This window comes from Streptomyces sp. NPDC048361, from assembly GCF_040651795.1.
Lineage (GTDB): Bacteria > Actinomycetota > Actinomycetes > Streptomycetales > Streptomycetaceae > Streptomyces.
On the sequence record NZ_JBEZKW010000025.1, the window covers coordinates 1 to 57671 of the forward strand.

The following is a 57671-nucleotide window of genomic DNA, read 5'->3' on the forward strand; positions in this document are numbered from 1 at the left end:
GCCCGGTTACATTCCGAACCCGGAAGCTAAGCCTTTCAGCGCCGATGGTACTGCAGGGGGGACCCTGTGGGAGAGTAGGACGCCGCCGAACAAATCTTCAACGCTGGTCCCTGAACTTCGGTTCGGGGGCCAGCGTTTTTTTATGCCCGCTCACCTGGCGTTCATGTGACAGGAGAACGATCTCCTGTCATGAGGATGACGGGAGCGCTCACATCTGCCGGGGTCGTGAGCGGCGACGAAGTGGTCGTGCCGGCCTACGACAGCGGCGAGTTGGCCCGGGCCGTCGTGGCTGCCGGAGCGACTCCGGTCTTCGCCGACATAGACCCGCTGACCTACTGTCTGTCCCCGGACACCGCGGGCCGGGCGATCACATCCAGGACCGCGGCCGTCGTACTCGTACGCCGGTTCGGGTACCCGGCCGATACTGCCTCGTTCGCCGAACTCACCGCAGCACACGGTGTGTTGCTCCTCGAGGAGGAGGACAGCGAGGGCCTCGGCGGTGATGTGGCCCAACGGCGCGAGCGCGCCCGGTACTTGGACCGACGGCTCGTCGGGGTGGCAACGCCCGCGCCGGCGGACGGCCACCTCTATCAGCGTTACGTGGTGCGGGTGCCCGGCAATGGCCGGCCCGACCGGGACGCGTTCGCGCGGCTGTTGCGCAGGCGCGGGGTCGCATGCGACGTGCCGGTGCCCATTCCCGTACACCGAATGCGGGAGTTCCGGCGGGACGAGTGGGTGCTTGCCGCGACTGAGCGGGCGGCGGACGAAACGCTCGCGCTGCCCTCGCTCGACGCGCTGTCCCCGGCGGAATTGCGGCGGTTGGTATCCGTCTGCAACGCGTTGGGTGGGCTGCTGCAACCCGCCTAGCCGGAACCGGTGACCGTGGTTCGGAACACCGTCTGATTCGGGGTATGCTTTATCTCGTTGGTGAGGGGGAAACCCCGAAACAACAACCGGCCCCTATAGCTCAGTCGGTAGAGCGTCTCCATGGTAAGGAGAAGGTCTGCGGTTCGATTCCGCATGGGGGCTCAGAACATCGAAAGGCCCCGCCCATTGGGCGGGGCCTTTCGTGTACCCGCTGGGGCCCCTCCCCGGGTTATCGCTTGGCTTCTTCCGGGATGCGCATCGTCAGGATCGCCATGTCGTCCGACGCCGGTTCGGCGGCGAAGCGTTCGACCGCGCGCAGTACGCGTGCCGCGACCGCGCCCGCCGTCAGGCCCGTACACGTGGCGAGGACATCGGTGAGGCCGTCGTCGCCCAGCATGCGTGTGCCCTCACGGCGTTCGGTGATGCCGTCCGTCACACAGAGCAGGACGTCGCCGGGGTCGAGGGTGATGGTCTGCTCGTACAACTCCAGGTCCTCCATGACGCCGAGCAGGGGCTGCGGTTCGGCGGCCGGTTCGACCGTACCGTCCTGGCGCAGGCGCAGCGGAAGGGGATGGCCCGCGCAGACGACCTTCAGGATGGCGCTGCCGTCCTCCTGGGGCCACAACTCCCCGTACAGGAGCGTCAGGAAGCGGCTGCGGGCGCCCTCGTCGAGGATCGCCGCGTTGAGGCGTTCCAGGACGGCGGGGCCGCCGAAGCCCTCGCGGGCGAGCAGGCGCAGCGCGTGCCGGGCGAGGCCGGTGACCGCGGCGGCCTCCGGGCCCGTACCGCAGACGTCGCCGATGGCGAAGCCGTACGCACCGTCACGGATGGGGAAGAGGTCGTAGAAGTCGCCGCCCACCTCATTGCCCTCGCCGGCCGCGCGGTAGATCACCTCGACCTCGACGCCGGGGATCTGCGGCAGGCCGGGCGGCAACAGGGAGCGCTGGAGCGAGCGGCTGATGGCCATGCGCTCGGAGTACAGGCGGGCGTTGTCCAGGGCGAGGGCGGCCCGGCGGGAGAGGTCTTCGGCGAGTTCGAGGATTTCCTGACGGAAGTGGTCGTCGGACGGCTTGCCCAGGGTCAGCATGCCGATGACGCGGTTGCGGGCGACCAGGGGCAGGACGACGGTCTCGCCGCCGACCGCGGCCGCCGTCGACAAGGTGGAGCCGAGGCCGCCGCCGGTGTGCGGGGTGCCGGAGCGGCCGAAGTCGCGCATCGAGACGCGCAGCGCTGCCTGGTGAGCGGCCTCGCCGGGCGCGGTCCACACGCGGGCGCCCGGAGTGGGGACCGGCTCCGGCGGGCTGATCTTGGACAGGAGTGCCTTGAGGCCGTCGATGCGCTCCTCGTCCTCGTGCAGGACATAGGAGAGGTACGGGTCCGATGACTGGTCGGCGATCGTGTAGACGGCGCACCAGGTGGCCAGGGTGGGCACGGTCATCTGGGCCATGAGGGCGAGCGTCTGATCGCGGTCCAGGGTGCCGGCGAGGAGGTCGGAGGCTTCGACGAGGAAGCTCAGCGACCCTCTGCGCAGGCGCTCCAGCTCGCCCAGGCGGGCCGATTCGACGGCGAGGGCGATGCGGTCGGCGGCGAACTGGAGGCGCAGGGCCTCCTCGTTGGAGTAGCGGCCGGGGGATTCGGCGGCGACGCCGAGCGATCCTGTCAGGCGTCCCTCGACCTTCAGGGGCACGGTGACGACCGAGCGCATGCCGGTGCTTTCGAGGAGCGGAACGGCGCCGGGCACGGCCGCGAGGTCCTCGTGGACGGCTGGCATCCGCGCCGATCCGTACCGGCCGGTGCCGGCCTCGACGGGGACGCGGGCGAACCGCTGGCGGGCGGAGGGGAGTCCGGTCGTGGCGCGGACTTCCAGCTCGGTCTCGTCGTCGGTGGCGAGCAGCAGGAAGGCGGAGTCGCCGTCGAGCATGTCGCGGGCGCGCTCGACGGTGCGCTGGAGCAGACCGTCGAGGTCGTCGGGGGCGGGGGAGCCGATGAAGACCTCGAAGGGGTCAACGCTGCGGTTCTCGCCCAGCGCTGCGGATTCGGTGACGGGCTGGCGGGTGGGCGTCTGGAGCACCGCGCGCTCGTCGTCGCGGACGAGGAGGCAGACCGTGGAGGGTTCGCCCTCGGTGTCGCGGACCCTCAAGTGCGAGGCGTACACGGGGACTACGCGGCCGTCGGCGCCCCTTATCCCGTATGTGCCTTCCCAGCGCGAGAGTTGGAGGGCTTCGACGATGCCGGTGGAGGTGCCGGGGGTGTGCGGCCAGGCCGCGAAGTCGGTGAGCGCCTTGCCGGTGACCTGTTCGGCGGGGTAGCCGAAGAGTTCCTCGGCGTCCTCGTTCCAGGCGCGGACGGCGCCGGCGCGATCGATCTGCACGACCGCGACGCGGACCCGTCCGTCGGTCACGGGCAGGAGCGCGATGGGCAGGGCGGGGCCGGCCGAGCGGGTGCCCACCGGCCGGTTGGGCAGGTCGAGTTGGAACCAGACGTTCTTTCTCGTCGGCGTGTACTCGACGCCCCAGCGGGAGGCGAGGGCCGCGCAGAGCAGCAGGCCGCGGCCGTTCTCGCGGTCGGGGCTCGCGATGTCGGTGGGGGAGCCGAGGAGCGGAACCTCACGTTCGGGGTAGCGGTCGGCCACCTCCACGCGGACGCCGTCCCCGGAGCGCAGACACAGGACGTCCGCCTTGGTGCCGGCGTGGACCACCGCGTTGGTGACGAGCTCGCTGGTGAGGACCACGGCGTCGTCCACGACGTCCGCGTACCCCCAGCCCTGGAGGGTGTCCCGGACGAAGGCGCGGGCGGTCGCGACCGACCGCCCGACAGGGTCGAAGCTGGCTGCCGCCCGCGCGGTGATCACAGAACTCCTCGTACGCGTCTCGACGCCCGGATTTCCTTGCCGGGGCTCCGGAACGTGCCCTCCGGGAATCAACAGTCCCATGTCGGCCCGCCCCCTCCGGTGTCCCGCGGTCGTCCTTTGCGCCGCCTTTCCCCTGCCATGTCCGGCAAAGGGTACGAACCGCCCTCTTGCCGGGCGGACCGGGGCGGCTGGACAGCCGGGAGCCAGGTTACTTACCTTCGCGGTCCGAGCGGATGCCGGTCACCAGTGTTTCCGCCCTCCGTGGGCGGGGACGGATATGCGAAGCTGCCGAACTGTTATGGCCTGGTTCGGCCATGGTGAAACACTGGGCATGTTTCCGGAGACAGCCCGGGCAGTGCGGTCAACCCTTGCGGGAGGGACACGGTGGAGTCTGGCGCAGCGGCGCGCGGCGTAAGCACGCGCGCGAAGGACGATCAGCCCCGGACTCAACAGGCCCGGAACAAGCAGCGGGGGAGTGGCGGCACGACCGAGGTGGACACGGCTGCGCTGCAGCGTCTCCTCACGGCGCTCGCGTCGATGCGGGACGGAAACTTCCGCAAGCGCCTGACGGTCTCCGGCGACGGGGTGATGGCGGAGATCGCCGCCGTGTTCAACGAGGTCGCGGACCGCAACCTGCACCTGACCGGCGAGATCGCCCGGGTGCGCAGGATGGTGGGGCGCGAGGGCAAGCTGACCGAACGCCTGGAGAACGGCGCCTGTGAGGGATCCTGGGCGGCCGCGATCGACGCCTCCAACGCGCTCGTGGACGATCTCGCGCGCCCGGTCTCCGAGGTCGGCCGGGTGCTCTCGGCGGTGGCCGAAGGTGACCTGGAACAGCGGATGGATCTGCGGTCGCACGGCAGCGACGGCGCCGAGCGCCCGCTGCGCGGGGAGTTCCTCAAGGTCGGGCGGACCGTCAACAACCTGGTCGACCAGCTCTCCGCCTTCACCGACGAGGTGACCCGGGTCGCCCTCGAAGTCGGTACGGAGGGCAAACTCGGCGGTCAGGCCCAGGTGCGCGGAATGTCCGGTTCCTGGAAGGATCTGACGGATTCCGTCAACACGATGGCGTACCGGCTGACGGCTCAGGTACGTGACATTGCTCTCGTCACGACGGCCGTCGCCAAGGGTGATCTCTCACGCAAGGTCACCGTGCACGTGGCCGGCGAGATGCTCCAGCTGAAGAACACCGTCAACACGATGGTCGACCAGCTGTCCTCCTTCTCCTCGGAGGTGACCCGCGTGGCCCGCGAGGTCGGCACCGAGGGCGAGCTCGGCGGGCAGGCGCAGGTGCCGGGCGTGGCCGGGGTGTGGAAGGACCTCACCGACTCCGTCAACGTGATGGCGACCAACCTGACCGCCCAGGTGCGCGGGATCGCCCAGGTGACCACGGCGGTGGCCAGCGGCGACCTCTCGCAGAAGGTCACGGTCAACGCGCGCGGCGAGGTCGCGCAGCTCGCCGAGACCATCAACCAGATGACCGAGACACTGCGTACGTTCGCCGACGAGGTCACCCGCGTCGCCAACGAGGTCGGCGCCGAGGGGCTGCTCGGCGGGCAGGCGCAGGTGCCCGGCGCGGCCGGCACGTGGAAGGACCTCACGGACTCCGTCAACACGGTCTTCCGTAACCTGACAACCCAGGTGCGCGACATCGCGCAGGTGACGACGGCGGTCGCCAGCGGTGACATGACGCAGAAGGTCACCGTCGATGTGGCCGGCGAGATGCTGGAGCTGAAGAACACCGTCAACACGATGGTCGACCAGCTCCAGTCGTTCGGTTCCGAGGTGACCCGCGTGGCCCGCGAGGTCGGCATCGAGGGACGGCTCGGCGGCCAGGCCGAGGTGCCCGGCGCGGCCGGCACCTGGAAGGACCTGACGGACTCCGTCAACACCGCCTTCCGCAACCTCACCGGTCAGGTGCGCGACATCGCGCAGGTGACGACGGCGGTCGCCAATGGTGACCTGTCCCAGAAGGTCACCGTGGATGTGGCCGGCGAGATGCTGGAGCTGAAGAACACCGTCAACACGATGGTGGCGCAGCTCTCCAGCTTCGCCGACCAGGTTACGCGGATGGCGCGCGACGTGGGCACCGAGGGCCGCCTCGGCGGACAGGCCCGCGTCGACGGCGTCTCCGGCACCTGGAAGGAGCTCACCGACTCCGTCAACTTCATGGCGGGCAACCTGACCTCACAGGTACGCCAGATCGCGCAGGTGACCACGGCGGTGGCCCGCGGTGACCTCTCCCAGAAGATCGACGTGGACGCCCGCGGCGAGATGCTGGAGCTGAAGAACACCATCAACACGATGGTCGACCAGCTCTCCGCCTTCGCCGAGCAGGTCACCCGCGTCGCCCGCGAGGTGGGCACCGACGGGCGGCTCGGCGGTCAGGCCCAGGTGCCCGGCGTCGCCGGTGTGTGGCGCGACCTGACGGACTCCGTGAACGGCATGGCCGGCAACCTCACGGCGCAGGTGCGCAACATCGCCCAGGTCGCCACGGCGGTGGCCCGCGGTGACCTCTCGCAGAAGATCGACGTGGACGCCCGCGGCGAGATCCTGGAGCTCAAGAACACGCTCAACACGATGGTCGACCAGCTCTCCAACTTCGCCGAGCAGGTCACCCGGGTGGCGCGTGAGGTGGGCACCGAGGGCATTCTGGGCGGGCAGGCCGAGGTGCAGGGCGTCTCGGGCACCTGGAAGGACCTCACCCAGTCCGTCAACTTCATGGCCAACAACCTGACGTCCCAGGTGCGCAACATCGCCGAGGTGACGACGGCGGTCGCCGAGGGCGACCTCTCCAAGAAGATCACCGTCGACTCCAAGGGCGAGATCCTGGAGCTGGTCACGACCGTCAACACGATGGTCGACCAGCTCTCCAACTTCGCCGACGAGGTCACCCGCGTCGCCCGTGAGGTCGGCACCGAAGGCATCCTGGGCGGTCAGGCCCGGGTGCGCGGCGTCACCGGCATCTGGAAGGACCTCAGCGACAACGTCAACCTGATGGCCGCCAACCTGACGACCCAGGTCCGCAACATCTCCCGCGTCTCGGCGGCCGTCGCCAACGGCGACCTCACCAAGAAGGTGACGGTCGAGGCACGCGGCGAGGTCGCCGAACTCGCCGACACCGTCAACACCATGGTGACGACGCTTTCCTCCTTCGCCGAGCAGGTCACCAAGGTGGCCCGTGAGGTGGGCACCGACGGCATCCTGGGCGGACAGGCCCGTGTGCCCGGCGTCTCGGGCACCTGGAAGGACCTCACCGAGTCGGTGAACTCCATGGCCGACAACCTCACCGGCCAGGTCCGTCAGATCGCCACCGTCACCACCGCCATCGCGCAGGGCGACCTCACCAAGAAGATCGACATCGATGCGCGGGGCGAGATCCAGGAGCTGAAGAACACCATCAACACGATGGTCGACCAGCTCTCCTCGTTCGGTCAGGAAGTCACCCGGGTCGCCCGCGAGGTGGGCACCGAGGGCCAGTTGGGCGGCCACGCCCGCGTACGGGACGTGGACGGCACCTGGCGCGACCTCACCGAATCGGTGAACGAGATGGCCGGCAACCTGACCCGTCAGGTCCGCGCGATCGCGGCCGTCGCCACCGCGGTGACCCGCGGCGACCTCAACCTGAAGATCGACGTGGACGCGGCGGGCGAGATCCAGGCCCTCCAGGACAACATCAACACGATGATCGCCAACCTGCGCGACACCACCGTCGCCAACAAGGAGCAGGACTGGCTCAAGGGCAACCTGGCCCGCATCTCCGGCCTCATGCAGGGCCGCCGCGACCTCGACGACGTCGCCTCGCTGATCATGACCGAACTGACGCCGGTCGTCTCGGCGCAGCACGGCGCGTTCTTCCTGGCCATGCCCACGGGCGGCGCCACCGAGGTCGGCGCGGACCGTGACGCCTCGTACGAGCTGCGGATGCGCGGGAGTTACGGATACTCGGCGGGCTCGATGCCGACCTCGTTCCGACCCGGCGAGACCCTCATCGGCACGGCCGCCGAGGAGAAGCGGACCATCCTGGTGGAGAACGTGCCGCCGGGCTATCTGCGGATCTCCTCCGGTCTCGGCGAGGCGCCGCCCGCCCATGTGATCGTGCTGCCGGTGCTCTTCGAGGGCAAGGTCCTCGGCGTGATCGAACTGGCCTCCTTCCAGCCGTTCACGCACATCCAGAAGGACTTCCTCAACCAGATCGCCGAGATGATCGCGACCAGCGTCAACACCATCTCCGTCAACTCCAAGACCGAGGTGCTGCTCAAGCAGTCGCAGGAACTCACCGAGCAACTGCGCGAGCGGTCCGCGGAGTTGGAGAACCGGCAGAGCGCGCTCCAGGCCTCCAACGCCGAACTGGAGGAGAAGGCCGAGCTGCTCGCCCAGCAGAACCGTGACATCGAGGTGAAGAACACCGAGATCGAGGAGGCCCGGCAGGTCCTGGAGGAGCGCGCCGAGCAGCTCGCCGTCTCCATGCGCTACAAGTCCGAGTTCCTCGCGAACATGTCACACGAACTGCGCACCCCGCTCAACTCCCTTCTCATCCTCGCCAAGTTGCTCGCCGACAACGCGGAGGGCAACCTCTCGCCCAAGCAGGTCGAGTTCGCCGAAACGATCCACGGGGCCGGCTCCGACCTGCTCCAGCTGATCAACGACATCCTCGACCTGTCCAAGGTCGAGGCCGGCAAGATGGACGTGTCGCCGACCCGGATCGCCCTGGTCCAGCTCGTCGACTACGTGGAGGCCACCTTCCGCCCGCTGACCGCGGAGAAGGGCCTCGACTTCTCGGTACGGGTCTCACCCGAGCTGCCCGCCACGCTCCACACCGACGAGCAGCGCCTGCTCCAGGTGTTGCGCAACCTGCTGTCCAACGCGGTGAAGTTCACCGACTCCGGCGCCGTCGAGCTGGTGATCCGCCCGGCCGGCACCGATGTCCCGCACGCCATCCGCGAGCAGCTCCTGGAGGCGGGCTCGCTGCGCGACGCGGACGCGGGTCTCATCGCGTTCTCCGTCACCGACACCGGCATCGGCATCGCGGCCGGCAAGATGCGGGTCATCTTCGAGGCGTTCAAGCAGGCGGACGGCACCACCAGCCGCAAGTACGGCGGCACGGGCCTCGGCCTGTCCATCAGCCGCGAGATCGCGCGGCTGCTCGGCGGCGAGATCCACGCGGCGAGCGAGCCGGGCCGCGGCTCCACCTTCACGCTCTATCTTCCGCTGCACCTCAGCGAGTTGCCGCCGCAGGGCTACCCGCAGCTCGCCGCCGGCTCCATGGAGGGCGCCACGGGGCTCCCCCTCGATGCGGCGGGCCACGTGGACGTCACGCGCCACAACGGCGGGCAGTGCGGCGCCTCCGAGGCCGCGCAGCCCGGCGCGGCGGGTCTGTTCCGCAGGCGCCGCAAGGCGCTCGAAGCGGCCGGACGCCAGGAAGCCGCCCCGCAGGGGCAGCAGAGCGCCGCCGACGAGGACTGGGCGCCGGCCGAACCGGAGCGGGCACCCGCGCGGAGCTTCCACTTCACGGGCGAGAAGGTCCTCATCGTCGACGACGACGTACGCAACGTCTTCGCGCTCACCAGCGTCCTCGAACAGCACGGCCTCTCGGTGCTGTACGCGGAGAACGGCCGGGAGGGCATCGAGGTCCTCGAACAGCACGAGGACACCGCGGTGGTCCTGATGGACATCATGATGCCGGAGATGGACGGCTACGCCACGACGTCGGCGATCCGCCGCATGCCGCAGTTCGCCGGTCTGCCGATCGTCGCGCTCACCGCGAAGGCGATGAAGGGGGACCGCGAGAAGGCCATCGAGTCGGGCGCCTCCGACTACGTGACCAAGCCCGTCGACCCCGATCACCTGCTCTCCGTGATGGAGCAGTGGATGCGAGGAAAGTGATCACCGGCCGGGGCGGGGAAGCGACCGCGGACGGGGTCAGGAAATGATCACCGGCCGGGTGAGAAGTGATCGCCGACCGGTCGGGGAAACGATCGCCGGCCGGGCGCCGGACCCGGCCGGTGCTGACTGACGGTGGCCGAAGGCGTGTGGGAGGGCGGTATTCGGGGAACCTTCTGGTCTCCCACTACGTTTCTGCTACGTGCACAGTGACATCGCGGTGACAGGGTGTGGCGACAGGCGGGGTGCGGCTACCATGACCGGCACAAGGACGGGCGACGCAAGGGAGTCGTCCCCTGGGGCGGCGCCCGGTGCACTGCCGGGGCGAGGAGGGCGGGCCATGGTGCAGAAGGCCAAGATCCTCCTGGTCGATGACCGGCCGGAGAATCTGCTGGCGCTGGAGGCCATCCTCTCTGCGCTCGATCAGACACTGGTGCGGGCATCGTCAGGGGAGGAAGCGCTCAAAGCGCTGCTTACGGACGATTTCGCGGTCATCTTGCTGGATGTCCAGATGCCCGGAATGGACGGGTTCGAGACCGCGGCGCACATCAAGCGGCGGGAACGGACGCGGGACATCCCGATCATCTTTCTCACGGCCATCAACCACGGCCCCCACCACACCTTCCGGGGGTACGCGGCCGGCGCCGTGGACTACATCTCGAAGCCGTTCGACCCCTGGGTGCTGCGCGCCAAGGTGTCCGTCTTCGTCGAGCTGTACATGAAGAACTGCCAGCTGCGCGAGCAGGCGGCGCTGTTGCGGCTCCAGTTGGAGGGCGGCACCCAGGGCGGCGCGGCCAGGGAGTCCGCGGGTCTGCTGGCCGAACTGTCCGCACGGCTCGCGGCAGTTGAGGAACAGGCCGAGGCGCTCTCCAAGCAGCTCGACGACGAATCCGCCGACGCCGCGGCGGTCGCCACCGCCGCCCACCTGGAGCGCAAGCTCACCGGCCTGCGGCGGGCGTTGGACGCGCTGGAGCCCGGCACCGGCGGCGCACCCACCCTGCCGTCGCAGAACTGAAGGCCCCGCCTGACGCCGCGTCCGGTTGACGCGGCGTCAGCAGGCGTGCGGTGTACGACACGGACGGGTGAAGGCGTAGGCACACGTGTCCACCGCCGCCGACCCAGGTAACCTCAGCACCATGGCCTCACGTACGTCCGGCAAGGGTTCCCAGGGCACGGCGGGCACCGCGAAGCGCACCGGCCGTACCCCGGCGAAGGCCGCGCCCGCGAAGAAAGCCGCGGCCCCCAAAGCGCCCGCGAAGAAGACCGCGGCCAAGAAGGCGCCCGCAAGGAAGGCGGCGGCCCCCAGGCCCGCCCCCAGGGTCGCCCCGTCACCGACCGGCGGCCTGTACCGGCTGGTGCGCGCCGTCTGGCTCGGCGCGGCCCACGGCGTCGGCGCGGTGTTCCGCGGCATAGGACGCGGCGCCAAGGGACTCGACCCCGCCCACCGCAAGGACGGCGTCGCCCTGCTCCTGCTCGGCATCGCCCTGATCGTCGCCGCCGGCACCTGGTCCAACCTGCGCGGCCCCGTCGGCGACCTCGTGCAGATGCTGGTGACCGGCGCGTTCGGCCGCCTCGACGTGGTGGTGCCGCTGCTGCTCGGCGCCATCGCGATCCGGCTCATCCTCTATCCCGAGAAGCCCGAGGCCAACGGGCGCATCGTCATCGGCCTGTCCGCCCTCACCCTCGGCGTGCTCGGCCAGGTCCACATTGCGTGCGGCTCGCCCGGCCGCGACGCCGGCACCGACGCCATGCAGGACGCCGGCGGCCTGATCGGCTGGGCCTCCTCCAAGCCCCTCGAATTCACCCTCGGTGACGTCCTCGCCGTGCCGATGCTCGTCCTGCTCACCGTCTTCGGCCTGCTCGTGGTCACCGCGACCCCGGTCAACGCCATCCCGCAACGGCTGCGGCTGCTCGGCGTCAAACTCGGCATCCTCGAACCGCTCCCCGGTGAACTCGCCGACGAGGAGCTGTACGACGACGAGTGGCGCGAAGCCGAACCCGCCGCGCGCACCCGGCGCCGCCCCGCCACTGCCTTCGAGCACGACCCCGAGCGCGCCGAGGAAGAGGCGCTGACGCGGCGCCGCAAGCCCCGGCGCGGCTCGGTGCAGCCGGCCTTCGAGAACGGGCTCGACCCGGTCGACGTGGCCGCCGCCGCGGCCGCCGCCCTCGACGGCGCCGTCATGAACGGGCTGCCGCCCTCGCCCGTCGTCGCCGACCTCACCCAGGGTGTCACCGGCGACCGCGGCAAGGAGCAGCAGGAAGCCACCCCGCTGCCGACCGCACGCGCCGCCCAGCCCGGGGTGAGGAAGCCGAGCCCGGCCGCGCCGAAGGCCACCCCGGGCGCGCCCCCCGTCGTACCCGACCTGACGAAGGCGCCCCGCGAAACCACCGAGCCGCTGCCGCCGCGCGCCGAACAGCTCCAGCTCGCCGGTGACATCACCTATGCGCTGCCTTCGCTCGACCTCCTGGAGAAGGGCGGCCCCGGCAAGACCCGCAGCGCCGCCAACGACGCCGTCGTCGCCTCGTTGCAGAACGTCTTCATGGAGTTCAAGGTCGACGCCAACGTCACCGGCTTCACCCGCGGCCCGACGGTCACGCGGTACGAGATCGAGCTCGGACCGGCCGTCAAGGTCGAGCGGATCACCGCGCTCGCCAAGAACATCGCGTACGCCGTCGCCAGCCCCGATGTGCGGATCATCTCGCCGATCCCCGGCAAGTCCGCCGTCGGCATCGAGATCCCCAACACCGACCGCGAAATGGTCAACCTCGGCGATGTGCTGCGCCTCGCGGACGCCGCCGAGGACGACCACCCCATGCTGGTGGCGCTCGGCAAGGACGTCGAGGGCGGCTACGTCATGGCGAACCTCGCCAAGATGCCCCACGTCCTGGTCGCCGGAGCCACCGGCTCCGGAAAGTCCTCCTGCATCAACTGCCTCATCACCTCGGTGATGGTGCGGGCCACCCCCGAGGACGTCCGCATGGTGCTCGTCGACCCCAAGCGGGTGGAGCTGACGGCGTACGAGGGCATCCCGCACCTCATCACGCCGATCATCACCAACCCCAAACGGGCCGCGGAGGCGCTCCAGTGGGTCGTGCGCGAAATGGACCTGCGCTACGACGACCTCGCCGCGTTCGGGTTCCGCCACATCGACGACTTCAACGCGGCCATCCGCAGCGGCAAGGTGAAGCTGCCCGAGGGCAGCGAACGCGAGCTCACCCCGTATCCGTACCTCCTGGTGATCGTCGACGAGCTCGCCGACCTGATGATGGTCGCGCCGCGCGACGTGGAGGACGCGATCGTCCGCATCACCCAGCTGGCCCGCGCCGCCGGCATCCACCTGGTGCTCGCCACCCAGCGGCCGTCCGTCGACGTCGTCACCGGCCTGATCAAGGCGAACGTCCCCTCACGCCTCGCCTTCGCGACGTCCTCGCTCGCCGACAGCCGGGTCATCCTCGACCAGCCCGGCGCCGAGAAGCTCATCGGCAAGGGCGACGGGCTCTTCCTGCCGATGGGCGCGAACAAGCCGACCCGGCTCCAGGGCGCCTTCGTCACCGAGGACGAGATCCAGGCCGTCGTCCAGCACTGCAAGGACCAGATGGCGCCCGTCTTCCGCGACGACGTCACGGTCGGCACCAAGCAGAAGAAGGAGATCGACGAGGAGATCGGCGACGACCTGGACCTGCTGTGCCAGGCCGCCGAACTTGTGGTGTCCACGCAGTTCGGCTCCACCTCGATGCTCCAGCGCAAGCTGCGCGTCGGCTTCGCCAAGGCCGGCCGGCTGATGGACCTGATGGAGTCGCGCTCCATCGTCGGCCCCAGCGAGGGCTCCAAGGCCCGCGATGTTCTGGTCAAGCCGGACGAACTCGATGGCGTGCTCGCCGTGATCCGGGGGGAGGCTCCCTGAGTGTGTGCGGCGACGATCCCGGCGAAGACCCGGGGCACCGCCTACCGGCCGGGCCGGTACGCGGCGACCCGGTCGGCCGACGGCCGACCGGCCCAAACAGCACTCGTACGGGATGACAGGGCAACCGTTTCCCCTGGCCGTACGTCAAGTTGAGGAAGACGTGGAAGCACATGTGGTCGCCGCCCCGCCGTCAGGGGCACCGGCCATACCGATGGCGTACAAAGTCCGCGCTCCCGGTTGCCCCACGCTTTCCTACCCCCCCTAGACTGAACACCCAGCAGGTGGCTCACGCTCGAAAGGCGCCCCCGTGTCCATCGGCAACTCTCCCGAAGACGACCGGCCTTCGATCGAAGACGACGGGCCGGCGATCGCAAACGACGGGCCGTCGATCGGTCGCGCACTCCAGCAGGCCCGCATCGCCGCCGGCCTGACGGTCGACGAGGTCAGCTCCTCCACCCGGGTGCGCATCCCCATCGTGCACGCGATCGAAGAGGACGACTTCTCGCGCTGCGGCGGCGACGTGTACGCCCGCGGCCACATCCGCACGTTCGCCCAGGCCGTCGGCCTCGACCCCGCCCCGCTGGTCGCCCAGTACGACGACGATCACGGCGGCCGCCCCGCGCCCACGCCCGCCGCGCCTCTGTTCGACGCGGAGCGGATCCGCCCCGAGCCCAGGCGCCCCAACTGGACCGCCGCCATGGTCGCCGCGATCGTGGTGGTCGTCGGCTTTGTCGGTTTCACCATGTTCAGCGGCAACGACAAGGGCAAGAGCCACTCCTCGGTCGCCGAAGGCCCCGCCCAGCAGAAGCCCAGCAAGCAGGCGGCCAGCCCCACCCCGTCCAAGCCCGCCGTCCCCACCCCCACCCCGACCCCCTCCGACAGTGCGATCGCGGCCGTCCCCGCCGACAAGGTCACCGTCAAGGTCACCGCGGTCAACGACAAGAGCTGGATCTCGGCCAAGGACCACAACGGCAAGATGCTCTTCGACGGCCTGCTCCAGAAGGGCGACGCCCAGACGTTCCAGGACGCCGAGAAGGTCGACCTGATCCTCGGAAACGCCGGGGCGATCGAGCTCTACGTCAACGGCAAGAAGATCGAGAGCAAGTTCGACGACGGCCAGGTCGAACGCCTCAGCTACACCAAGGGCGACCCCCAGGTCGGATGATCCCCGGGCCCACGACCCTCGCGGCGGGGGCGTGGGCCAGGACAAAGTAGTCTTGAGTCCATGCCCGAACGCCGCACCGTCGCCCTTGTCACTCTTGGCTGCGCCCGTAACGAGGTGGACTCGGAGGAGCTCGCAGGCCGCTTGGCAGCGGACGGCTGGGAGCTCGTCGAGGACGCATCGGACGCGGACGTCGCCGTCGTCAACACCTGTGGATTCGTCGAAGCCGCCAAGAAGGACTCCGTCGACGCCCTCCTCGAAGCCAACGACCTGAAGGACCACGGCAGGACCCAGGCCGTCGTCGCGGTCGGCTGCATGGCCGAGCGGTACGGCAAGGACCTCGCCGAGGCGCTCCCCGAAGCCGACGGCGTCCTCGGCTTCGACGACTACGCCGACATCTCCGACCGCCTCCAGACCATCCTCAACGGCGGCATCCACGCCTCGCACACCCCCCGCGACCGGCGCAAGCTGCTTCCCATCAGCCCCACCGAGCGCCAGAGCGCCCCCGACGTGGCGCTGCCCGGGCACGCCCAGGACACCCCGCCCGAGGACCTCCCCGAAGGCCTCGCGCCCGCCTCCGGGCCCCGCGCGCCGCTGCGCCGCCGGCTCGACACCAGCCCCGTCGCCTCCGTGAAGCTGGCCTCCGGCTGCGACCGCCGCTGCTCGTTCTGCGCGATCCCCTCCTTCCGCGGCTCGTTCATCTCGCGCCGCCCCAGCGACGTCCTCGGCGAGACTCGCTGGCTCGCCGAACAGGGCGTCAAGGAGGTCATGCTCGTCTCCGAGAACAACACCTCCTACGGCAAGGATCTCGGCGACATCCGACTCCTGGAAACCCTGCTCCCCGAACTCGCCGCCGTCGACGGCATCGAACGGGTCCGGGTCAGCTACCTCCAGCCCGCCGAGATGCGGCCCGGCCTCATCGACGTCCTCACCTCGACCGACAAGGTCGTGCCGTACTTCGACCTCTCCTTCCAGCACTCCGCGCCCGCCGTGCTGCGCGCCATGCGCCGCTTCGGTGACACCGAGCGCTTCCTCGAACTGCTCGACACCATCCGCGCCAAGGCCCCCACCGCCGGTGTGCGCTCCAACTTCATCGTCGGCTTCCCCGGAGAGACCGAGGAGGACTTCAAGGAGCTGGAACGCTTCCTCACCGCGGCCCGCCTCGACGCCATCGGCGTCTTCGGCTACTCCGACGAAGAGGGCACCGAAGCGCTCGGCTACGACAACAAGCTCGACGACGACACCATCGCCGCACGCCTGGCCCACCTGTCGCGCCTCGCCGAGGAACTCACCGCGCAGCGCGCCGAGGAGCGCATCGGCGACACCGTGCGCGTCCTGGTCGAGAGCATCGACGACGAGGACGGCGCGATCGGCCGCGCCGAGCACCAGGCCCCCGAGACCGACGGCCAAGTGATCTTCACCGAGCGCGCGGGACTTGCGCCCGGCCGTATCGTCGAGGCGAAGGTGGTAGCCACCGAAGGTGTCGACCTCGTGGTCGAGTTGCTTGGCGGGGTTGAGGAGGCGGGCAGATGACCGGAGTCCCGGCGTCGACGGCGGGCGGTACCGGCCCTGCGCCGGCGCCCGGCGGCAAGCTGGGTGCTGCGGCCGTCAACCAGGCCAGCCTCTGGAACATCGCCAACATCCTCACCATGATCCGGCTCGTACTCGTGCCGGGCTTCGTGATGCTGCTGCTCGCGGACGGCGGATACGACCCGGGGATGCGGGCCTGGGCCTGGGCGGCCTTCGCCGTCGCCATGATCACAGACATCTTCGACGGCCATCTGGCACGCACGTACAACCTGGTCACCGACTTCGGGAAGATCGCCGACCCCATCGCCGACAAGGCGATCATGGGTGCCGCGCTGATCTGCCTCTCCCTCCTCGGCGACCTGCCCTGGTGGGTCACCGGCGTCATCCTCTTCCGGGAACTGGGCATCACGCTCATGCGTTTCTGGGTCATCCGGCACGGAGTGATTCCGGCCAGCCGCGGCGGCAAGCTCAAGACCCTCGCCCAGGGCACCGCGACCGGCATGTACGTCCTCGCCCTGACCGGCCCGCTGGCGACCCTGCGGTTCTGGGTCATGGCGCTCGCCGTCGTGCTCACGGTCGTCACGGGGCTCGACTACGTGCGCCAGGCGATCGTGCTGAGGCGTCAGGGGCTCGCCGCGCAACGCGCCGACGGGCGACCGGGGTCGTGAGCGAAGCGGCGCGGGTCCTGCGCCTGCTCACGGAGCGTGAGCAGACGCTCGCGGTCGCGGAGTCCCTGACGGGCGGCCTCGTGGCCGCGGAACTGACCTCCGTGCCCGGCGCCTCGCACGCTTTCCGCGGCTCCGTCACGGCGTACGCCACCGCACTCAAGCACACCGTCCTCGGCGTGGACGGGGCTCTTCTGGACCAGCGCGGAGCGGTCGATCCCGACGTCGCGCTGCAGATGGCGGCGGGGGTGCGCGAGGCGCTCGGCGCGAGCTGGGGCATCGCGACGACGGGGGTCGCGGGCCCCGAACCACAGGACGGAAAGCCGGTCGGCACGGTATACGTTTCGGCCGTTGGCCCCGCGGGGTCGAACAAAACCCTCGCATTGAGGTTGAACGGCGACCGGGCGGAAATCCGTAAGGAGAGTGTACGCAGCGTGCTCGAACTGCTCTCCAGTGAACTCCGCAAGGCTGGGCGGGCACAGGATACGGAACAGAACGGGGGGATTTGATGTTTGCAGCCCTGAGTGAACACGACATCGCTCCCCGCACGGCCGCGGCGCGAGGCGGTACGGTGGGGCGTGAAGGATGCGGCTACGCGGTCCGAGGAGGGAGCCACCGATGATTCTGCTCCGTCGCCTGCTGGGTGACGTGCTGCGTCGGCAGCGCCAGCGCCAGGGCCGTACTCTGCGCGAAGTCTCCTCGTCCGCCCGAGTCTCACTCGGCTATCTCTCCGAGGTGGAGCGGGGGCAGAAGGAGGCATCCTCCGAACTGCTCTCCGCGATCTGCGACGCGCTTGACGTACGGATGTCCGAGCTCATGCGGGAAGTGAGCGACGAGCTGGCACTCGCCGAACTCGCTGCCTCTGCGGCAGCGAGCGACCCGGTGCCGGTGCGTGCGCCGGTACGTCCGATGCTCAATTCGATCTCCGTGACGTCGGTGACCGGTGTGCCGACCGAGCGGGTGACGATCAAGGCGCCCGCGGAAGCGGTGGACGTCGTCGCGGCCTGACCCCCAGGTACGCGCACAGGCTTGTACTGAGCCCCGCCGGTCACATGGTGACCGGCGGGGCTCAGCCCTTTTCCCCCGCCTGCCCCGGCGCGCCCTATATGGGGCTTCTGTGGCAGGGTGGTAGGAGATCGCGCAAACGTCCGGATGTTACGGATGTTCCGTACGCGTATTCCCTCTCGTGGAGGGCGCCGCGGGCGGTTCGTTCGAGTGGGTGGCGTTGCGACTGCGAGCGGCCCGGGAGCTTCCGTCCGGAGAGCTTCCGTCCGGAGAGCGTCCCGGGCTGAGTGTTCGGTCCGAGTGCGTCGCGTCCGAGTGTGTTCCGTCCATGTGGAGGAAGAGCATGTCCTACATCAAGAGCCCGCTGTCCGACGCCGACCTCAAGGTGGTCGGCGACGCTCTGCAGGGGGCGCTGGTGGACCTCGTCGACCTGTCGCTGGTGGCCAAGCAGGTGCACTGGAACGTGGTGGGCCCACGCTTCCGCTCCGTCCACCTCCAGCTCGACGAGGTCGTCACCACCGCACGGCTCCACTCGGACACCGTCGCCGAGCGCGCCTCGGCCATCGGAGTCAGCCCCGACGGGCGAGCCGTCACCGTGGCGAAGTCGAGCGCGATCACCACCGTCCCGGAGGGCTGGATCAAGGACACCGACGCCGTGAAGGTTCTCGTGGACGCGCTCGGCGTGGTCATCGGCCGGATGCGCGAGCGCATCTCGGCGACCGATGAGCCCGACCCGATCACCCAGGACATCCTCATCGGCCTCACCGCCGACCTGGAGAAGCACGCGTGGATGTTCCAGGCGGAGACTGTCTGAGGGATGGCCGCCTGCGCGGAGACTGTCTAAGGGACGGCCTCCTGCGCGGTGGCCTCCTGCGCGGTGGCCTCCTGCGCGGTGGCCGGCTGCGTGGTGGCCGCCCGGGGGAGACCGACCTGGGCGGAGGCGCCTGAGTCGGCGGTGAGATGAGCCGCAGAAGGTAATCCGGGGCCGGGCCGCGCGCAGAGGTGAGCGTTCCGCTCGCCAGGACGGGAGCGTGGCGCTCGGGCGGACGGAGCGTTCCGCTCGGGCGGCCGGAAGGGTTCCGCTCGGGCGGACGGGAGCGTTAAGCCCCAGGAGGGCATGCCCCGCAAGGGCGGGGACGTTCGCAGTGAAGCGTGGGGGACGTGGAGCGCGCCGGGCCTGCACCCGGTGCGCCCTCCCGGCGGGTTACCCGGCGGTCTAGCGTCGGCCCGAGGAGGCGGCCCATGACGGTGGCGGTGCGTTGGGTGCCGGCGCTGGTTGTTGCGGCGCTGTGGTGGTGGGCCGTGCTGCGCCTCGTGCTGGTGCCCGGCCAGACGGGGTTCGTCGAAGGGGCGATGGTCGCCGGCGGCTGGGGGCTGAGCCTGCTGCCGGTGCATGTGGCGGCCCTGCCGGCCACGGGATCGCGCCCCAGGAAGGGGCCGCGCTCTACCAGGGCATCGCGACGCCGCCGTTCGGACGGAGAATCTGGCCCGTCGTGAACGACGAGGCGTCCGCCGCGAGATGCAGCACGGCGTGAGCGATGTCCTCGGGCCGGCCGACCGTGCCGAGCGGGGAGAGCCGCACCATCATCCACTCGACCTGCTCCTGCTGTTCGGCCGCGTGCTGGTCGGTCATCGGGGTGCGGACCCATCCGGGGGCCACGGCGTTGACGCGGATCCCGTACGGTCCGAGCTCCGAGGCGAGCGTCTTGGTGAGCTGCACCACCGCGGCCTTGGAGACGCTGTAGCAGAACAGACCCGGCCGCGCGGAGTCCATGGCCCCCGACGCCATCGTCACGAGGGAGCCGCGGATGCCGTGCGCGATCATCGTGCGGGCCGTCTCCTGGCAGGCGTGGAGCACGCCGCGGAAGTTGACGGCAAGCACCCGGTCCAAGTCGTCGTCCTCGGTGTCGAGGACCGAACTCGTATGCATGACGCCGGCGATCGCGGCCAGGACGTGGACCGGACCTGCGGTTTCCACGGCGGCCTTGACCTGGGCGCGGTCGGCGACGTCGAGCACGTGGACGTACGCGGTGCCACCCGCCTTGGTGATCAGTGCCCGGGTCTCGGCCAGACCCACCTCGTCGCGGTCCGCGCAGTGCACGAGCGCACCGGCCTCCGCGAGAAGCTGAGCACTCGCCCGACCGATCCCGCTGGCCGCCCCGGTGACGAAGGCCGCGCGCCCACTGAGGTCGTACGCCGTGAGAGCCATGCCGGGACGGTACGACCAGACCTGACGGGTCGTCAATAAGCGTGTGGGGTACGGCAGGTGTTGGTGCGGGTGGGGTGGCGTGTTGCCGTGAGGTGGGGCGGGCCGGCCGGGGTCTGCGAGCGCCGGCCGGGGCGGTGCGCGCCGGCCGGCGCTGAGCAGACCAGGTGGGTGCGGACCAGGGTTCCTTCGGGCGCCAAGGGCCGGTGTGCCAGGGCGTCTGGGGCGTCAAAGGGCCGGTGTGCCAGGGCTGCCTGGGGCGTCAAAGGGCCGGTGTGAGCCAGGGCTGCCTCGGGTGTCAAAGGGCCGGTGCGGGCTGGCACTTGGGGCACCAGTACGTGGGGCGTTCGCGGCCGGACGGGTCGACTTGCGCGGCGGTGCGGATGGGGGTGCGGCAGCGCGGGCACGGTCGGCCCGCACGGCCGTAGATGAACTTCTGACGGACCGGCCGGTCCTTGTTCGCCTCAAGGAGCTGCTTCGAGGTGGCCACGAGGCGTTCGGGGGAGGGCACCTCGCCGATCGCCAGCCAGGGCACGATGCGCAGTGCGAAGCAGATCTCCGACTTGAACACGTTGCCGACCCCGGCCAGGTTGCGCTGGTCGAGCAGGGCCTCGCCGACGGGCCGGGCGGGATCCATGAGGAGGTTGCGCAGGGCGGCGTCCGGATCCCAGTCGGGGCCGAGCAGATCGGGGCCGAGATGGCCGACCGCCTTCGCCTCGTCCGTGGTGCGGAGCAGTTCGAGCACGGGCAGCCGATAGCCGACGGCCGTGTGCCCGGCGTTCCCCAGGATCGCCCGGATCTGGAACGCGGGGCCGCCGTTCCAGCGCTCACCAGGTGCGAAGATCCGCCACGAGCCGTCCATCCGAAGGTGGGAGTGCAGGGTGAGCCCGCCCTCGATCCGCGTCAGGAGGTGCTTGCCGCGCGGGGTCACATCGAGCACGTTCCGCCCGGTCAGATCCGCCGTGGCGAACCGCGGCACCCGCAGATCGGAGCGGGTGAGGACCTGACCGGCCAGCGCTGTGTGCAGCCGCCGCGCGGCCTGGTAGACGGTGTCGCCTTCGGGCATGGGTCAATTGTGCCGGGGATACGGGCGCGCGGCCCGCCGTCCTGACGTAATGCGGGGGCCCGGTTCTGCTGTCTGACGTGCCGGGGCAGCAGAGCCGCCCCGGCAGGACGGGGGCCGTCCCCGGCGTGGTGCAGCCCCGGGCGGGGCCGTTTTCGGTGGGTCAGGGTCTCAGCCGCAGGCCCTTCGGGGTTGCGACGAAGCCCGCCGCCTCCAGAGGGCGGGCGAGCGGCGAGGTCAGCGCGGGGTCGCCGTTGGCCCGTTCCACGGTGACCGTGCCGAGCCGCCCGGCCCGTGCGGCCGCCGCTAGGGATCCCGCCGCGGCGGTCAGCGCCGGACTGTCCGGATCGCTCGCCCAGGCGAGCAGGGACTTGCCGCCGCGCTCCAGATACAGCACGAGCTCCCCGTCGACCAGGACGACCATCGAGCCCGCCTTGCGGCCCGGCTTGTGCCCGGCGCCGCCCGGCGGCTCGGGCCAGTGCAAGGCCGCACCGTACGCATTGGCCGGGTCCGCGGCCGCCAGGACGATCGCCTGCGGAGCGGTCCCCGCGTCGCTGCCCCGGTCCCGCGCGGTGGCGGCCGCCCTGAGCCGGTCCACCGCGCCGTCCATCGCGAACTGGGCGGCACCGAGCCCCTCGACCACATAGCCCCGCCGGGCCTGACCGCTGTCCTCGAACGCGGCGAGAATCCGGTACGTCGCCGAGAAGCCGCCCTCCACCCCCTCGGCCTGCACGGCGCCCCGGGTGACCACGCCGTGCCGGTCCAGCAGGGCGCGGGCCAGCGCATGGGCGCGATGGGTGGGGTCGGGTTCGCGGGGCGGCAGCAGCGACCATCGGCCCGACACCGTCGGCGGCCCCGTACGCGACGCGGTGCGGGCGGCCGACGCCAGGGTGCCGTAACGGCCGCGCGGCACGGGCCGCTTGGCGCGGTGCGCGGTCGACCCCGCGGTGCGCCCCGAGCCCAGCACCGAGCGCAGCGGCGCCAGGGTGTCGTTGGTGAGCCGCCCCGACCACGCCAAGTCCCAGATCGCGTCGGCGAGTTGAGGGTCGCTCGCCTCCGGGTGGGTGGTCGCACGGACCTGGTCGGCGAGCTGACGGAAGAACAAGCCATAGCCCGGCGCCAGCGCGGTGAGCACCGACTCGTGGAGCGCGGTCAGCTCCAGCGGATGGGCGGGCGGCAGAAGAAGCGGAGCCGTGTCGGCGAGATAGAGGGAGAGCCAGCCGTCCTTGCCGGGCAGCGCGCCGGCCCCCGCCCACACCACCTCACCGGTGGTGGTCAGCTCGTCCAGCAGGGCCGCGCTGTAGTTGGACACCCGCGACGGCAGGATCAGCTTCTCCAGCGCGGACGCCGGCACGGCAGCCCCCTGCAACTGCTCCACGGCCCGCGCGAGACCGTCGATGCCGCGCAGGGCGCTGCCCCCCACGTGCTGCCACGGAGGGAGGAAACTGGCGAGCGCCGCGGGCGGCACCGGCTCCAGCTCCTGGCGCAGCGCCGCAAGCGAACGGCGCCGCAGCCTGCGCAGAATCGTCGCGTCGCACCACTCCTGCCCGATGCCCGCCGGATGGAACTCGCCCTGCACGACCCGCCCCGACGCCGCGAGACGCTGCAGCGCGCCGTCCGTGACCGCCGCACCGAGCCCGAACCGGGCTGCGGCGGCCGCCGACGTGAACGGGCCGTGCGTGCGCGCGTAACGCGACAGCAGATCACCCAGGGGATCCTTCACCGGCTCGGTGAACGCCTCGGGCACACCCACCGGAAGGGCCGTGCCGAGCGCGTCCCTCAACCGCCCCGCGTCCTCGATCGCCGCCCAGTGGTCGGTGCCGGCGATCCGTACCCGCAACGCGCGGCGCGCCGCCTCCAGCTCGCGCGCCCAGCCGGGCCCGGCGCCCCGGGCCGTCAACTCGGCGTCGGTGAGCGGCCCGAGGACCCGCAGGAGATCGGCGACGCCCTCACCGTCCTTGATGCGGCGGTCCTCGGTGAGCCACTGAAGCTCCTGCTCCAGCTCGGCCAGGACATCGGCGTCCAGCAGCTCCCGCAGCTCCGCCTGACCGAGCAGCTCGGCAAGGAGCCGCGAGTCGAGGGAGAGCGCCGCGGCCCGCCGCTCGGCCAGCGGCGAATCACCCTCGTACAGGAACTGCGCGACATAACCGAACAGCAGGGAGCGGGCGAACGGCGAAGGCTCCGGTGTGGTGACCTCCACCAGACGCACCCTGCGCGCTTCGAGATCACCCATCAGCTCGGTCAGACCAGGCACGTCGAACACGTCCTGGAGGCACTCGCGGACCGCCTCCAGGACAATCGGGAACGACCCGAACTCGCTCGCCACCTGGAGCAGTTGAGCAGCCCGCTGCCGCTGCTGCCACAACGGCGTCCGCTTGCCGGGGCTGCGCCGCGGCAACAGCAGCGCCCGCGCGGCACACTCACGGAACCGGGACGCGAACAGCGCCGAGCTGCCCACCTGGTCCGTGACGATCTGCTCGATCTCGCCCTTGTCGAAGACCGTGTCCGCCGCCCCCACGGGCGCCTGCTCACTGTCGTACGTGGCATCGAGATGCGCCGGATCCTGATCGAGGAGATCGAGACCCATCATGTCGGCGTCCGGCAGCCGCAGCACGATGCCGTCGTCCGCGTGCATCACCTGCGCGTCCATGCCGTACCGCTCGGCAAGCCGCGCGCCGAGCGCCAGCGCCCAGGGGGCATGGACCTGCGCACCGAAGGGGGAGTGGATGACGACACGCCAGTCACCCAGCTCGTCACGGAACCGCTCAACCAGGATCGTACGGTCATCGGGAATGTGACCACAGGCACGGCGCTGCTCGTCGAGATAGCCGATCACATTGTCCGCCGCCCACGCGTCGAGCCCCGCACTCAGCAGACGCAGCCTCGCGTCGTCCGGAGCCATCGAGCCGACCTCACGCAAGAACGCGCCCAGCGCACGGCCCAGTTCGAGCGGGCGGCCCAGCTGGTCCCCCTTCCAGAACGGCAACCGGCCCGGCACCCCCGGCGCAGGCGACACCAGGACCCGGTCACGGGTGATGTCCTCGATCCGCCACGACGTGGTGCCCAGCGTGAAGACATCACCCACCCGCGACTCGTACACCATCTCCTCGTCGAGCTCCCCGACCCGGCCGCCGCCCTTCTTCGGATCCGACCCCGCGAGGAAGACACCGAACAGGCCCCGGTCGGGAATGGTGCCGCCCGAAGTGACGGCGAGCCGCTGCGCCCCGGGACGGCCGGTGACCGTGCCCCCCACCCGGTCCCACACCACCCGCGGACGCAGCTCCGCGAACGCGTCGGAGGGATAGCGGCCCGCCAGCATGTCCAGAACGGCCGTGAACGCCGACTCCGGAAGCGCGGCGAACGGCGCGGCCCGCCGCACCAGAGCCAGCAGATCATCCACCTGCCACGTGTCGAGCGCCGTCATCGCGACCAGCTGCTGAGCCAGCACATCCAGCGGATTGGACGGAATGCGCAACGACTCGATCGCCCCCGACCGCATCCGCTCCGTCACCACCGCCGACTGCACCAGATCCCCCCGGTACTTGGGGAAGACCACCCCCGTGGAGACGGCACCCACCTGGTGCCCCGCCCGGCCCACGCGCTGCAACCCCGACGCGACCGAAGGCGGCGACTCGACCTGCACCACCAGATCCACCGCGCCCATGTCGATACCCAGCTCAAGACTGGACGTCGCCACCACCGCCGGAATCCGGCCCGCCTTCAAGTCCTCCTCGACGACGGCCCGCTGCTCCTTGGAGACCGAACCGTGGTGCGCCTTGGCCAGCAGCGCGGGCGCCCCCACCGCCGCACCCGAACCACCCATCAGATCCGCCGGCGCATGCGCCTCCGGCAACGGCGCACCCATGGCCCGCTCGTAGGCGATCTCGTTGAGCCGGTTGCACAGACGCTCCGCGAGCCGACGCGAGTTGGCGAACACGATCGTCGAGCGGTGCGCCTGCACCAGGTCGACGATGCGCTCCTCGACATGGGGCCAGATCGACGGCTTCTCCGCCCCCTCGTCGGCGTCGGCCGCCGGAGCACCCGCCAGCTCAGCCATGTCCTCCACCGGCACGACCACCGACAGGTCGAACTCCTTGGCGGACGGCGGCTGCACGATCTCGACCTTGCGCTGCGGCGACAGATACCGCGCCACCTCATCCACCGGACGCACCGTCGCCGACAGGCCGATCCGGCGCGCCGGCCTGGGAAGCAACTCGTCCAACCGCTCCAACGAAAGCGCCAGATGAGCCCCCCGCTTGGTGCCGGCCACCGCGTGCACCTCGTCCAGGATCACCGTCTCGACACCCGTGAGCGCCTCACGCGCCGCGGACGTCAGCATCAAGAACAGCGACTCCGGCGTGGTGATCAAAATGTCCGGCGGCCGCGTGGACAGCGCCCGGCGCTCCGCGGGCGGCGTATCACCCGAACGGATACCGACCCGCACCTCCGGCTCCGGCAGCCCCAGCCGCACCGACTCCTGGCGGATCCCCGTCAGCGGCGACCGCAGATTGCGCTCCACATCGACCGCGAGCGCCTTGAGTGGCGACACGTACAGCACCCGGCAGCGCTTCTTCGCCTCGGCGGGCGCAGGAACCGCCGCCAGCCGGTCCAGCGCGGCGAGAAACGCGGCAAGCGTCTTGCCGGAGCCGGTCGGCGCGACCACCAGGACGTCCGAACCCTCCCCGATCGCCCGCCAGGCGCCCTCCTGCGCCGCGGTGGGCGCGGTGAAAGCCCCCGTGAACCAGCCGCGCGTCGCGGGCGAGAAGGAGTCCAGCGCTGTCCGTGCCATGGTCCCCATCGTGCACCCCGCCACTGACAATGGCCCGGAGCTGCGAAAATGACGGTGTGGGCGGAGTCGAAGCGGACGCGGGCGAGGAATGGGCGCGGCACTGGCAGCACGCCGAGCTGCCCGGCCTCGACCTGCTCCGCGCCCGATACGTCCGCCACACCTTCCCCCGCCACGCCCACGAAGGGTTCGTGTTCGGCGCCGTACGCACCGGCATCGAGGACGTCGTCCTGCCCGGCGAAACGATCCGGGCGCGCCCCGGCACCGTCGTCATGATCAACCCCGAGGTCCCGCACGCCGCCCACGCCGGAACCCCCGAAGGCTGGACCTACGCCACGCTCTACCCCTCGGCCCGGCTGATCACCGACATCGCCGCGGAGACCACCACCCTGCGCGGCACCCCCGGATTCGCCGAGACCATCGTCGAGGACCCCGACACCGCCCTGCTGGTCCAGGACGTGCACCGCGCCGCCGAACACGGCAACGCGCTCGCCGCCGACACCGTGTTCCGCATCGCCGTCGCCCGGCTGCTGCGCCGCCACGGCCACGCCCTGCCCGAACGGACACCCCGGTCGGCGGGCGCCGCCGCGGCCGCCGCGGCCCGCCAGCTCCTGGAGCAGCGGCTCACCGCACCCCCCTCCCTCGAACAACTCGCCAGGGAACTCGACACCAGCCCCTTCGCGCTGCTGCGCGCCTTCAAAGCGGAGTACGGGCTGCCGCCGCACACCTGGCTGACCGGCGAGCGCGTACGCCGCGCCCGCCTCCTCCTGGACGACGGGACCGCCCCCGCCGAGACCGCCGCCGCCGTGGGCTTCAGCGACCAGCCCCACCTCAACCGCCACTTCACCCGCATCGTCGGCGTCACACCGGGCGCCTATCGCCGCGAGCGGGCGAGAGCGTGCAAGAACGTACAAGACGGGGACACCGCCTTCTTCTAACGTCCACGGCGTGGCAGCAGAACAGACAGCACCCCCGCACATACCCGCCAACCCCGGCAGCACAGCCGCGCACCCCACCGAACCGACCGCGACCACCACCGACCGGCCCGACGCGGCCGCCGAGACCACGGGCCGGCCCGGCACGGTTGCCGAGACGGTCGCCGATGCGGACCGACCTGGTCCGGTCGCCAAGACCGCCCGTCGGCCCAATCCTGCCGCCGAGTCCGCCGAGTCCGCCGAGTCCGCCGACATCACCGAGACCGCCGGACGGCCGGACGCGGCCGTCGTCCGTGACGCGCTCGGGGTCGGCGTCGCCGTCGGTCTCTCCGGCCTGGCCTTCGGCGTGACCTCCGCCGGGTCCGGTATCAGCCTCCTTCAGACCTGCGCGCTCAGCCTGCTCGTCTTCACCGGCGCCTCCCAGTTCGCGCTCGTCGGCGCGCTCGCAGCCGGCGGGAACCCGTACACCGCGGCAGCCGGCGCCTTCTTCCTCGGCGTACGCAACGCCTTCTACGGACTGCGCCTGTCACACCTCCTCGCCCTGCCCAAACCAGTGCGGCCCTTCGCCGCCCAATGGGTGATCGATGAAACCACCGCCGTCACCCTCGCCCAGCCGACCCGCAGAGCCGCACGGATCGGCTTCACCGTCACCGGCCTCAGCCTCTACGCGCTGTGGAACCTCACCACGTTCGCCGGCGCCCTCGGCACCCGGGCTTTCGGCGACACCGATGCCTGGGGACTCGACGCCGCGGGCCCCGCCGTCTTCCTCGCCCTGCTCGCCCCGATGCTCAAGACCACCACCGAACGCGTCACGGCCGCCCTCGCCGTCGCCCTCGTCCTCGGCCTCCTGCCGGTGCTGCCCGCCGGAGTGCCCGTCCTGGCCGCCGCGCTCGCCGCACCGGTCGTGCTCCTCCTCCAAGGACGCGCCGGCGCGAGGGCCCCGCGCACCGCGGGGCCGGACACCGCAGACGAGTACCCACACCACCCCGCGAACGGGAACTCGGCCAAGGGAGGCCCACGTTGACCATCTGGATCGCCATCACGGCCACCGCCGTCGGCTGCTACCTCGTCAAACTCCTCGGCCTGCTCGTCCCCGCGGGCACCCTGGAGCGCCCCCTGGTCAGACGGCTCGCCGCGCTGCTGCCCGTGGCGCTGCTCGCCGCACTCACCGCCCAGCAGACCTTCAGCACCGGCCCCCACGTCGAGCTGGACGCCCGCGCCGCCGGGCTCGCCGCGGCCGCCGTCGCCCTCCTGGCCCGCGCCCCGTTCCTTGTGATCGTCGGCGCCGCCGTACTGGTCACCGCGGGCGTACGGGCCCTGGGCGGCTGAGGCGGCCGACCCGCACCGGCCCGTATCCCGCACCGGCCGGTACCCCGCACGGCCGGCCGGAACAAAGCGCGAGGTCAGCCGATGCTGCGGCCATAGGCGCGCAGCGTACGCAGCGCCTCGATCGTCACCAGGGGACGGCCCTCCAGAGCCGTGCCCGGCGCCCACGCCCGCCAGCGGATCGGCCAGCCGCCGTCCTCCTGCTGCTCCGCCTCCAGGTGACCAAGCGAGGACCGCATCTCGTCGTCGGTGAACCAGCGCCGGGCCAGTGACTCGGGCACGCGCGCGTAGTCGTGCGGAAAGTGGTGCTCGCCCGGCGCGTACCCCGGCGACAGGGGCCAGTCGGCGAGCCGCGCCGGATCGAGCACCGCGAGCCCCTGCTCCCTGACGAGCCGGCCGAGCCGGTCCGCAGCCGGCTCCGCCCGTGCGCGGTCGGGTGCGCCGTCCAGGAAAGCGACCGCCGCCTCCACCTCGTACGGATGCGATGTCTCCAGGGCGTCGACGGCGGCCCAACAGAAGTCGGTCGCCCGGAAGAGCCACGCGTGCCACACCTGGTTGCGGTGGAGCAGCCCCACCACGGGCCCCGTCGTCAGCAGCGCGCTCGGCGGATCGTCGACGACGGGGACGAACGGCGCCGCCGGATAGCCGCGCTGGGAGGGGTGGAGCGCCGGCAGCGCGCCGTCCTTGGTGGAGACCTCCGTCAGATAGCGGCACACGCGCTCCACGCGCCGCCCGCCGAGCCGGCCCACCGAGTCCAGGACCCGCAGCGCGTGCGCGGTGTGCAGGGGCTGACTGACGGGACCGCGCAGATCGGGTTCGAGCGCGTGACCGTAGCCACCGTCGTCGCCCTCGTAGGCGCCGAGCGCCGTTTCCACCGCGTCGGCGTCCCCGCCGAGGAAGTGGAAGGCGAACCGGCGCTGTTCGAGCACCCTGGCCGTCAGCCAGATGAAGTGCTCGGCGCGCGCCGTCGGAGACTCGGGCGAGTCGGGTGAGTGGGGGGAGTCGGGGGAGTGGGGGGATGCTCCGGAACCAGCCATGTTTGAGACGGTAGGGCCCGCAGAGCGCCGGGCAAGCCCTACGGCCCGGGCTGCACTCCCAGGGGCGGGATACTGATGTCATGCGGTTGACGATTTTCTGGGAGCGGATGGCCGGCCACTTCGGCGCCGGATACGCGGACTCCTTCGCGCGCGACCATGTGATGACGGCACTGGGCGGACGCACCGTGCACGAGGCGCTCGACGCGGGCTGGGAGGCCAAGGACGTCTGGCGCGCGGTCTGCGCCGCCATGGACGTGCCCGCGGAGAAACGCTGACACCGGACGACGCCTTCGAGTGACGGGCACGGCGCGGGCTGACGCACCGGCCCTCGGCATCCCCGGGCGCTGCCCGGGGGCACGGGCCCCCGGACGCTCCCCGCAACGGTGGCCCTCCGCGGGCGCCGCCCTCCCTCCGGGAACGCCGCCCCCTGGACGCCGGCACCGGGTGACGACCGGTGTGGTGACCCACTGTCGGACGCATGCGCGAGACTTGCCCCGTGGCACCGACTGACGAGACCAACACTGACGACCGCGAAGTCGAAGCGGCCCGCGAAGCCGACACCGACGCCGACCGTGACGCCGACGCCGGCGCCGGCCGGGCCGACAGCGCGCGGCGCGGTGCGCCCTCCGACGGCAGGCCCCCACGGGGGCTCATCGGAGCGGACGGGCCCGCACGCATGCCCCGCTGGCTGCCCCGCGCCGTCGTGCTCGTGCTCGCCCTCTACGCCTGCTTCCAGCTGGGCAGCTGGGCCTTCCACCAGCTCATCGGTCTGCTGATCAACATCCTGATCGCGTTCTTCGTGGCGCTCGCCATGGAGCCCGCCGTCGGCAGGATGGCGGCCCGCGGCATGCGCCGTGGCCTGGCGACCTTCCTGGTCTTCCTCGCCCTGGCGATCGCCACGGTCGGCTTCGTCGTGCTGCTCGGCTCGATGCTGGCGGGCCAGATCGTCGACATGGTCGAACAGTTCCCCAGGTACCTCGACTCGGTGATCAACTGGGTCAACCACACCTTCCACACCGAGCTCTCGCGCGTCGAGGTCCAGGACAGCCTCCTCCACTCCGACTGGCTGCAGAAGTACGTCCAGAACAGCGCCACCGGCGTCCTCGACGTCTCCGCCACCGTCCTGGGCGGCCTCTTCCGGCTCCTGACGATCTTCCTGTTCTCGTTCTACTTCGCCGCCGACGGTCCCCGGCTGCGCCGGACGATCTGCTCCGTACTGCCCCCCGCCCGCCAGGCCGAGGTGCTGCGCGCCTGGGAGATCGCGGTCGACAAGACCGGCGGCTACCTCTACTCGCGCGGCCTCATGGCGCTCATCTCCGGCATCGCGCACTACATCCTGCTGCAAATCCTGGGCGTGCCCTACGCCCCGGCCCTCGCCGTCTGGGTGGGCCTGGTCTCCCAGTTCATCCCCACCATCGGCACCTATCTGGCCGGCGCCCTGCCCATGCTCCTCGCCTTCACCGTGAACCCCTGGTACGCGGTGTGGGTGCTCGGATTCGTAGTGATCTACCAGCAGTTCGAGAACTACATGCTGCAGCCCAAGCTCACCGCGAAGACCGTGGACATCCACCCCGCCGTCGCCTTCGGCTCGGTGATCGCGGGCACCGCGCTCATGGGGGCGGTCGGCGCCCTCATCGCGATCCCCGCGGTCGCGACCCTCCAGGCGTTCCTCGGCGCCTATGTGAAGCGCTACGCCGTCACGGACGACCCGAGGGTCCACGGCAGACACCAGCCGCGCGGCCAGGGCACGGGCGCCACGGCGGCGTCCCCCACGGAACCACCGTCCTGACCGCGCTCTTTACGAGTCCTGCATCGGGATGCGGGACATCGAGGGCAACGAGTTCTGCATCGACTGACGTGTTGCGGTCGATCCGAGGCCGCATCCCTGAGCCCGCCGGTCCTGCCCGGCGGGCTCAGCAGACTGTCGTGGGCGATAAGCCTGGTTTGTCATGATGGGAAGTACGGCATCGGCGGGACGGAGCGAGGCGCTCCGCTCCGCGTGGTGCGCTTGACACGAAAATCGAACATCCATTCTCATGGGGTTCCGGCCCTGTGTTCACACGGGTTCCACCGTGTTTCCGGTGGAGTTATCCACAGGCTGGAAGGACGCCGGGGCCCATTGTCAGTGGCAGGGGTTAGCGTCTTTGACGTGAAGCGATCGACTCAAGCAAATCGGGTGGAACCCATGGCAGGAACTGACCGCGAGAAGGCGCTCGACGCCGCGCTCGCACAGATTGAACGGCAATTCGGCAAGGGCGCGGTGATGCGCCTGGGCGAGCGGCCGAATGAGCCCATCGAGGTCATCCCCACCGGGTCGACCGCGCTCGACGTGGCGCTCGGCGTCGGCGGCCTGCCGCGCGGCCGCGTCGTGGAGGTCTACGGCCCGGAGTCCTCCGGCAAGACGACCCTGACCCTGCACGCGGTGGCCAACGCACAGAAGCTCGGCGGCTCGGTGGCCTTCATCGACGCCGAGCACGCCCTCGACCCCGAGTACGCCAAGAAGCTCGGCGTCGACATCGACAACCTCATCCTGTCGCAGCCCGACAACGGCGAGCAGGCACTGGAAATCGTCGACATGCTGGTCCGCTCCGGCGCCCTCGACCTGATCGTCATCGACTCCGTGGCGGCCCTGGTGCCGCGCGCGGAAATCGAAGGCGAGATGGGTGACTCGCACGTGGGCCTCCAGGCCCGCCTCATGAGCCAGGCACTCCGGAAGATCACCAGCGCGCTCAACCAGTCGAAGACCACCGCGATCTTCATCAACCAGCTCCGCGAGAAGATCGGCGTCATGTTCGGCTCCCCGGAGACCACCACCGGTGGCCGGGCGCTCAAGTTCTACGCCTCCGTACGTCTCGACATCCGCCGGATCGAGACGCTCAAGGACGGCACCGACGCGGTCGGCAACCGCACCCGCGTCAAGGTCGTCAAGAACAAGGTCGCACCCCCCTTCAAGCAGGCCGAGTTCGACATCCTCTACGGCCAGGGCATCAGCCGCGAGGGCGGCCTGATCGACATGGGCGTCGAGCACGGCTTCGTCCGCAAGGCAGGCGCCTGGTACACCTACGAAGGCGACCAGCTCGGCCAGGGCAAGGAAAACGCCCGCAACTTCCTCAAGGACAACCCGGACCTCGCCAACGAGATCGAGAAGAAGATCCTCGAAAAGCTCGGCGTCGGAGTCCGACCGGAAACCCCGGCCGCCGAATCCGTCAAGGACACCACCACCGCCGACACCGCCCCCGCGACGGACACGGCCGCCGTGCCCGCCCCCGCCGCCAAGGCCAAGACGGCCAAGGCCGCCGCTGCCAAGAGCTAGCGGTGACCCGCAGGACCGAGTGGGCCGACCCCGAGGAACCGGGCCCCCCGCGGGCCCGCTCCCGACGGGGCGGCCCGGACGGCAGGGGCGACGGCACCACCTCGACCAAAGCCGAGAAGGAACCGCCGCCACAGGACCCGGCTGAGCGGGCGCGCGCCATCTGCCTGCGCCTGCTCACCGGGACCCCCCGCACCCGCAAACAACTCGCCGACGCCCTGAAGAAGCGGGAGATCCCCGACGAGATCTCCGAAGAAGTCCTCTCCCGCTTCGAAGAAGTCGGCCTCATCAACGACGCGGCCTTCGCCGACGCCTGGGTGGAGTCCCGCCACCACGGCCGTGGCCTCGCCCGCCGCGCCCTGGCACGCGAACTGCGCACCAAAGGCGTGGACGCCACAGTCGTCGACGAAGCCGTCGCCCAACTCGACTCCGACCGCGAGGAGGAGACAGCCCGCGCCCTCGTGGCACGCAAGCTCCGCTCCACCCGCGGCCTCGACCGCGACCGCCGCCTGCGCCGCCTCGCCGGCATGCTCGCCCGCAAGGGCTACCCGGAGGGCATGGCCCTGCGCGTGGTCCGCCAAGCGCTCCAGCAGGAAGGTGACGACGCGGACGACCTGTACGAACCCTGACCCGCACGACCTGCAGGCGACACCCGGCCCCCGGGGCTCCCCGCCCCCGGCCTGGGGCGGGGAACCCTGCCGAGGACGACCCGCCAGGGGCGCCGGGAACTGAGCCATCAGCACTCCACCGGCCGGCACTCCAAGGCCGGCCTCAGGTCAGCCCGCCGGACGCGTGACAGGCAGACCCTCCGCACGCCACGCCTGGAAACCACCGATCAGATCAGTCGCCCGATACAGCCCCAACTGCCGCAGAGACACCGCCGCGAGAGACGACGCATACCCCTCGTTGCACACCACAACCACGCGCAACCCATGCCCCGTGGCCTCGGCAGCGCGATGACTGCCCAGCGGATCGAGCCGCCACTCCAGCTCATTGCGCTCGACCACCAGAGCCCCCGGGATCAGACCGTCCCGCTCACGCAACGCCGCGTACCGGATGTCCACCACCAGAGCCCCGCCCGCCGCCTCGGCGAACGCCTCCCGCGGCGACAGCCGGTCGAGCCCCGACCGAGCCCGGTCGAGAAGCTCATCGATCCCCACCGGCCGCTCACGTTCCGTACTCACTGCCAGTCCTCCGGACGCTCGACCTTCTCGACCCTCAACACCGCACCCGTGCGGCTGTACCGCCGGATCAACGGCAGCGGCGGATAGTAGGCGTGCACCGAGATCGCATGCCCGGCCCCGGGCACGTTCCGCACCTGGTGCACATGGTGCGGCCCGAACGCCCGGCCCCTCCCCGCCCCCAACTCCCTTGAACGGTCGACCCCTTCGGCCAGCTCCAGCGTCTTCCAGCCCTCCGTGGGCAGCCGGGCCGCCAGCGAGTCCTCACGCAGCGCGCCCGCCGCCGTGGCGAAGGCGCCGTGTGAGCCGCCATGATCGTGCCAACCCGTACCGGTACCGGGCGGCCAGCCGATCAGCCACGCTTCACTGCCGCCGGGGCCGTCGAGCCGGATCCAGGTACGCCCCTCGTCGTCAAGGGGCAGCGAAGCCACCAACGCGGCGTCGGCGGCGGTACGTTGGGCGAAGTCGAGCAGGTCCGCCTCGCTGGGGGCGGACACGGGAGAGCTGACAGATGTGGTTACGGGGTGCGACACGGCAGACCGTCCTGAGGGAGTTCGCGAAGGCGCGCGAGCAGCCGGCAGCGGCACGAGGACGCTGCGGCACGGCGCGAAGGGAAGGCGAATCAGCAGGACGGGCGACACACGCAGCCCGCATAGCGGACGAGGTCCATATGGACCCTCCGCCACAGGCGCACATCGGTGTCGGTCACGCTCCGGAGTAGACCATGAGCGGACGCGCCGGTCAATCGGTGTTCAGATGACGGATATCAGACAGCAGACAGCAGACAGCGAACAGCAGATGACAGCGGGCAGATGACAGCCAGCCGGCAGATGACGGATGGCAGCTGACAGGCGGCCCGGTGCCGTCACGCCAGACCACCGGCGACGATGGGGAGACGGCGGAGGCGGACGGGCGCACCCGCTCACCTCATTCCGCCCTCCGCCCCACCACCTCTCCCACCTGCGCAGCACCAGAGGCACTGGAGGAACCAGAAGCACCAGAAGCGCCAGAGGCACTGGAGGAACCAGAAGCACCAGAAGCGCCAGAGGCACTGGAGGAACCAGAAGCACCAGAAGCGCCAGAAGCGCTGGAGGAACCAGAAGTATCCCGGGCACCACCAATCCCGCCACCCGCACCAACGCCAGCACCCACACCCCCCGCCCCACCAGCGCCAGCAGTCGCACCCGCACCGAGTACCCCGTCGTCACCCCGCCCCGCCCCACCCCGTACCGCCTCCGCGGCCGCGTGCAGCTCTGCCGGGTGTACGCCGTTGAAGGCCGCGGCCAGATGGCCGTCCGGGCGGACGAGGAGGACGGTGTGGGCCGGAGCGCCCGGATACTCCTCGGCCACCAACAGCTCGGCGTCCAGCGGCAGTTCGGACACGGCCGCCGTCAAGCGGGGCATCACCCCCGCCGTGAGCCAATGACGACGGTCCCAGACCGCGGTCCCCGGCGCGACCAGAACCACCAGCAGCTTCCCCCTGCCCAGCCGCTCCCACAGCCCGGCGGCGGAACCGTCGGGAGCCGTCACCCGCACGTCCGAGACCGGCCCACCCGTCGTCGTCCCCACCGCGATGTGCGACTCGGCCGGCTCCGGCGCCAGCGGCGAATCCCGGTGGCACGCGGGCGCCCCGAGCGGACCAAGCCCCAGCTGCCCATCGGCCACCAGCGCGTCGTGAGCCCGCGCGGTGCCCGGAATCCAGCCGCGCAGCCCCGCCCCGCCCCGCAGCACCGGCAACGACTGGTCGGCCGCCCGCAGCCGGGCCGCCACCGCCGTACGCCGCTCCGTCTGATAACTGTCCAGGAGCGCCTCGCACGGACCGTCGTGCCACGCCCGGGCCAGCTTCCACGACAGGTTCTGCGCGTCCCGCAGCCCCTCGTCCAGGACCTGCGTCCCCAACGCGCCCAGCAGATGCGCCGCATCCCCGGCCAGGAACGCCCGCCGCACCCGCCAGCGCCGGGCCAGCCGGTGATGGACGGTGTGGACACCCGTGTCGAGCAGGTCGTACTGGGGCGTCGCGCCGTCACACCAGCCGCCCAGCGTGTCCCGGACCCGTCCCACCAGGGCGTCCGGCGTGACCAGTTCGGCGCGCGGCGGCAGCAGCCAGTCCAGCCGCCAGATCCCGCCCGGCAAAGGACGCGCCGTCACCTCGTCGCCGCCGGCCCGCCACGGCGGCAGCCGGTGCAGCAACGCCTCACCGGGCCAGGGCAGTTCGGCCCGCAACGCCACCACCGCCTGGCGCTCCACCGCTGTACGGCCCGCGAAACGCACATCGAGCAGCTTGCGGACCGTGGAGCGGGCGCCGTCGCAGCCCACCACGTAGCTGCCGCGCCACCACGTCGCACCCGGCCCCGAGGTGTGGGCGGACACGCCCTGAGCGTCCTGCTCCAGCCGATCCAGACGGCTGTGCGTGACCAGACGCACCAGACCGGACGCGGCAAGGGCCGCCCGCAGGCCCCGTACCAGGGCGTGCTGCGGCACATGCACCGGCGACGGGCCGCCGTCCCGGCCCTCGCCGAACTCGACGCGCCGCAACAGCTGACCCCGCCGCATCGACCGCCACGCCACGAAGCGGGCGCCGTCGTCCGTCACGGCCCGGCACCCCACACCCGTCACGAACGCGGCGGTGTCCGGGCGCAGTACGACGGTACGGACCGGGCGCGGCTCCTGAGACCCCGTCCCCTCGTCCAGCACCACGGACGGCACACCCTGCGCGGCCAGGGACAACGCCAGCACCAGCCCCACCGGACCGGCGCCGACGACGATCACCGGGTCCACGGCGTGGCTCCTGGTGAACGTCGGGACGGCTTGCAGGTGGCGCGGGGAACCCGGTGCACGATCACAGAACGTATGCAACCCACTGCGCGTGCTTGCGTCAAGTGACGGAGGCAGCGACGCGGACGTCACTGCCTCATATGCCGTCAGTTCGTCGCTTCACGCGCCCCATCGGCCCCCAGCGCCCCCTCGGACGCCACGACCGCGGCGGGCCCGGCCGCGGTGACCGGAGCGACCGCCGTGCCCATGGAGATCCCGGTCTTCGCCCGCCGCCCGCGCTTCTCGATCCACGTCGCGAGCGCCGCGAGCAACAGACACATCGCCACATAGATCGTGCCGATGACCACAATGGTCGACACATACGGGTACGCGCCGTCGACCTGCGTGTTGCTCGCGATCAGACGGGCCGTCTGAAGGAGCTCCGGGTACAGGATGATGAAGCCGAGCGAGGTGTCCTTCAGGGTGACGACGAGCTGGCTGATGATCGTCGGCAGCATCGCGCGCACCGCCTGCGGCATCAGGACACTGGCCATCACCTGCGTCTTGCTCATGCCGAGCGCGTACGCCGCCTCACGCTGCCCCTTCGGCACGGAATTGACGCCGGCCCGCAGCACCTCCGCCTGGACACAGCCGTTGTAGATCGACAGGCCGAGCGCCAGCGCCCACATCGAGTAGTCGGTGAGGAACCCTATCCACACCCCGTAGATCGTGATGAGCAGCGGGATGGAACGGAACAGCTCGATGAACGCGGTCGCCGCCCAGCGGACCGGCTTGTGATCCGACATCCGCGCCACGGCGAGCAGCACGCCCAGCACCAGCGAGCCGACGGCCGCAAGACCGAACGCCTTCAAGGTGGCGAGGACCGCGTCGGCGATGTTCTGCCGGATGCCCGCGTAGTTGAAGATGTCCCACATGCCGTAGTCGAGGTCGCCCTTGTCCGACAGCCGCACCACGGCGACGACGACCAGGCCGATCAGGACGACCGTGCCGATGACGGCGTAGATCCGGTTGCGGACGACGGCCTTGGGGCCGGGGGCGTCGAAGAGAACGCTGGCACTCATCGGGCGACCTCCATGCGGCGCTCCAGGAGACGGAAGAGGCCACTGATCGCGAAGGTGACGATCAGATAGCCGAGGGCGACCCAGAGGAAGACGGGCACGATGGCGTAACCGTCCTCGCTCATCAGCTTCTGCCAGCCGAACAGCTCGGCGACGCTGAAGGCACCGGCGATCGCCGAGTTCTTGGTGAGCGCGATGAAGATGGAGCTCAGCGGCGGGATCACCGTCCGCGTCGCCTGCGGCAGCACGATCAGGCTCAGGGTCTGCGGAAAGCTCATGCCGAGGGAACGGGCCGCCTCCGCCTGCCCCAGCGGCACGGTACTGATGCCCGACCTGACGGCCTCACAGACGAACGACGCCGTGTAGAAACCGAGCGCGAGCGAACCCAGCAGGAAGGGGCTCATCCCGGGGAAGAAGATCTCCGGTACGACGAAGAAGGAGACCAGGAAGAGCAGCGTCAGCGGAGTGTTGCGCAGCAGCGTCACCCAGGCGGTGCCGAAGAACCGCAGCGGCGGCACGGGCGAGACCCGGAAACCGGCGAGCAACAGTCCGAGGACCAGCGCGATGACCGAGCTGACGACGGTGATCTCCACCGTGCCTATGAAGCCGTCGCGGAACTCCGCGAAATGGTCGAGCAGTACGTTCATGAGGTCTCCGCGTCGGCGGGCAGCGGCTGGGTCGTCGGGCAGGGCCGGGGCGCCCCGTACCGGGTACGGGGCGCGTCAAACGGCTGAGCGGGGGACCGTCAGTAACGGACGACGGTCGGCGGGGCGGTGTAGGTGGAGCCGGACAGGCCGAGCGTCGCGTCGTAGATCTTCTTGTACGTGCCGTCCTGCTCGTGCTTCTCCAGCGAGGAGTCGACGAAGTCGCGCAGCGCCTTGTCGTCCTTGTTCATGCCGATGCCGTACGGCTCCTCGGTGAACGGCTTGCCGACCACGCGGAGCTTGCCCTTGTTCTTCGCGGCGTAGCCCTTGAGGATCGCGTCGTCGGTGGTGACCGCGTCGACCTGCTTGGTCAGGAGCTGCTGCACACAGTCCGAGTACTTGGAGAGCTCGACCACGGAGGCGCCGTACTCGGGCTTCTTGATCTCCTGAAGCGGCGTGGAGCCGACGATCGAGCAGACCTTCTTGCCCTTGACGGACTCCTTGCCCGTGATCGACGTGTCGTCCTTGCGGACGAGGAGGTCGGCGCCGGCCTTGTAGTACGGGCCGGCGAAGCCGACCTGCTGCTTGCGCTTGTCGTTGATCGTGTAGGTGCCGACGTAGTAGTCGACCTGGCCCTTGGAGATCGCGGTCTCGCGGACCCCGGAGTCGACGGTCTTCCACTCGATCTGGTCGTCCTTGAAGCCCAGGTCGGCGGCGATCATCTTGGCGATCTCGACGTCGAAGCCGGACCGCACACGCGTCGACTGGTCCTCGAAGCCCAGGTAGGGCTGGTCGGCCTTGGAGCCGATGATGAGCTTGCCGCGGGCCTTGGCCGCCTTGAAGGTCGGCGAGTCGAGGGTGACGTTGGACGCCACGGCGTACGTCGGAAGCTTCGGCGCGTCGCTGGCGCCCGGCTGTGCGGCCTGCTTGTCGCCCGCGGAGCCGGACTTGCCGCCACAGGCGGTCGCGGTCAGGGCGAGGGCGGCGATCGCCGCGACGGCGGCGTACTTGCGGAGCATCATGGCGGACATTCCTTGCGTCGTTGGTCGTTGATCGTCATCGGGCGGCCGTCAAGTGCGCGGCAGTGATGGACAGTTGACAGTGGATCTCTGTCATCTGTCACCTGTTGTCATCTGTCGTGACCTGCTTGTGGCCGACAGCCGCCGGGCGCGCCGGCGCCGGTGGGTGCGGGCGCCACGTCGTGTGGGCGCCGGTGGTACGGGCCCCGCCGGTACCGGCGGCGGTGGCGCGTGCGTCAGTGGTGCAGGATCTTCGACAGGAAGTCCTTGGCCCGGTCGCTGCGCGGGTTGCTGAAGAACTGGTCGGGAACGGCCTCTTCGACGATCTTTCCGTCGGCCATGAAGACGACCCGGTTGGCCGCGGAGCGCGCGAAGCCCATCTCGTGGGTGACGACGACCATCGTCATGCCGTCCCGCGCCAGCTGCTGCATGACTTCGAGGACCTCGTTGATCATCTCCGGGTCCAGCGCCGAGGTGGGCTCGTCGAAGAGCATCACCTTCGGGTCCATCGCCAACGCCCGGGCGATCGCGACGCGTTGCTGCTGACCGCCGGAGAGCTGCGCCGGGTACTTGTCGGCCTGGGTGCCCACGCCGACCCGGTCGAGCAGGGCGCGCGCCTTCTGCTCCGCCGCGGCCTTGTCGGTCTTGCGGACCTTGACCTGGCCCAGCATCACGTTCTCCAGCACCGTCTTGTGCGCGAAGAGGTTGAACGACTGGAAGACCATGCCGACATCGGCACGCAGCCGCGCCAGTTCCTTGCCCTCCTGGGGCAGCGGCTTGCCGTCGATCGAGATCGCCCCGGAATCGATCGTCTCCAGGCGGTTGATGGTGCGGCACAGCGTGGACTTCCCGGACCCCGAAGGCCCGATGACGACGACGACCTCGCCACGGGCGATGGTCAGATCGATGTCCTGGAGCACATGCAGCGCGCCGAAGTGCTTGTTGACGTTGTTCAGCACGACCAGGTCACCCGACGCCGGTACGGCGTCCTCGGTCCCCTTGGCCACTGATACTCCGCTCATCGGCTTCTTGCTCCGTCCTCCTCGGTTGGGGAGGAACGTAGTGGTCGGGTGTGACCAGCGTCATTACATCTGAGCGGAACTTGAGGATAACGATCTGGTCGCGCGGGAGCACGCTCGGTGAGCGGGCACCCCCGGGGAGTACCGGCTCCGTAACGGATGGTGTGAACGGGCGGGCGCCCCCTTGACCGAAGCGGCGACCATGAGCATGGATTCGGGAGTACATGTCGAGGCGCGGTCGGTGAACACGCGCAGACGAAACAGAGACGGCGACGCCCCACCCCTGCCCACGGGATCCGGCGCGCACCGAGGGATCAGAGGGACCGGTGAGGGGGGCCATGAGACTGCTGCTCGTCGAGGACGACGACCACGTCGCCGCCGCCCTGTCCGCGGTGCTCGCCAAGCACGGCTTCCAGGTGAAGCACGCGCGCAACGGCGAGGAGGCGCTGCAGGCCCTCCTCCCGGACGAGCACAGCGCCGCCTCACCCTTCGGTGTGGTCCTGCTCGACCTGGGCCTGCCCGACCAGGACGGCTACGAGGTGTGCGGCAAGATCCGCAAGCGCACCGCCACCCCGGTGATCATGGTGACGGCCCGCGCCGACGTCCGTTCGCGCATCCACGGCCTCAACCTGGGCGCCGACGACTACGTGGTCAAGCCCTACGACACCGGCGAACTCATCGCCCGTATCCACGCGGTCATCCGACGCCCCCCGCCGGGCGCCACGACCGGCCCGGACGACGGCGAACTGGCCCTGGGCCGGGTCCGGATCGAGCTGCCCACCCGCCGGGTCAGCGTCGACGGCGAGAGCGTGCAGCTGACCCGCAAGGAGTTCGATCTGCTGGCGCTGCTCGCCCAGCGCCCGGGCGTCGTCTTCCGCCGGGAGCAGATCATCAGCGAGGTGTGGCGCACCAGTTGGGAAGGGACCGGCCGCACCCTCGAAGTGCACGTCGCGTCCCTGCGCTCCAAACTCCGTATGCCCGCGCTGATCGAGACCGTGCGCGGCGTGGGCTACCGGCTCGTCGCGCCGGCCACGCACTGAGACCCGAGCCGCCCGGTGCGCACGCGACTTCTGCCGCTTCTGATCTTCCTGCTCGCGCTCGTCCTGGTCGCGTTCGGCTTCCCGCTCGCCCTGAGCGTGGCCCGCGCGGCGCAGCAGCGGGTGGTCGTCGACCGGATCGACGACACGGCGCGCTTCGCCGCGCTCGCACAATTCGTCACCGCCCCCGACGGCAACGACACCAACAGCGCGGAACGGCTCACCACCCTGGAGGAGGAACTCACCCGCTACTCGACCCTGTACGGGATCAAGGCGGGCGTCTTCTTCCGCAACGGCAGCGCCATGGCGAGCGCCCCCGCCGGCTGGCGCGTGCCCGCCAAGGGCCAGGGGTACGTCGCCTTCCACGAAGCCCTCGCGGGGCGCCGCAGCCACGACCCGGCCCAGGTGTGGCCATGGCAGGAGGGCCGCCTGGTGGTCGCCTCGCCCGTGGTGCGCGAGGGCGACGTGATCGCGGTCGTCGTCACCGACTCACCCACCGGACGCATGCGTTCCGGCACCCTGCACGGCTGGCTCCTCATCGCGGCGGGCGAACTGGCGGCCATGCTGGTGGCGATCGGCGCGGCATTCCGCCTGACCGGATGGGTGCTCCGCCCCGTACGCGTCCTGGACGCCGTCACCCACGACATCGCCACCGGACGCATGAACTCACGGGTCGCCGCCGCCGGCGGCCCCCCGGAACTTCAAAGGCTGGCCCACTCGTTCAACGAAATGGCCGACAACGTCGAAGAAGTCCTCGAACAGCAGCGCGCCTTCGTCGCCGACGCCTCGCACCAGCTGCGCAACCCGCTCTCCGCGCTGCTGCTGCGCATCGAGCTCCTCGCCCTCGAACTCCCCGAGGGCAACGAGGAGATCGCCTCGGTACGCACCGAGGGCAAGCGCCTCGCCCAGGTCCTCGACGACCTGCTGGGCCTGGCGCTCGCCGAACACGCATCGGCCGACCTCAAGCTCACCGATGTCGGGGCGCTCGTGGGCGAGCGGGTGGCCGCCTGGCGCCCCCTCGCCGAGGACAAGGGCGTACGGCTCATCGCGGACGGCTCGGCCGCGGCCACCGGCTGGGCGGACTCGGTCGCCCTGTCCAGCGCCCTGGACGCCGTCATCGACAACGCCCTGAAGTTCACGCCGGCGGGCGAGGAGGTGCGGGTCACCGTCGCGGTCGAGGGAGCGCGGGTCACCGTCACGGTCGGCGACCGGGGCCCGGGGCTGTCCGACGACGAGCTCGGCCGCATCGGCGACCGCTTCTGGCGCGCCGGCCGCCACCAGAACGTCAAGGGCTCCGGCCTCGGCCTGTCCATCTCCCGCGCCCTGCTCGCCGCGGGCGACGGCACCCTGTCCTACGCCCACCAGGAACCGCATGGCCTGCGCGTGACGGTCAGCGTGCCGCGTACGCAACCGGACGCCTGACCACCGACAGCGCCGCGCCGTCCGCCGCGCTCACGGCTTGACCGAGCGGTAGTAGTCGCGGGCCCCGTCGTGGAGCGGCAGGGGATTGGTGTAGATCGCCGTCCGCAGGTCCACCAGTTGCGCGGCGTGCACCTCACGGCCGATGCGGTCGCGGCTGTTTATCACCGTGCGGGTGAAGCCCTCGGTCAGCGCGGCGCCGGTGCGGTCCGTGGTCACCAGGAGGTTCGCGACGGCGATCGTCGGCACGGGCACGCCGCGCTGGGCCTGCGGGTAGGCGTCGGCCGGCATGGTCGCCGCCCGGTAGTAGCCGGTGCTGCCGTCCGCCTTGTGCAGCGCCGACACCAGGTCTGCGAGCGGGACCAGGCGGATCGGGTACGCCTCCGACAGCTTCAGGACGGCCGTGGTCGGCAGCCCGCCGGACCAGAAGAACGCGTCGATCCGATGGCCGCGCAGCAGCCCCGGCATGGTGTCGATGCCGGCCGGGACCGGGGTGATGTCCTTCTGCGGATCCAGGCCGGCGGCCGGCAGGAGGCGGTCGGCGAGGAGCCGCACACCCGAGCCGTCCTGGCCGACGGCGACCCGCTTGCCACGCAGGTCCGCCACCGACCGCACGGGGGAGTCCTTCGCCACCACCAGCTGCACGTAGTCGTCGTACAGCCGGGCACAGCCGCGCAGCTCGTCCGCGCCCGGCTTGTCGTCCTTGCGGAACTTGTCGACGGAGTCCGCCGTGGCGATGGTGAAGTCGGAGACGCCGTCGGCGACCCGCTGAAGGTTCTGCTGCGAGCCCTCGCTGGTGCGCAGCTCGACGCGGACGTCGGGCAGATCACTGGCGAGGGCCTGCCGCAGCAGCTCGCCGTAGCGCTGGTACACGCCGGTGCGTACGCCCGTACTGATGTCGATCGTGCCGGACGGTGCCGGGCTGCCGAACGGGACCAGCCACCACACGAGCAGCCCGATCGCCGCGACGAGGGCGCCGGCCCCTTGAAGGGCGCGCTTGCGGGGAAGCCGGGGCAGGGCGGGAAGCATGGCTGGATCCTGCCAGTTGATCGCCCGCGAGGACCAGGGGGTGGCGGGCCCCGTACCCTGGTGTGCGAGATGAGTGCGAAGACCTACGAGGTGCGCACCTACGGGTGCCAGATGAACGTCCACGACTCCGAGCGGCTGTCCGGCCTCCTTGAGGGAGCCGGCTACGTCCGCGCGCCCGAGGGCGCCGACGGGGATGCCGACGTCGTCGTCTTCAACACCTGCGCGGTGCGGGAGAACGCCGACAACAAGCTGTACGGCAATCTCGGCAGGCTCGCCCCGATGAAGACGAAGCGGCCCGGCATGCAGATCGCCGTCGGCGGCTGCCTCGCCCAGAAGGACCGCGACACCATCGTGCAGCGGGCCCCCTGGGTCGATGTCGTCTTCGGCACGCACAACATCGGCAAGCTGCCGGTGCTCCTGGAGCGCGCCCGCATCCAGGAGGAGGCGCAGGTCGAGATCGCCGAGTCCCTGGAAGCGTTCCCCTCCACGCTGCCGACACGGCGCGAATCGGCGTACGCGGCGTGGGTGTCCATCTCGGTGGGCTGCAACAACACGTGCACCTTCTGCATCGTCCCGGCGCTGCGCGGCAAGGAGAGGGACCGCCGTCCCGGCGACATCCTGGCCGAGATCGAAGCGCTGGTCGGCGAGGGCGTCTCCGAGATCACGCTGCTCGGACAGAACGTCAACGCCTACGGCTCGGACATCGGCGACCGCGAGGCGTTCAGCAAGCTGCTGCGCGCCTGCGGGTCCATCGAGGGCCTGGAGCGGGTCCGTTTCACCTCGCCGCATCCGCGCGACTTCACCGACGACGTGATCGCCGCCATGGCCGAGACCCCGAACGTGATGCCGCAGCTGCACATGCCGCTCCAGTCCGGTTCGGACACGATCCTCAAGGCGATGCGCCGCTCCTACCGGCAGGAGCGTTTCCTCGGGATCATCGAGAAGGTACGCGCCGCCATTCCGCACGCCGCGATCTCCACCGACATCATCGTGGGCTTCCCCGGCGAGACCGAGGAGGACTTCGAGCAGACCATGCACACGGTCCGCGAGGCCCGCTTCGCCAACGCCTTCACCTTCCAGTACTCCAAGCGCCCCGGCACGCCCGCGGCGACCATGGAGGGGCAGATCCCCAAGGAGGTCGTGCAGGAGCGCTACATGCGCCTGTCGGCGCTTCAGGAGGAGATCTCCTGGGAGGAGAACAAGAAGCAGGTCGGCCGCGTCATCGACGTCATGGTCGCCGAGGGAGAGGGCCGCAAGGACGGCTCCACGCAGCGCCTGTCCGGGCGCGCCCCCGACAACCGTCTCGTCCACTTCACCAAGCCCGACCAGGACGTGCGCCCCGGCGACGTGGTGACCGTCGAGATCACCTACGCCGCCCCCCACCACCTCCTCGCCGAAGGCCCCACGGACGCGGTGCGCCGCACCCGCGCCGGAGACGCCTGGGAGAAGCGCACCGCGGCCCCCGCCGCGAAGCCCGCCGGCGTGCTGCTCGGGCTGCCGTCGATCGGCGCCCCGGCACCGCTGCCGGAGCCCACGGGGGGCTGCTCGGTCGTATAGCCCCGAGGGGCTCGGGAAGTTTGGGCCGGGCCCGTGCACCGAGCGGTCGTTTCCGTCGGCTCGGGTGCTTGCGTCGTCGAGGTCGAGGTCGAGGTCGAGGGTGACGTCCAGGACGAGGCCGAGGGTGACGCCCAGGTCGACCGCGACGTGCACGTCGCGGTCGCGGCAGCGTTCGCCGGGCAGGGCAGGGCAGGGCCCGGCCGCGGGCGGCAGGGCAGGCAGGGCCGGGGCCGGTGAACGGGACTAGGCTGCGGATCATGCTCGTAGCCGCCGCTGTCTGCCCCTGCCCGCCCCTCCTCGTGCCCGAGGTCGCCGCCGGTGCCGCGCCGGAGCTCGACGCGGCACGCGATGCCTGCGCCGACGCGCTCGGCGTGCTCGCCGCGTCCAGGCCCGACCTCCTCGTCGTGGTCGGCCCCGCGCAGGAAGGCGGCACATTCCGGCAGGGGTCGGCCGGCACGTTCGCCGGGTTCGGCGTGGACCTTTCGGTACGCCTGGGAGCGGGCGAACCCGGGGCGCGGCCGCTTCCCGCCTCGCTCGCGGTCGGCGCCTGGCTCCTTGAGCGGGCCGGCTGGGCCGACGCGCCGGTCCAGGGGCTCGCCGTGGCCGAGGGGCTGAAGCCCGAGCAGTGCGCGGCCGCGGGCGAGGAACTCGCCGCCAAGGCCGGCCGGGTCGCGCTCCTGGTGATGGGCGACGGCAGTGCCTGCCGCACCCTCAAGGCGCCCGGCTATCTCGACGAGCGCGCCGCGGCCTTCGACCGGGCGGCCGCGCAGGCGCTTGGCACCGCCGACATCACCACCCTGGCGGGTCTTGACGTCGCGCTGGCGCACGAGCTGAAGGCGGCGGGCCGCGCACCCTGGCAGGTCCTCGCGGGGGCCGCGGGCGACGCCGCTCTCGCCGGCCGGCTGCTCCATGACGACGCGCCGTACGGAGTCGGCTACTTCGTGGCCGTCTGGTCCTGAAACCCGGCCGGGCGCGGGCCGGTCCTGTAACCGGGCGGGCGCCCACGCCCGTGTCGGGGATTCGGCAGCCCGAATCGGCTTGCCGGTAAGCCACTTGGCGATCCGATGACACCCCGGAGGGCCGTGGAGCAGGTGGCTCCACGGCCCTCCGGCGCGCGTGGCGCACGCCGTGGACGCGGACGGCGGGGTGCCGTCAGTGCCCTGGTGGCCGTGGACCGCCGGCGATACGGGCGGCCATGTACAGACGGCCACGTACAGCCGGCCACGTGCGGGTACCCACGTACAACCGGCCACGTAGGGGCGGCCACGTACGGGTGCGCGCATGCACGGGTGCCCGTGTACGGCCGGCCATGTACGGGCCCCGCGGTGTGCGGACCTACTGGCGGGCGCCTTCGCCGGCCTCATTGTCCGCGGCTTCCTCGGCGGACTGCTGCTTGGGGATCTCGACCCCCTCGGCGACCGCGCCCTCCGCGGGCTCGGCCGCGCCGCTCCCCGTGGCGGCCTCGGCACCCGCGACACCCGCGGGCTCTTCGGCCCCGGCGGCCGCTGCGCAGCAGCCGGCCGCGGCGGACTCGCCCTCGGCCTCCGGCTCCGCCGTCACCGTGGCGGCCGAGGTCTCCTCGGTCGGCTTCGCGACAGCCGCGTCGGCCTTACGGCGAAACATCGAAAAAACGCCCATATCTACTCCAAAACGTACTCGTGTGGGCGAAATCCCGGGCCGGCCGGAGCGCCTCATTGCGTCGCCCGGCGGCACCGGTCAACAAACCGGCGTTCGGAACCTCGCAACAGGCAACGAAGCCGGCCGCGCCTCGTCACGTAGCTCGTTCGAGGAGAGCCATCGAGGTTTGCGAGACTGTCACCGTGAGAAGTGCAGCTCCCGCACCGCGGGTCATCGCCGTCGTCGGTCCGACCGCGGCCGGAAAGTCCGATCTGGGCGTCTTCCTCGCCCAGCAGCTGGGCGGCGAGGTCGTCAACGCCGACTCCATGCAGCTCTACCGGGGGATGGACATCGGCACCGCCAAGCTGACGCCCGACGAGCGCGGCGGCATCCCGCACCACCTGCTCGACATCTGGGACGTCACGGAACCGGCCAACGTCGCCCTCTACCAGAAGCTCGCCCGCGCCGAGATCGACCGGCTGCTCGCCGAAGGCCGCACCCCCGTCCTCGTCGGCGGCTCCGGCCTCTACGTGCGCGGCGCCATCGACGTACTCGACTTCCCCGGCACCGACCCCGCGGTGCGCGCCCGCCTGGAAGGCGAACTCGACCAGGAGGGCCCCGGCGCCCTGCACAAGCGGCTCGCCGCAGTCGACCCCGAAGCGGCCCGCGTCATCCTGCCCGGCAACGGACGCCGCATCGTGCGCGCCCTCGAAGTGATCGAGATCACCGGGCAGCCGTTCACCGCCAACCTGCCCACCCACGAATCGGTGTACGACACCGTCCAGATCGGCGTCGACGTGGGCCGCCCCGAGCTCGACGAACGGATCACCCTGCGCGTCGACCGCATGTGGGAAGCCGGCCTGATCGACGAGGTACGGGCCCTGGAGGAGCGCGGGCTGCGCGAAGGGCGCACCGCCTCACGCGCTCTCGGCTACCAGCAGGTTCTCGCGGCGTTCGCCGGCGAGTGCACCGAGGACGAGGCGCGCGCCGAAACCGTACGCGCCACCAAGCGCTTCGCGCGCCGCCAGGACTCGTGGTTTCGACGTGATCCCCGTGTCCACTGGTTGAGCGGTGCGACACACGACCGGGCGGAACTCCCGCGCCAGGCGCTGGCGTTGGTCGAACGAGCGGTTACAGCCTGATCACGTGATGGCATCGGGACGCTCCGCCGGTCAATACGGCGCGGTCGCGCGTGCCATCATCAAACGTCGATCCACCAGTGGAGTCCGAGTTGGGAGGGCGCGTGGCGATGGAGGCCGGCCCTCGCGACAGAGAGCAAGGATCGCGGAAGGACACCGCGCCCCCGAGCTCGCCGGACCACGCTTCAGCGGTGCCGGGCCCCTCGCAAGCGGAATCCGCCGCCAAGGACGCGAGCGGCGCCACCCGCGACACGGCGGCGACACCGGCGCTGGGGTCCGCGGTGCTCGGCGCCTCGGGCCTGAGCCCGGACGGGCCGGAGGACGGCTCCATCGGAGCGGTCTCCGACGGCGGTGAGGTCGAAGTCGAACTGCGGCCCCAGCGCCGGCTCAGGATCTGGCAGCTCGCCCCCATCGTGATGCTCGCGGCGCTCGGCTCGCTCATGTTCGCCTTCCCTCTCGCCTTCGAATTCGGCGACGGCGGACCGGTCGTCGCCATGCTCGGCCTGCTCATCAGCTGCTGCGCCGCCGGCTGGGGCATGATGGCCGCTCGCCGCGTCGGCCACACCTGGCCCGGGCTGCCCGGCCGTGGATCGCGCGAACGCCCCGACTGGCGGGTCCTCGCCCTGTACGTGGGCGTCGCCGCCGTACTCGTCGCCCTCGCGGTATGGCGCGTGGCCCGGCTGCGCTGACGCCGCGAACGGGCGCCCGCGCGAAGCCGCGCGTTCGGTGCCCGCGCCGCCAGGCAATGCCACGCGTTCAGTCGCCCCCGCTGCCGCGCACGGCTGCCCCGCCGTCCGGGGACACCACCTGACCGGCCGGATGTCGGTGCGCCCCCGTACGATTGACGCGTGAACACTTCGCCCATCGCCTTCCTCAAGGGCCACGGAACCCAGAACGACTTCGTGATCGTTCCCGACCCGGACAACGCCCTCGACCTGCCCGCGTCCGCCGTCGCACGGCTCTGCGACCGCCGGGCCGGCATCGGGGGCGACGGCCTGCTCCACGTGGTGCGCAGCGCCGCCCACCCCGAGGCGAAGGCCATGGCCGACGAGGCCGAATGGTTCATGGACTACCGCAACGGTGACGGCTCGATCGCCGAGATGTGCGGCAACGGCGTGCGCGTCTTCGCCGGCTACCTGCGCCGCGCCGGCCTCGCAGCCACCGGCGACCTGGCCGTCGCCACCCGCGGCGGTGTCAAGAAGGTGCACATCGCCAAGAGCGGCGACATCACCGTCTCCATGGGGCGCGCCCTGCTCTCCGAAGCCGGCGTCACGGTCACCGTGGACGGCCGCAGCTGGCCCGCCCGCAACGTCAACATGGGCAACCCGCACGCCGTCGCGTTCGTCGCCGACCTCGACCACGCGGGCGAGCTGCGTACAGTGCCGTCCTTCAGCCCGGCGGAGGTCTACCCGGACGGCGTGAACATCGAGTTCGTCGTCGACCGCGGCCCGCGCCACGTGGCGATGCGCGTCCATGAGCGGGGCGCCGGAGAAACCCGCTCCTGCGGCACGGGGGCCTGCGCCGTCGCCGTCGCCGCCGCCCGCAGGGACGGCGCCGACCCGTCGCTCACCGGCACCCCGGCGACCTACACCGTCGATCTCCCCGGCGGAACACTCGTCATCACCGAACACCCGGACGGCGAGATCGAGATGACCGGAGCGGCGGTGATCGTCGCCGAAGGCGTGATCGACCCGGCACTGTTCACGGGCTGAGCGCCGCCACGGCGTAAGCGGGCGGCACCCGCCGCCGGAAGAACCCCGCCGACCGCCACGGCGTACGCGAGCGGCACCCCGCCGCCGAGAGAACCCGCCCGCCGCCGCGTACGCAAACGGCACCCGCCTCCGAAAGTGCCGCCAAGACGTGACGGCACGGGTCGGCGGCGAAACGGGCGTGGCCGAGACCTTCGCTCGAATGGGTGATCCGTTTCACGCTGAGCGAGAGCGGGACTGCGCCACGTGGTGGGCTCGGTAGCATCAAGCACCGGTCCGGAGGGGCAAGCCGGTCCCTCCACCACCGGTCGATGCAGCCGGAGGTGCCCCATGAGCGCAGAGGCCACGAATCCTGGTGCGCAGAGCCGCCGACGCGGCCGCCCCAGGATCGACCTCCGCAGGCTGGGCCGCGCCGCACTGCTCGGCCCCGTCCCGCGCGACCGGCTGCCCGACGCCATCGGCCACGTGGCCGACGCCCACCGCGCCCACCACCCCGACGCGGACCTCGCCGTACTGCACCGCGCCTACGTCCTCGCCGAAACGTCCCACCGCGGCCAGTTCCGCAAGAGCGGCGAGCCCTACATCACGCATCCGCTCGCCGTGACGCTGATCCTCGCCGAACTGGGCGCCGAAACCACCACATTGACCGCCTCCCTCCTCCACGACACCGTGGAGGACACCGACGTGACGCTCGATCAGGTGCGGGCCGAGTTCGGCGAGGAAGTCACCTATCTGGTGGACGGCGTCACCAAACTGGAGAAGGTCGACTACGGCGCCGCCGCCGAACCCGAGACCTTCCGCAAAATGCTCGTCGCCACCGGCAACGACGTACGCGTGATGTCGATCAAACTCGCCGACCGCCTGCACAACATGCGCACCCTCGGCGTGATGCGCCCCGAGAAACAGGCCCGCATCGCCAAGGTCACCCTCGACGTACTGATCCCGCTCGCCGAACGCCTCGGCGTACAGGCCCTCAAGTCGGAACTCGAAGACCTCGTCTTCGCGATCCTGCACCCCGAGGAGTACGAGCACACACGGGCCCTGATCGCCGCCAACTCCGGCACCGCCGACCCCCTCGCCGGCGTCGTCGACGGCGTACGCGCGGTCCTGCGCGAGGCCGGGATCCAGGCCGAAGTCCTCATCCGGCCACGCCACTTCGTCTCCGTGCACCGCGTCCGCCTCAAGCGCGGCGAAATGCGCGGAAGCGACTTCGGCCGGCTCCTCGTGCTGGTGGCCGAGGACGCCGACTGCTACGCCGTCCTCGGCGAACTGCACACCTGCTTCACGCCGGTCGTCTCCGAGTTCAAGGACTTCATCGCCTCACCCAAGTTCAACCTGTACCAGTCGCTCCACACGGCCGTCGTCGGGCCGTCCGGCGAAGTCGCCGAAGTCCTCATCCGTACGCGCCAGATGCACAAGGTCGCCGAAGCCGGCGTCATCGCCCTCGGCAACCCCTACGCCCAAGGACCCGGCGACGGGCCGCAGCAGACCGGCGACGAACGCGAGGACCCCACACGGCCCGGCTGGCTCTCACGCCTCCTTGACTGGCAGCGGAACGCCCCCGACCCCGACACCTTCTGGTCCTCCCTGCGCGAGGAACTGGCGGGCGACAGCGAGATCACGGTGTTCTGCGCCGACGACCGCACCCTGGTCCTGCCCGCCGGGGCCAGCTGCGTCGACGCCGCCTACGCACAGCACGGACCGGCCGCCCACAGCTGTATCGGCGCCCGCGTCAACGGCCGCCTCGCGACACTGAGTACGGTCCTGCACGACGGCGACACCGTGCAGCTCCTGCTCGCCCAGGACACCACCTCAGGGCCCTCCGCCGACTGGCTCGACCACGCCAGGACCCCCAGGGCCCGCATCGCGATCACCGGCTGGCTCGCGGCCAACCCGGAGGGCGTCACGGTGCCCGCCGCCGCACCACGCCCCCAGGTCAACGTCCCCGCCGACCGGCGCGCCGCCGCCAACGCGGTGACCGACCTGCCGGGTGTGACCGTACGCCTCGCGGGTTGCTGCACCCCCGTGCCGCCCGACGCGGTCACCGGGTTCTCGGTGCGCGGCGCGGCGGTGACCGTGCACCGCCGGGAATGTCCGGCCGTGGTGCGGATGCAGGCCGTGGGGCGCGCGCCCGTGGAAGTGCGCTGGGGGGAGGCCGCGGAATGCCGGGTCACCCTGGTCGCCGAGGCCTTCGGGCGCCCCCGGCTGCTCGCCGACCTCACCGAAGCCATCGCCGGCGCCGACGTGGCCGTCATCTCGGCCACCGTGGAACCCCCCAGCGAACAGCGGGTCCGGCACACCTACACCCTCCAACTCCCGGACGCCACAAGGCTGCCCGCCCTCATGCGGACCATGCGCGACGTGGCGGGGGTGTACGACGTGAGCCGGGCACAGCATCCGGCGGCGGCGGGATGACGGCGGCCCGGGGGCGGCGCCCAGGCACTGGCAACTGACAATGTTCAGCATCTGACATCCGTCATCGCACCAGTGACCACCCCCGTTCGGGTGGCCCCCATGCGAGTCGGCACGAACGGGCCCCCTCGCGCTGGTAGCGGTAGGGCATGCCGCTGACCCCGCGCCGCCCCCGCCCCCGCCATCTGCGTGCCGTGCTGCTTGTCGCGGCCGCGGCCTCCCTGGTCGCCGCGGCCCTGCCCGCCGCCGTACCACTCGGCATCGGAGACCCGCTCTTCCCGCACCTGGGCAACCCCGGCTACGACGTGCTCTCGTACGACATCGGCCTCACCTACGCCGGCGACAACAAGAAGCCGCTGGAGGCCGTCACCACCATCGACGCCGTGGCGACGGCCGACCTGGAGCGGATCAACCTCGATTTCGCGCGGGGCACGGTGCACGGCGTCGACGTGAACGGGCACCCGGCCCGGTTCGCCAGTGCCGACGAGGACCTCGTGATCACCCCCGAGCACCCCGTGACCGCGAGCGAACGGCTGCGGATCACCGTGCGGCACACCAGCGTCCCGGACGCCGCGAGCGACGGTGGCTGGGTGCGTACCACCGACGGCCTGGTGATGGCCAACCAGGCGGACGCCGCCCACCGGGTGTTCCCGTGCAACGACCACCCCTCCGACAAGGCGTTCTTCACCTTCCGCGTGACCGCGCCCGCCGATGTGACCGTGGTCGCCAACGGCCTGCCGGCCGCGCGGCGGCGCGAGGGCGGCAGGACCGTCTCCACGTACCGCACCAGCCACCCGATGGCGACCGAGCTGGCCCAGGTGTCGATGGGGCACTCCGCGGTGCTGCACCGGGAGGGACCGCATGGGCTGCCGATCCGCGACGTCGTCCCGGCGGCGGACAAGGCGACGCTCGAACCGTGGCTGGCGAAGACACCCGGCCACATCGCGTGGATGGAGCAGCAGGTCGGCCCGTACCCCTTCGAGACGTACGGGGTGCTGATCGCGGGCGCCGACACGGGTTTCGAGCTGGAGACACAGACCCTGACGCTGTTCGAGCGGTCACTGTTCGTCCAGCCGGGGTTCCCCGAGTGGTACGTCGACTCGGTCATGGTGCACGAGCTGGCGCACCACTGGTTCGGGGACAGCGTCTCGCCGCACGGCTGGTCGGACCTGTGGCTGAACGAGGGGCACGCCACCTGGTACGAGGCGCGGTACGCGGAGGAGTTCGGCAAGCAGCCCATGGAGCGCAGGATGCGCGCCGCCTACGCCCTGTCCGACGGCTGGCGCGCCGCGGGCGGGCCGCCGGCCGCACCCAGGCCGGCCGGGCCGGGGCAGAAGATCGGCATCTTCCGTCCGGTCGTCTACGACGGCAGCGCCCTCGTCCTCTACGCCCTGCGTCAGGAGATCGGGGAGCGCGCCTTCGACCGCCTGGAGCGACGCTGGGTGCGGGACCACCGGGACTCCACCGCGTCGAGCGCCGACTTCGCCGCCCTGGCCTCGGCCGTCGCCGGACGCGATCTGACGGGGTTCTTCCAGGCGTGGCTGTACGGCGAGAAGACCCCGCCGATGCCCGGCCACCCCGACTGGCACAGCCAGGCACCGAAGCACGCCTGACCCCCGCGGGCCGGGGCCGGAAAACCGGGGTGACGGCCCCGCGGGGCCCGTGCGACCATCGTTCCCGTCGGCGGCGCCGCCAGGACCGGATTCCGTACGGGAATCATTTGGGTCCACTACGCGTTGTGACCGACACAGCCGGAACTTCCGTGACAGCCTCCGGTCCGTAATTCCAACGACGTAAAGGATCCAATGACCTCCTCTTCATCCCCTTCCCAGGACGAGCAGAGCTTCGCGGACACGCACCGCACCGAGAGCCTTCGGGCCGATGCCCTGATGGAAGAGGACGTCGCCTGGAGCCACGAGATCGACGGAGCGCGCGACGGCGCCCAGCTGGACCGCTCCGAGCGTGCCGCGCTGCGGCGCGTGGCGGGCCTCTCCACCGAGCTCGAGGACGTCACCGAGGTCGAGTACCGCCAGCTGCGCCTGGAGCGCGTGGTGCTGGTCGGCGTATGGACCACGGGGACGCTTCAGGACGCGGAGAACTCGCTGGCCGAGCTCGCGGCCCTCGCCGAGACGGCGGGTGCCCTGGTGCTCGACGGCGTCTACCAGCGCCGCGACAAGCCCGACCCGGCCACCTACATCGGCTCCGGCAAGGCGCAGGAGCTGCGCGACATCGTCCTGGAGACCGGCGCGGACACGGTGGTCTGCGACGGTGAGCTGAGCCCCGGCCAGCTCATCCACCTCGAAGACGTCGTCAAGGTCAAGGTGGTCGACCGGACCGCGCTGATCCTCGACATCTTCGCGCAGCACGCCAAGTCCCGGGAGGGCAAGGCGCAGGTCTCGCTCGCGCAGATGCAGTACATGCTGCCGCGGCTGCGCGGCTGGGGTCAGTCGCTGTCGCGCCAGATGGGCGGCGGCGGATCCAGCGGTGGTGGCGGTATGGCCACCCGCGGCCCCGGTGAGACCAAGATCGAGACGGACCGCCGGCGGATCCGCGAGAAGATGGCGAAGATGCGCCGTGAGATCGCGGAGATGAAGACGGGCCGCGAGATCAAGCGGCAGGAACGGCGCCGCAACAAGGTGCCGTCGGTCGCCATCGCCGGTTACACCAACGCGGGCAAGTCCTCACTGCTCAACCGCTTCACGGGCGCGGGGGTGCTGGTGGAGAACGCGCTGTTCGCCACCCTCGACCCGACGGTGCGCCGGGCGGAGACGCCCAGCGGGCGGCTCTACACGCTGGTGGACACCGTCGGATTCGTCCGGCACCTGCCGCACCACCTCGTCGAGGCGTTCCGCTCCACGATGGAGGAGGTCGGCGACTCCGACCTGATCCTGCACGTGGTGGACGGATCGCACCCGGCCCCGGAGGAGCAGCTCGCCGCCGTGCGCGAGGTCATCCGTGACGTGGGCGCCGTCCATGTGCCCGAGATCGTGGTGATCAACAAGGCGGACGCGGCGGACCCGCTGGTGCTCCAGCGGCTGCTGCGCGTCGAGCGGCACTCCATCGCGGTCTCGGCCCGCACCGGCGAGGGCATCGAGGAGCTGCTCGCGCTCGTCGACAGCGAACTGCCGCGCCCCGCGATCGAGATCGAGGCGCTGGTGCCGTACACGCACGGGCAGCTGGTCGCCCGGGCGCACGCCGAGGGCGAGGTGATCTCCGAGGAGCATGTGGCGGAGGGCACCGTGCTCAAGGCCCGGGTGCACGAGGTGCTCGCCGCCGAGCTCGCTCCCTATGCGCCGGCCGCACACTGAGCGTCCGTACGGAACAGGACAAGGCCCGCTCCCTCTCGCGAGGCGGCGGGCCTTGTGCCGTACCCGGGGGTACGGGGTGCTGTCAGTGCCGGGGTGTCACCCGCGGCCGGTGCCGGGGTGCTATCGGAGCCCGGGGTGTCACTCGCTCCGGTGACGGGGTGCTATCGGCTCCGGGGTGTCACCGGCCGCCGTACTTCGCGCTCATCGAGTCGAAGAGCGACTTGGCGCCCGCGCCGAGCTGGGGGCCGGCCAGCCAGCCCGAAGTGACCGGGCCGATCGAGGTGTTGGAGACCAGCTGGGCCTTGCCGTCGGGGCCGTTCATGAACCAGCCGCCGCCGGAGGAGCCGCCCGTCATGGTGCAGCCGATGCGGTACATCGGGGGAGTGCCCGGGCTGATCGAGAGCTGGCTGGGACGGTCGACGCACCGGAACATCTGCAGGCCGTCGTAGGGGGGAGCGGCGGGGTAGCCCCACGCGCCCATCGAGGCGACGGACTTGGCCTGCGGGGCGGAGAAGTTGACGGTCAGCGCGTTGCCGACCGTCTCTTCGAGGGACTTGGTGCCGTTCTCCGGCTTCACGTGGAGGACCGCGTAGTCGTAGGGGGCGCCGGTGCCTCCGGTCGGGCCGCCGTCATTGATCCACTCGTTGGACGTCGAGGCCCAGTCGGCCCAGTAGACGCCGTAGGGGGCGATCTCCTCGGGCCGCGCGTTGTTCAGCGCGGCGGCCGACTTCCCCTTGTCGTTGTAGGAGGGGACGAAGGCGATGTTGCGGTACCAGCCGCCGGAGCCGCCCTGGTGCACGCAGTGGCCGGCGGTCCACACCATGTTGGACCTGCCCGGGTGGGCCGGGTCCTTGACGACGGTGCCCGAGCACACCATGGGGCCCTCGGGGGAGTCGAAGAACACCTTGCCGACCGGGGCCGCGTACTGGTGGTAGGGCAGCTTCTCCTGGACGGCCCTGACGGGCGCGGGCACCGGGTCGGAGATGCCCGTACCGCCGTTGACGTCGCCTGCCGCCATGGTCTTCTGCGGGTCCTTGGCGGACTTCATCCGGTCCGGCTTCCACAAACCGTCGATGACCGGGTTGACGAAGTCCTTGGCCTGCCGCAGCCAGGTGCCCTTGTCCCAGTTCTTCCAGCCTCCCTTCTTCCACGTGTCCAGGTCGACGCCGTGCTTCTTGAGGGCGTCGGCCAGGTCCGACGGCGCGGTCGCGCCGCCCCCGGCCGAGGCGGAACTGGCGGCGGACGGCTTGCTGTCGGCGTCGTTCCCGCCCGGACCGCACGCGGTGGCGGTCAGCGCGAGAGCCGCCGCGAGACCGGAAGCGGCCAGCAGCGGACGTATGGATCGCATGAAAACGATTCCCCCTGATGTGCCTGCCGTCGAGGCAGGTTTTGCCATGTACTTGTCAGTACGGTGGGTGCGGAGACCCGCTGCCGCCCACCGTGCGGCCCCCCACTATGCCCGCTCGGCACGAGGGGGCCGAACGGGGGCCCCGGCATTTCACAGGACCCCCGCACGGCGCATACCGCTTGGTGTACTCGCCTACCGCCCGGCGTACTTGGTGCTCACCGAGTCGAAGACGCCCTTGGCCTCCTTGCCGAGGCGCGGGCCGGCCAGCCAGCCCGCGGTGACCGGGCCGATGGAGGTGTTGGAGACGAGCGAGGGCTTGCCGTCCGACCCCGTCGCGATCCAGCCGCCGCCGGAGGAGCCGCCCGTCATGGTGCAGCCCAGGCGGTACATCGTCGGCATGCTCGCCTCAAGCGAAAGCCGGCCGGGCCTGGCCTTGCACTGGTACAGCTTCTGGCCGTCGTAAGGGGGCGCCGCCGGGTAGCCGTTGGCGGTCATGGAGCTGATCTTCGGCACGGCCGGGGCGTTGAAGTCCACCGGCAGCGCGCCGCCGACGGTCTCCTCCAGGGACTTGCCGTTCGAGCCCTTCTCCGGCGTCACGTGCAGCACCGCGAAGTCGTACGGTGCGCCCTGGCCGCCGGTCGGGCCGCCGCCCTCGATCCACTGCTGCGACGTCTGGGCCCAGTCGGCCCAGTAGACGCCGTACGGCGCGATCTGCTGCTTGGTGGCCTTCTGCAACCGGTCCGTCGGCAGATTGGTGTTGTTGTAGGAGGGGACGAAGGCGATGTTGCGGTACCAGCCGCCCTTCGCGCCCGCGTGCACACAGTGCCCGGCCGTCCACACCATGTTGGACTTGCCGGGGTGCGCCGGGT

General features: G+C 71.0%; 46 protein-coding genes, 1 tRNA gene and 1 rRNA gene (1 of these 48 running past the window's edge). 31 read left to right on the forward strand and 17 right to left on the reverse strand.

The window, feature by feature from the left end; all coding sequences use genetic code 11:
- The 3 genes from rrf to AB0D31_RS16535 all read left to right on the forward strand — a co-directional run.
- A 5S ribosomal RNA gene (gene rrf, locus AB0D31_RS16525) occupies positions 1–91 on the forward strand; the annotation flags it as partial.
- Positions 92–189: 98 nt separating this feature from the next.
- Positions 190–867 carry a DegT/DnrJ/EryC1/StrS family aminotransferase gene (locus AB0D31_RS16530; protein WP_362722880.1) on the forward strand — a complete coding sequence of 226 codons (678 nt, stop codon included), beginning with the start codon at positions 190–192 and terminating at the stop codon, positions 865–867.
- Between the two features lie 89 nt (positions 868–956).
- Positions 957–1029, forward strand: a tRNA-Thr gene (locus AB0D31_RS16535).
- Between the two features lie 67 nt (positions 1030–1096).
- Here the strand turns inward: AB0D31_RS16535 and AB0D31_RS16540 are convergent.
- Positions 1097–3799 (reverse strand): SpoIIE family protein phosphatase, encoded by a 2703-nt coding sequence (locus AB0D31_RS16540; RefSeq protein ID WP_362722882.1) that lies wholly within the window; start codon positions 3797–3799, stop codon positions 1097–1099.
- Between the two features lie 303 nt (positions 3800–4102).
- Here AB0D31_RS16540 and AB0D31_RS16545 point away from each other — a divergent pair, with 303 nt between their 5' ends.
- The 10 genes from AB0D31_RS16545 to AB0D31_RS16590 all read left to right on the forward strand — a co-directional run bounded on the left by AB0D31_RS16545 (position 4103) and on the right by AB0D31_RS16590 (position 19365).
- Entirely contained in the window at positions 4103–9604 is a 5502-nt protein-coding gene (locus AB0D31_RS16545; RefSeq protein ID WP_362722885.1) for a HAMP domain-containing protein, read from the forward strand.
- Positions 9605–9941: 337 nt separating this feature from the next.
- Positions 9942–10616: a response regulator gene (locus tag AB0D31_RS16550; protein WP_362722888.1), complete on the forward strand. Its 675-nt coding sequence runs from the start codon at positions 9942–9944 to the stop codon at positions 10614–10616.
- A 121-nt stretch (positions 10617–10737) separates the two neighbouring features.
- Positions 10738–13506, forward strand: coding sequence for a DNA translocase FtsK (locus AB0D31_RS16555; protein ID WP_362722890.1), 2769 nt, complete (start codon positions 10738–10740; stop codon positions 13504–13506).
- A 346-nt stretch (positions 13507–13852) separates the two neighbouring features.
- Positions 13853–14671, forward strand: a complete 819-nt coding sequence (locus tag AB0D31_RS16560; protein ID WP_362723059.1) for a RodZ domain-containing protein — start codon at positions 13853–13855, stop codon at positions 14669–14671.
- Between the two features lie 60 nt (positions 14672–14731).
- Positions 14732–16201, forward strand: a complete 1470-nt coding sequence (gene rimO / locus AB0D31_RS16565) for a 30S ribosomal protein S12 methylthiotransferase RimO (RefSeq protein WP_362722893.1) — start codon at positions 14732–14734, stop codon at positions 16199–16201.
- Positions 16198–16866, forward strand: a complete 669-nt coding sequence (gene pgsA, locus AB0D31_RS16570; protein ID WP_362722896.1) for a CDP-diacylglycerol--glycerol-3-phosphate 3-phosphatidyltransferase — start codon at positions 16198–16200, stop codon at positions 16864–16866. Before rimO ends, pgsA begins: the two co-directional genes overlap by 4 nt.
- Positions 16863–17372, forward strand: a complete 510-nt coding sequence (locus AB0D31_RS16575) for a CinA family protein (RefSeq protein ID WP_362722898.1) — start codon at positions 16863–16865, stop codon at positions 17370–17372. The genes pgsA and AB0D31_RS16575 overlap by 4 nt, the downstream gene beginning before the upstream one ends.
- Before the next feature lie 109 nt (positions 17373–17481).
- Complete coding sequence (locus AB0D31_RS16580; protein ID WP_053726410.1) at positions 17482–17871, forward strand: helix-turn-helix transcriptional regulator; 390 nt, start codon at positions 17482–17484, stop codon at positions 17869–17871.
- A gap of 340 nt (positions 17872–18211) precedes the next feature.
- Positions 18212–18682, forward strand: coding sequence for a DNA starvation/stationary phase protection protein (locus AB0D31_RS16585; protein ID WP_362722900.1), 471 nt, complete (start codon positions 18212–18214; stop codon positions 18680–18682).
- Positions 18683–19116: 434 nt separating this feature from the next.
- Entirely contained in the window at positions 19117–19365 is a 249-nt protein-coding gene (locus tag AB0D31_RS16590; RefSeq protein ID WP_362723062.1) for a hypothetical protein, read from the forward strand.
- Here AB0D31_RS16590 and AB0D31_RS16595 read toward each other — a convergent pair.
- The 3 genes from AB0D31_RS16595 to AB0D31_RS16605 form a co-directional block, all read right to left on the reverse strand.
- On the reverse strand, positions 19313–20077 hold the full coding sequence (locus AB0D31_RS16595; RefSeq protein ID WP_362722903.1) for an SDR family NAD(P)-dependent oxidoreductase: 765 nt from the start codon (positions 20075–20077) through the stop codon (positions 19313–19315). The two genes, AB0D31_RS16590 and AB0D31_RS16595, sit on opposite strands and share 53 nt — an antisense overlap.
- A gap of 295 nt (positions 20078–20372) precedes the next feature.
- Positions 20373–21140, reverse strand: coding sequence for a DNA-formamidopyrimidine glycosylase family protein (locus AB0D31_RS16600; RefSeq protein WP_362722906.1), 768 nt, complete (start codon positions 21138–21140; stop codon positions 20373–20375).
- 160 nt (positions 21141–21300) lie between these two features.
- Positions 21301–25926 carry an ATP-dependent helicase gene (locus tag AB0D31_RS16605; RefSeq protein WP_362722909.1) on the reverse strand — a complete coding sequence of 1542 codons (4626 nt, stop codon included), beginning with the start codon at positions 25924–25926 and terminating at the stop codon, positions 21301–21303.
- Positions 25927–25982: 56 nt separating this feature from the next.
- Between AB0D31_RS16605 and AB0D31_RS16610 the strand changes: the two genes are divergently transcribed.
- The 3 genes from AB0D31_RS16610 (at position 25983) to AB0D31_RS16620 (ending at position 28187) form a co-directional block, all read left to right on the forward strand.
- Positions 25983–26861, forward strand: coding sequence for an AraC family transcriptional regulator (locus AB0D31_RS16610; protein WP_362722911.1), 879 nt, complete (start codon positions 25983–25985; stop codon positions 26859–26861).
- Positions 26862–27111: 250 nt separating this feature from the next.
- A complete protein-coding gene (locus AB0D31_RS16615) occupies positions 27112–27882 on the forward strand; it encodes an AzlC family ABC transporter permease (RefSeq protein WP_362723064.1) in 771 nt (256 codons plus the stop codon).
- Entirely contained in the window at positions 27879–28187 is a 309-nt protein-coding gene (locus AB0D31_RS16620; protein WP_362722913.1) for an AzlD domain-containing protein, read from the forward strand. Before AB0D31_RS16615 ends, AB0D31_RS16620 begins: the two co-directional genes overlap by 4 nt.
- A gap of 74 nt (positions 28188–28261) precedes the next feature.
- Here AB0D31_RS16620 and AB0D31_RS16625 read toward each other — a convergent pair whose 3' ends face one another.
- On the reverse strand, positions 28262–29221 hold the full coding sequence (locus AB0D31_RS16625) for a hypothetical protein (RefSeq protein ID WP_362722915.1): 960 nt from the start codon (positions 29219–29221) through the stop codon (positions 28262–28264).
- A gap of 80 nt (positions 29222–29301) precedes the next feature.
- Between AB0D31_RS16625 and AB0D31_RS16630 the strand changes: the two genes are divergently transcribed.
- The 4 genes from AB0D31_RS16630 (at position 29302) to recX (ending at position 33160) form a co-directional block, all read left to right on the forward strand.
- Positions 29302–29496 (forward strand): DUF3046 domain-containing protein, encoded by a 195-nt coding sequence (locus tag AB0D31_RS16630; protein WP_362722918.1) that lies wholly within the window; start codon positions 29302–29304, stop codon positions 29494–29496.
- Positions 29497–29897: 401 nt separating this feature from the next.
- Positions 29898–31010, forward strand: coding sequence for an AI-2E family transporter (locus AB0D31_RS16635; RefSeq protein WP_362723067.1), 1113 nt, complete (start codon positions 29898–29900; stop codon positions 31008–31010).
- 396 nt (positions 31011–31406) lie between these two features.
- Complete coding sequence (gene recA, locus AB0D31_RS16640) at positions 31407–32534, forward strand: recombinase RecA (RefSeq protein ID WP_362722921.1); 1128 nt, start codon at positions 31407–31409, stop codon at positions 32532–32534.
- Entirely contained in the window at positions 32423–33160 is a 738-nt protein-coding gene (recX, locus tag AB0D31_RS16645; protein ID WP_362723069.1) for a recombination regulator RecX, read from the forward strand. The genes recA and recX overlap by 112 nt, the downstream gene beginning before the upstream one ends.
- A gap of 147 nt (positions 33161–33307) precedes the next feature.
- Here the strand turns inward: recX and AB0D31_RS16650 are convergent, their stop codons facing one another.
- The 8 genes from AB0D31_RS16650 to AB0D31_RS16685 all read right to left on the reverse strand — a co-directional run bounded on the left by AB0D31_RS16650 (position 33308) and on the right by AB0D31_RS16685 (position 40230).
- On the reverse strand, positions 33308–33715 hold the full coding sequence (locus AB0D31_RS16650; RefSeq protein WP_362722923.1) for a rhodanese-like domain-containing protein: 408 nt from the start codon (positions 33713–33715) through the stop codon (positions 33308–33310).
- On the reverse strand, positions 33712–34245 hold the full coding sequence (locus tag AB0D31_RS16655; RefSeq protein WP_362722925.1) for a cysteine dioxygenase: 534 nt from the start codon (positions 34243–34245) through the stop codon (positions 33712–33714). The genes AB0D31_RS16650 and AB0D31_RS16655 overlap by 4 nt, the downstream gene beginning before the upstream one ends.
- 89 nt (positions 34246–34334) lie before the next feature.
- Positions 34335–34421 carry a putative leader peptide gene (locus tag AB0D31_RS16660; protein ID WP_311605579.1) on the reverse strand — a complete coding sequence of 29 codons (87 nt, stop codon included), beginning with the start codon at positions 34419–34421 and terminating at the stop codon, positions 34335–34337.
- A gap of 218 nt (positions 34422–34639) precedes the next feature.
- Positions 34640–36490, reverse strand: coding sequence for an FAD-dependent monooxygenase (locus tag AB0D31_RS16665; protein WP_362722928.1), 1851 nt, complete (start codon positions 36488–36490; stop codon positions 34640–34642).
- Positions 36491–36633: 143 nt separating this feature from the next.
- Positions 36634–37548 (reverse strand): amino acid ABC transporter permease, encoded by a 915-nt coding sequence (locus AB0D31_RS16670; protein WP_362722931.1) that lies wholly within the window; start codon positions 37546–37548, stop codon positions 36634–36636.
- The gene (locus AB0D31_RS16675) at positions 37545–38192 is read right to left on the reverse strand and encodes an amino acid ABC transporter permease (protein WP_362722934.1); all 648 of its coding nucleotides are present in this window, start codon (positions 38190–38192) and stop codon (positions 37545–37547) included. The genes AB0D31_RS16670 and AB0D31_RS16675 overlap by 4 nt, the downstream gene beginning before the upstream one ends.
- Positions 38193–38290: 98 nt before the next feature.
- Complete coding sequence (locus AB0D31_RS16680; protein ID WP_362722937.1) at positions 38291–39211, reverse strand: glutamate ABC transporter substrate-binding protein; 921 nt, start codon at positions 39209–39211, stop codon at positions 38291–38293.
- A 233-nt stretch (positions 39212–39444) separates the two neighbouring features.
- Positions 39445–40230: an amino acid ABC transporter ATP-binding protein gene (locus AB0D31_RS16685; RefSeq protein ID WP_362722940.1), complete on the reverse strand. Its 786-nt coding sequence runs from the start codon at positions 40228–40230 to the stop codon at positions 39445–39447.
- 335 nt (positions 40231–40565) lie between these two features.
- Between AB0D31_RS16685 and AB0D31_RS16690 the strand changes: the two genes are divergently transcribed.
- Both AB0D31_RS16690 and AB0D31_RS16695 read left to right on the forward strand, forming a co-directional pair.
- Positions 40566–41267, forward strand: coding sequence for a response regulator transcription factor (locus AB0D31_RS16690; RefSeq protein WP_362722942.1), 702 nt, complete (start codon positions 40566–40568; stop codon positions 41265–41267).
- Between the two features lie 15 nt (positions 41268–41282).
- Positions 41283–42686, forward strand: coding sequence for a HAMP domain-containing sensor histidine kinase (locus AB0D31_RS16695; protein WP_362722944.1), 1404 nt, complete (start codon positions 41283–41285; stop codon positions 42684–42686).
- A 30-nt stretch (positions 42687–42716) separates the two neighbouring features.
- Here the strand turns inward: AB0D31_RS16695 and AB0D31_RS16700 are convergent, their stop codons facing one another.
- Positions 42717–43712: a TAXI family TRAP transporter solute-binding subunit gene (locus AB0D31_RS16700; RefSeq protein WP_362722947.1), complete on the reverse strand. Its 996-nt coding sequence runs from the start codon at positions 43710–43712 to the stop codon at positions 42717–42719.
- 69 nt (positions 43713–43781) lie between these two features.
- Here AB0D31_RS16700 and miaB point away from each other — a divergent pair, with 69 nt between their 5' ends.
- From miaB to AB0D31_RS16715, 3 genes are read left to right on the forward strand one after another with little or no spacing between them, the layout of a single operon-like run.
- Complete coding sequence (miaB, locus tag AB0D31_RS16705) at positions 43782–45269, forward strand: tRNA (N6-isopentenyl adenosine(37)-C2)-methylthiotransferase MiaB (protein WP_362722950.1); 1488 nt, start codon at positions 43782–43784, stop codon at positions 45267–45269.
- Between the two features lie 33 nt (positions 45270–45302).
- On the forward strand, positions 45303–45506 hold the full coding sequence (locus tag AB0D31_RS16710) for a hypothetical protein (RefSeq protein ID WP_362722952.1): 204 nt from the start codon (positions 45303–45305) through the stop codon (positions 45504–45506).
- A gap of 20 nt (positions 45507–45526) precedes the next feature.
- Positions 45527–46228: a class III extradiol dioxygenase subunit B-like domain-containing protein gene (locus AB0D31_RS16715; RefSeq protein WP_362722955.1), complete on the forward strand. Its 702-nt coding sequence runs from the start codon at positions 45527–45529 to the stop codon at positions 46226–46228.
- A gap of 376 nt (positions 46229–46604) precedes the next feature.
- Here AB0D31_RS16715 and AB0D31_RS16720 read toward each other — a convergent pair whose 3' ends face one another.
- Entirely contained in the window at positions 46605–46892 is a 288-nt protein-coding gene (locus tag AB0D31_RS16720) for a hypothetical protein (RefSeq protein ID WP_362722958.1), read from the reverse strand.
- 197 nt (positions 46893–47089) lie between these two features.
- Between AB0D31_RS16720 and miaA the strand changes: the two genes are divergently transcribed.
- From miaA to hflX, 6 genes are all read left to right on the forward strand, one after another.
- Positions 47090–48028, forward strand: a complete 939-nt coding sequence (miaA, locus tag AB0D31_RS16725) for a tRNA (adenosine(37)-N6)-dimethylallyltransferase MiaA (protein ID WP_362722961.1) — start codon at positions 47090–47092, stop codon at positions 48026–48028.
- Positions 48029–48294: 266 nt separating this feature from the next.
- Positions 48295–48714 carry a hypothetical protein gene (locus AB0D31_RS16730; protein ID WP_362723071.1) on the forward strand — a complete coding sequence of 140 codons (420 nt, stop codon included), beginning with the start codon at positions 48295–48297 and terminating at the stop codon, positions 48712–48714.
- 159 nt (positions 48715–48873) lie between these two features.
- A complete protein-coding gene (gene dapF / locus AB0D31_RS16735; protein ID WP_362722963.1) occupies positions 48874–49737 on the forward strand; it encodes a diaminopimelate epimerase in 864 nt (287 codons plus the stop codon).
- Positions 49738–50064: 327 nt separating this feature from the next.
- Entirely contained in the window at positions 50065–52149 is a 2085-nt protein-coding gene (locus AB0D31_RS16740) for an HD domain-containing protein (protein WP_362722966.1), read from the forward strand.
- A gap of 146 nt (positions 52150–52295) precedes the next feature.
- Complete coding sequence (locus AB0D31_RS16745; RefSeq protein WP_362722969.1) at positions 52296–53759, forward strand: M1 family metallopeptidase; 1464 nt, start codon at positions 52296–52298, stop codon at positions 53757–53759.
- Positions 53760–53951: 192 nt separating this feature from the next.
- Positions 53952–55454: a GTPase HflX gene (gene hflX / locus AB0D31_RS16750; RefSeq protein WP_362722971.1), complete on the forward strand. Its 1503-nt coding sequence runs from the start codon at positions 53952–53954 to the stop codon at positions 55452–55454.
- A gap of 178 nt (positions 55455–55632) precedes the next feature.
- On the opposite strand, the gene AB0D31_RS16755 is transcribed toward hflX, so the two are convergent.
- Both AB0D31_RS16755 and AB0D31_RS16760 read right to left on the reverse strand, forming a co-directional pair.
- Positions 55633–56802 (reverse strand): hypothetical protein, encoded by a 1170-nt coding sequence (locus AB0D31_RS16755; protein WP_362722974.1) that lies wholly within the window; start codon positions 56800–56802, stop codon positions 55633–55635.
- Between the two features lie 192 nt (positions 56803–56994).
- A protein-coding gene (locus AB0D31_RS16760) for a hypothetical protein (protein WP_362722977.1) crosses the window boundary here: on the reverse strand, positions 56995–57671 show its 3' portion. The gene runs 547 nt beyond the window's last position; 677 of the gene's 1224 nt are visible here — the last part of the coding sequence; its start codon lies beyond the right edge, outside the window — the gene reads right to left on this strand; it ends in the stop codon at positions 56995–56997.

Coding starts and splice junctions, on each gene's coding strand:
- AB0D31_RS16675 (WP_362722934.1), bottom strand. CDS start 38,192: ATGAACGTACTGCTCGACCATTTCGCGGAGTTCCGCGACGGCTTCATA.
- AB0D31_RS16585 (WP_362722900.1), top strand. CDS start 18,212: ATGTCCTACATCAAGAGCCCGCTGTCCGACGCCGACCTCAAGGTGGTC.
- AB0D31_RS16745 (WP_362722969.1), top strand. CDS start 52,296: ATGCCGCTGACCCCGCGCCGCCCCCGCCCCCGCCATCTGCGTGCCGTG.
- AB0D31_RS16700 (WP_362722947.1), bottom strand. CDS start 43,712: ATGCTTCCCGCCCTGCCCCGGCTTCCCCGCAAGCGCGCCCTTCAAGGG.
- AB0D31_RS16605 (WP_362722909.1), bottom strand. CDS start 25,926: ATGGCACGGACAGCGCTGGACTCCTTCTCGCCCGCGACGCGCGGCTGG.
- AB0D31_RS16550 (WP_362722888.1), top strand. CDS start 9,942: ATGGTGCAGAAGGCCAAGATCCTCCTGGTCGATGACCGGCCGGAGAAT.
- AB0D31_RS16715 (WP_362722955.1), top strand. CDS start 45,527: ATGCTCGTAGCCGCCGCTGTCTGCCCCTGCCCGCCCCTCCTCGTGCCC.
- miaB (WP_362722950.1), top strand. CDS start 43,782: ATGAGTGCGAAGACCTACGAGGTGCGCACCTACGGGTGCCAGATGAAC.
- recA (WP_362722921.1), top strand. CDS start 31,407: ATGGCAGGAACTGACCGCGAGAAGGCGCTCGACGCCGCGCTCGCACAG.
- AB0D31_RS16555 (WP_362722890.1), top strand. CDS start 10,738: ATGGCCTCACGTACGTCCGGCAAGGGTTCCCAGGGCACGGCGGGCACC.
- AB0D31_RS16755 (WP_362722974.1), bottom strand. CDS start 56,802: ATGCGATCCATACGTCCGCTGCTGGCCGCTTCCGGTCTCGCGGCGGCT.
- AB0D31_RS16740 (WP_362722966.1), top strand. CDS start 50,065: ATGAGCGCAGAGGCCACGAATCCTGGTGCGCAGAGCCGCCGACGCGGC.
- AB0D31_RS16630 (WP_362722918.1), top strand. CDS start 29,302: ATGCGGTTGACGATTTTCTGGGAGCGGATGGCCGGCCACTTCGGCGCC.
- rimO (WP_362722893.1), top strand. CDS start 14,732: ATGCCCGAACGCCGCACCGTCGCCCTTGTCACTCTTGGCTGCGCCCGT.
- AB0D31_RS16685 (WP_362722940.1), bottom strand. CDS start 40,230: ATGAGCGGAGTATCAGTGGCCAAGGGGACCGAGGACGCCGTACCGGCG.
- AB0D31_RS16690 (WP_362722942.1), top strand. CDS start 40,566: ATGAGACTGCTGCTCGTCGAGGACGACGACCACGTCGCCGCCGCCCTG.
- hflX (WP_362722971.1), top strand. CDS start 53,952: ATGACCTCCTCTTCATCCCCTTCCCAGGACGAGCAGAGCTTCGCGGAC.
- AB0D31_RS16670 (WP_362722931.1), bottom strand. CDS start 37,548: ATGAGTGCCAGCGTTCTCTTCGACGCCCCCGGCCCCAAGGCCGTCGTC.
- AB0D31_RS16635 (WP_362723067.1), top strand. CDS start 29,898: ATGCCCCGCTGGCTGCCCCGCGCCGTCGTGCTCGTGCTCGCCCTCTAC.
- AB0D31_RS16530 (WP_362722880.1), top strand. CDS start 190: ATGAGGATGACGGGAGCGCTCACATCTGCCGGGGTCGTGAGCGGCGAC.
- AB0D31_RS16540 (WP_362722882.1), bottom strand. CDS start 3,799: ATGGGACTGTTGATTCCCGGAGGGCACGTTCCGGAGCCCCGGCAAGGA.
- AB0D31_RS16680 (WP_362722937.1), bottom strand. CDS start 39,211: ATGATGCTCCGCAAGTACGCCGCCGTCGCGGCGATCGCCGCCCTCGCC.
- AB0D31_RS16595 (WP_362722903.1), bottom strand. CDS start 20,077: ATGGCTCTCACGGCGTACGACCTCAGTGGGCGCGCGGCCTTCGTCACC.
- AB0D31_RS16580 (WP_053726410.1), top strand. CDS start 17,482: ATGATTCTGCTCCGTCGCCTGCTGGGTGACGTGCTGCGTCGGCAGCGC.
- AB0D31_RS16625 (WP_362722915.1), bottom strand. CDS start 29,221: ATGGCTGGTTCCGGAGCATCCCCCCACTCCCCCGACTCCCCCCACTCA.
- AB0D31_RS16600 (WP_362722906.1), bottom strand. CDS start 21,140: ATGCCCGAAGGCGACACCGTCTACCAGGCCGCGCGGCGGCTGCACACA.
- pgsA (WP_362722896.1), top strand. CDS start 16,198: ATGACCGGAGTCCCGGCGTCGACGGCGGGCGGTACCGGCCCTGCGCCG.
- AB0D31_RS16720 (WP_362722958.1), bottom strand. CDS start 46,892: ATGTTTCGCCGTAAGGCCGACGCGGCTGTCGCGAAGCCGACCGAGGAG.